This window comes from Pseudonocardia terrae (genome assembly GCF_021343995.1).
GTDB lineage: Bacteria > Actinomycetota > Actinomycetes > Mycobacteriales > Pseudonocardiaceae > Pseudonocardia > Pseudonocardia terrae.
This window is the reverse complement of sequence record NZ_JAJTTE010000012.1, coordinates 1-57,377: the sequence shown is the minus strand read 5'-3', so window position 1 is coordinate 57,377 and position 57,377 is coordinate 1. Positions and strand designations below refer to the sequence as shown.

Sequence of the window (57,377 nt, the reverse complement as noted above, 5' to 3'; positions counted from 1 at the left end):
ATCGAGGTGCTCGCGAGGGCGCGCAGCAGCTGGCCGCGCTCCTTCTCCGACGGCGGCGGGACCTCGTGCTCGCCGAACGGCTTCTCGTCGGTGCGATCGGCCGCCGCGGCGGACACCACCTCCCACGCGTAGGGCAGGGAGTCGCGGACGACGGCGAGGAACTGCGCGTCGTCCATCTCCCGGCGCTCGGCGGCCTCGAGGACGGCGGTGGGGACGTCGAGGGACATGGGCTTCCTTTCTGCAGGTGAACAGGAGGTCGGGTGGATCAGGCGCGCTGGGGCGCCACGGGCAGGAAGTCCGGGACCACCTGGTCGGAGAGGTCGACGCCGGTGGCGCCGTTGCCCCAGGACCGGGCGTTGCGCAGGTGGAACTCCACGGTGGCGCGGTGGTAGCCCGCCCAGTCGCGGGTGCGGCCGTCGAGGTCGGCGAGGATCCGGGCCAGCACGGTGAGGTTCGCGGGCTCCAGCTCGTCGACCGGCCGGATCCGGCCGCGCTCCGCGGCGCGCACCCACGCGGACTGGGAGAAGCAGCCGAGCAACGCGTCGCCGACCTCCTCGCGCAGGTAGGCGACGTCGTCGGCGTCGGCGACCTTGTTGCCCACCACCCGCAGCGCCACGCCGTGGTCGGCCGCGTGCGCCGCGTACTGCGTGTAGACGCCCACCCCGCGGCGGGTCGGCTCGCAGACGAGCACGGTGAGGTCGAAGCGGGTGAAGAGGCCGGAGGCGAAGGCGTCCGCGCCGGCGGTCATGTCGACGGCGACGTACTCCCCCGGCCCGTCGACCATGTGGTTGAGGTAGAGCTCCACCGCGCCGGTCTTCGAGTGGTAGCAGGACACGCCGATGTCGGACTCGTCGAACTCGCCCGTCACCAGGTACCGCACGCCGCCGACCTCGGCGGAGTAGCGGCACAGCAGCTCACCGGCGGGGTCGAGGTCGAGCAGCCGCGATCCGGGCCCGGGCGGCGTCGTCTTGATCATGACGTCGGCCGAGGGCAGCAGCGGGTTGTCACCCCGCAGGTGGTCCTTCAGCCAGGTCAGGTCGCTGCCGAGTGCGCGCGGCGGGGCTGCCTCCGGGTCCGCCCCCAGCGCGACGCCGAGGTGCTGGTTGATGTCGGCGTCGATCGCCAGGACCGGCAGGCCCCGGTTCGCGACGTAGCGCGCGAAGAGCGCCGCCGTCGTCGTCTTGCCGCTCCCGCCCTTGCCGACGAACGCGATCCGCATCGTCCCGCTCCCCTCCGTGATGAGGATGGTAACGGTAACGATGTTCACCAACGGGTGATCGACTCGGGGGGTCCCTACGCGCGGGTGCGCCGGTCCCGGACGAACTCGCGCAGGGTGGGGACGGCCGTGCCGGCCTCACGGAGGTTCCGGCGGGCCCGCGCCCGCATCACGACGATCCCCGTCAGGGCGATCGCCCAGAGGGCGTACTGCACCGTCCAGGCCGCACGGAAGGCGGCGGGCGTGTAGCCGCCGAGCACGCTCAGCACCAGCCCGACCACCAGCGCCAGCACCAGCGACGCCGAGAAGCCGCCGACGTTGACGATCCCGACCGCCGTGCCCTGCCGCCGGCTCGGGTTGAAGGTGCGGGCGTAGTCGAACCCGACCATCGAGCCGGGCGGCCCCAGCGCCAGCACGACGACGAGCACGACCAGCAGCCAGCGCGGCGCCGGCGGCGGGACCAGCAGCACGACGGTCCAGACCGTCGCGGTCAGTGCGATGACCCCGATGACCAGGTACGAGCGGCGGAACGGGTGCCGGGCGGTGAACGTGCCGAACAGCGGCCCCGCCACGATGCCGACCGCGACGAGCAGGGTCAGCAGCGCGCTCGCCGTCCCCTGCCCCACGCCCTGCCCGGCGACCAGGTACGGCACGCCCCAGAGCAGGCCGAACACCGTCCCGGAGAACTGCGTGCCCATGTGCGTGAAGAACCCGAGCCGGGTGCCGGGCTCGCGCCAGGAGGACCGCAGCCCGTCGAGCACCTCGCGCGGGGTCGGCGCGTCGGGACGAACGGGGCCGCCGGGCGGGCTCTCCCGGAACACCGCGAGCACGGCCAGCGCGGACAGCACGCCGAGGCCCGCGGCCGCGAGGAACGCGGGGGTCCAGCCCGGGCCGTGCAGGATCGCGGCCAGCGGGATCGCGGAGAGCACCTGGCCGATCTGCCCGAGCAGGCCGGTGAGCTGGGTGAGCACCGGGACCCGGCGGGCGGGGAACCAGGAGCCCAGGACGGACAGCACGCTGATGAAGGTGAAGGCGTCGCCGGCACCGACGAGCACACGCGCGGCGATGGCGAGCGGCAACGAGGTCGCGAGCGCCAGCGCGGCCTGGCCCGCCGCCATCAGGAGGGCACCGGCCACCACCAGCGCCTTCGCGCCGAAGCGGTCCAGCAGGACACCGGTGGGGACCTGCAGCGACGCGTAGACGAGCAGCTGCAGCACCACGAAGCCGGACAGCACCGCCGGCGTCGCGCCGAAGCGCTCGGCCGCGTCGAGCCCGGCGACGCCGAACGACGTCCGCTGCATGACCCCCACGAGATAGGCCAGAAGCCCCGCCGACCAGACCAGATACGCGCGCTCACTCCCCATGACGCCACCGATCCTCCGTCATCGGACGACGACACGCCCGTGTCCGCCGACGACGTCACGCCTCGTCCGGGCGGGATCACACCAGACGATCCGCGGGCGGGGGCGAGGCCGGGGTCGGAGCCCGGGCGGGGCGGAATCGGCACGCGAGTCGAGGGCGCGGATCCGGGCGCCGCCCGCACATCCGCGGCGAATAGGGGGATGCTGTGCGGGCGGCCGGGCGTTGCACGCGAGGATGGAGCCCGCAAGGGCCGCCGACGAGGAGGTACGACAGGTGCTGGATCCCGCGGAGCTGTACCGGGTCGAGGAGGGCGTCGACGTCGACCCCGACGCCAACCCCGACGGGTCGGTGCTGCTGGTGGTGCTCGACGGGTTCGTCGACGCCGGCGGCGCGGGGCGGCTCGCCGTCGAGGCGCTGCGCGAGGGCAAGGAGCCGCGCACGCTCGCCTCGTTCGACGTCGACCAGCTCGTCGACTACCGCTCGCGCCGGCCGCCGCTGACCTTCGACACCGACCGGTGGGTCGCCTACGAGCCCCCGGTGCTCGACGTCGTCTCCCTCACCGACGCCGCCGAGGCCGAGTTCCTGCTGCTCGCCGGCCCGGAGCCGGACACCCAGTGGGAGCGGTTCGTCGCCGCGCTCGAGCAGCTCGTGCGGCGGCTCGACATCCGGCTGGTGGTGACCCTGCAGGGCATCCCGATGGCGGTGCCGCACACCCGGCCGATCGGGGTGACCGCGCACGCCTCGCGCAAGGAGCTCGTCGAGGGGCACGAGCCGTGGTTCGCCGAGGCGCAGGTACCCGGCAGTGCGGCCGCGCTGCTCGAGTACCGGCTCGGCGAGGCGGGGATCGACGCGATGGGCTTCGCGGTGCACGTGCCGCACTACCTGGCCCGCGCCGAGTACCCGCAGGCCGCGCGCACGCTGCTCGACCACACCGCCGTCGCCACCGGGCTGTACCTGTCCACCGAGGAGCTGTCGAAGGCGGCGGAGCGCACCGACGCCGAGATCGCCGAGCAGGTGGCGGGGTCGGCCGAGGTCGCCGAGGTCGTCGAGGCGCTGGAGAAGCAGTACGACGCCGTCGCGGCCGGCCGGCAGCGCGGGTCCGGCGGGCTGGGCGGGGACCTGCCCAGCGCCGACGAGCTGGCCGCCGAGGTCGAGCGCTTCCTCGCCGACCAGGGCGACGACAAGGACGGCGGGTTCGGCGAGGGCGGAGAGCCCGGCCGCTGACGGGCGGCCGAACGCCCCGACCGCCGGCGATCACCTCGGGGGACGCGGCACAGGAAGGCGGGGCGCGGGTCACGCCGTCACCTCAGGCCACGCACAGGCGGCCCACAGGATCGGCGGGGAGTCTCGGTGGTGCGGCGCGGTGGCGTCGGCCGGAATCCCCCCTCACGGCCCGCCCCGCGCCCCCTATCTCGGGAGGTGCCCGCATGACCCCGGCGACAGTCCCCGCGCGACCGACCTACCGCCTGCCGCGCTCCACGCCCGCCGCGGTCCCGGAGCCCCGCACCCCGCCCGACCTCACGCACGACAGCCCGTCGCACACGCTGCCCCTGCGGCCGGTCCCGGCCCGGCGCGGGCGCGGGCCCGCCGGCTCCGCCTCGGTGCGCGGCCTGCGCCGCGTCGCCGCGGACGCCGTCGCCGCCCAGGGCACCGGCCGTGACCTCGCGGTCGCGGTCGCCGACGGCATCGGCGACTCCGCCGCCGCCGCGCTGGCCGCCCGCGTCTCCGCCGACGTGGCCGCCGCGATCGCGTCGCGGGCCGGCTCGCTGGAGGCGCTGCTCGCCGCCCGCGACGCCGTGCGGCTCGAACCGGGCGCGGACGACGCGGTCATGGTCGTCGCCGCCGGGCTCCCCGGCGGCGGCTGGTCGGTGTCCTGGGTCGGCGACTGCCGTGCCCTGCTCGTCACCGACCGCGGCGTCGAGCTGCTCACCCACGACCACACCGTCGCGCAGTACCTCCGCGACCGCGGCAAGGACGTGGTCCCGGCGTGGGAGCACGTCGTCATGACGACGGTCGGCAGCGTCGACCACGGCACCGCCGGCCACGCCGGGGGACCCGCCGGGCCGGGCACGTTGGTGCTGGTCAGCGACGGGGTGCACCGCGTGCTCGACCCCGAGACGATCGCGTTCCTGGTCCGCCGGGCCGACGCGCCCGCCCGCGCCGCGCACGACCTGGTCGACGCCGCGCTCACCGCGGGCAGCCGGGACAACGCGTCGGCGACCGTGGTCCCCCTGCCGGAGGAGTGGACCGCGCCCTGACCCGCGCCCCGGGGCGCACACGCCTCAGGAGCTCACCCGCCCGCCGCCTCCCGCCCCCCAGGCGCTGTCAGAGCAGGTCGAGGGCGGCGCCGACCACGCTGTCCGCGTCGATTCCGTGGTAGCGGTAGACGCTGTCGAGGTCGCCGGACTGCCCGAACCGAGTCACGCCGAGGTGGGTGGCGCGGACCTGGTTGATCCCGGCGAGGAAGGCCAGCGTGTGCGGGTGCCCGTCGAGCAGGGTCACCAGCGGCGTGGCCTTACGGGCCGGGAAGGCGGCGTCGAGGATCCACGTGTCCGCGCTGCCGTGCCCGGCCCGGGCCCGGACCGCGTCGAACAGCAGCCCCGGGCTGGTGACCACGACGACGTCGACGGCCGTGCCCAGCGACTCTAGCCGCTCGGCCGCGGCCAGCGCCTCGGGCACCATCGCGCCCATCGCGGCGATCGTCACCGCCGGGTTCTCGCCGGTCCGCAGGGGGTAGGCGCCCGCCACGACCTGCCGGCGACGCCGCTCGCGGGCCGCCGGGTCGGCCGGCACCGCGGCGAGCGACTGGTCGACGGGCCGGGTGGACAGCCGCAGGTAGGCACTGGTCCCGTCCGGCCGGCCGAGCCGGGCCAGCGAGGCCAGCAGGGTCCACTCGACGTCGATCGCGAAGGCCGGCTCGTAGGTGACGCAGCCGGGCTGCTCCAGCCCCACCGAGGGCGTGGTGATCGACTGGTGCGCCCCGCCCTCGGGGGCGAGCGACACCCCGGACGGCGTGCCGACCAGGATCGACTGCCCGCCCGCGTAGATCCCGAACGACCACGGCTCCAGCGCCCGCTCGACGAACGGGTCGTAGAGCACCCCGATCGGCAGCAGCGGCTGGCCCCACCGGCTCCACGTCGCGCCCAGCTCGCCGAGCGCGCCGACCAGGTTGCCCTCCGCGATGCCCAGCTCGATGTGCTGTCCCGTGGGCCGCTCCCGCCAGTGCAGGATCGTCTCGGGGTCGTCGTCGAACCAGTCGCGGCGCTCGGCCGGCGACCACACGCCGACCTTGTTCACCCAGCCACCGAGGTTGGTCGACGAGGACACGTCCGGGCACAGCGTGACCACCCGCCGCGCCGCCTCGGGCGCCTCCCGGGTCAGGTCCAGCAGCGCGCGGCCCAGCGCGGCCTGCGTGGTCGCCCGGCCCGACGGCGTCCGGCCGATGTCGGTGGGCAGGGCCGGGGCGGCCACGCCCTCGACCGGGCCCCGGCGCAGCCGCTCGGCGGTCTCGGCGCACAACCGGCCCGCCGGCGTGTCCGGTCCGAAGCGCTGCCACGGGGCGTCGAGCGACATCCCCGAGCGCTCCGCCAGCTCGGCGATCTGGCCGGCCGTCAGCAGCGACGAGTGGTTCTGCGGGTGCCCCTCGCTGGCCAGCCCGAACCCCTTGACCGTGTAGGCGAACACGACGGTCGGGCGGGTGTCGTCGATCTGCGCGAAGGCGTCGCCGACGGCCTGCAGGTCGTGCCCGCCCAGGTTGCGGATCGCGGCGTGCAGGGTCGCGTCGTCGAGCGTGCCGACGAGCTGCGCCAGCTCCGGCGAGTCCGGCAGCCGCTCCCGCAGCTGGGCCGGGGTGCAGCGCAGCAGGCGCTGGTACTCCGGATTGGTCATCTCGTCGATCCGGTGCTGCAGCGCCGCACCCCCCGGGCGCTCGAACAGCTCGTGCAGCAGCCGCCCGTACTTGACGGTGAGGACCTGCCAGCCGGCCGCGGCGAACATGCCCTGCAGCCGCGGCGCACCGATGTTCGGCACCACCCGGTCCAGGCTCTGCCGGTTCAGGTCGACGAGCCACACGACCTCGCCCAGGTCGGCGACCATCGGGTCCAGGATCGCCTCCCAGACCGCGCCCTCGTCGAGCTCCGCGTCGCCGACCAGCGAGTACTGCCGCCCGGCGCCGGCCTGCTCCCCCAGCGTCGTGATGTACCGACGGGCCAGCGCACCCCAGATGGGAGCGGTGGCGCCGATGCCGACCGAGCCCGTCGAGTAGTCGACCGGGTCGGGGTCCTTCGACCGCGACGGGTAGCTCTGCAGCCCCCCGAACGCCCGCAGCGTGGTCAGGTACGACTCGTCGAGCTCGCCGAGGAGGTAGTTGATTGCGTGCAGCACCGGCGAGGCGTGCGGCTTGACCGAGACGCGGTCGCCGGAGCGCAGGTGCTCGAACCACAGCGCGGTCATCAGCGTGGTCATCGACGCCGACGACGCCTGGTGCCCGCCGACCTTCAGCCCGGTCGGGTTGGGCCGGACGCGGTTGGCGTGGTCGATGATCGCGGTGGAGAGCCAGCGCACCCGCTGCTCGATCTCCCCCAGTACCGCGAGCCGGTCGGTGCCGGCGGGTCGGGAGTCGGAGACGGCGGTCATCGGTGGGCTCCTCTCGTGCACGGTGCCCGACGAGCGCACCACCGATACGCTCCCTGCACAAGTCGAGGCCGCCATCACGTGCATCCTGCACACCGCGGCGGCCCGGCACCGCGAGGAGGCGAGCAGGATGCACAGTGCCGACCGCACCGACCGGCCGGCCCCGATCGACACGATCGACGCGCGCCTGCTGCTCGCCCTGGCCGAGAACCCGCGCGGCACGGCGCTCGCGCTCGCCGAGCGCGCGGGGCTGTCCCGCAACACCGTGCAGGCCCGGCTCACCCGGCTCGAGGAGAGCGGGGTGCTGGGCAGCGTGGAGCGGCGGATCGACCCGGCGGCACTCGGCTACCCGCTCACCGCGTACGTGACGGTCACGGTGGTGCAGCGCAAGCTCGACCCCGTGGCCGACGCGCTCGCGGCCGTGCCGGAGGTGATCGAGGTCCTCGGCATGACCGGCGAGGGCGACCTGCTGGTGCAGGCCGTCGCACGCGACGCCGACGACCTCTACCGCATCGCCGGCCTGCTGCTCGCCATCGACGGCGTCGAGCGGACCACCACCGCGCTCGTCATGCGGCGGCTGGTGGACCACCGGGTCACGGCGCTGGTGGAGCGCCTCGCTAGCGTCCGATCATGAGCTCGCTGCTGCCGTCGACCGAACGCACCCTGCTCGCCCGCGTCGCCCGGGCGCAGCGCGACGGGCGCTGTCCCTCCCTCGTCGCCGGCGTGGTCCGCGACCGGACGCTGGCGTGGTCCGCGGGGCGGGGCGCGGTCGACGAGCCGCACGCCGACGTCCAGTACCGGCTCGGCTCGATCTCCAAGACCGTCTGCGCGATCACGGTGCTGCGGCTGCGCGACGAGGGCCTGCTCGACCTCGACGACCCGCTCGAGAAGCACGTGCCCGGCACCCCGCTCGGCGACCGCACGCTCACCCAGCTGCTCTCGCACACCGCCGGCGCGACGTCGGAGAGCCCCGGGCAGTGGTGGGAGCGCACCCCGGGCGGCACGCTCGAGGACCTCGGGCTGGCCGAGGAGCACCGCGTCCTGCCCGGCGGGCGCCGGTTCCACTACTCCAACCTCGGCTTCGGCCTGCTCGGCGAGCTGGTCGCGCGGGCGCGCGGGCGCGCCTGGGAGGAGGTGGCCCGGGACGAGGTGCTGCTCCCGCTCGGGATGCGCCGCACCACCCCGCGTCCCGAGGGCCGCGCCGCGCGGGGCTACGCCGTGCACCCGTGGTCGGACGAGCTGCTCGCCGAGCCCGAGCACCACGCGGGGGTGATGGCCGCGGCCGGCCAGCTGTGGGCGACCGCGACCGACCTCGGCCGGCTCGGCGCCTTCCTGCTCGGCGACACCGGCGACGTCCTGTCCCCCGCCACCGGCGAGGAGATGACGATCCCGGCGGGCGTCGACTTCTCGGGCCCGACCTGGTCGTCGTACGGGCTGGGGGTGCAGGTGCAGCGGCACGAGGACCGCACGCTGGTCGGGCACGGCGGCTCGATGCCGGGCTTCCTCGCCGGACTGTGGGCCGACCGCGAGGAGGGCACCGCGGCGCTCGCGCTGGCCAACGTCACCTCCGGGCTCGACGGCGCCCTCCCCTCCCGGCTGCTCGCCGACCTCCGCGCGGCCGAGCCGACCGTCGTCGCGGCGTGGTCGCCCGCCGCGTCGCCGGTGCCCGCCGAGCTGCTCGGCCCCTGGTACTGGGGCCCCTCGCCGTACGTGCTGCGCGCGGTCCCCGGTGGGCTGCTGCACCTGGGCGGGCTCGGCAGGGCCGGCCGCTCCTCCCGGTTCCGGCCGCGCCCGGACGGCACGTGGGTCGGGCTCGACGGCTACTTCGCCGGTGAGACGCTCCGGCTCGACCCCGTCGCACTGAACCTCGCCACCTTCGTCTTCACCCGCACGCCCTACGACCCGGCCGCTCCCGTGCCGGGCGGGGTGTCCGACGAGGGGTGGTCGTCCACGCCGTGACGTTCGGGTAACGATCCCGAACGCCCGTTCGCCCGTTCTGCCGCAGGTCGATCGGCCGGTTCGTCCTGGTCCCCCCTCTGCGCAACCGAATGCGACACACGAAACGGGAAGGACGGCGAGGTTGACTCCGCCCGTCCTGGGACCGATGGTGACGAACGCACACGGACCGGACGACGAGACGTGAGGGGGACCCCGCCTCCGGCGGGAAGCCAGGCATGACAGTGAAGGAACCCACCACCGGCGGCCCCCCACCCACCCCGGACCCCGACGACGCCACGGCGGTCGACCCCGTCGTCGAGGGCGGCGGCGCGGCGGACCGGCGGAAGCCGACCGACAAGGTCGTCTTCGGCGTCTCGGCGGCGCTGGTCGTCGCGTTCATCATCTGGGGCACCGTCGCCACGGGCACCTTGTCGTCGGTCGCGAGCGCCGTGCTCGGCGGGATCATGAGCGGCGGCGGCTGGTTCTTCATCCTCGCCGCCAGCGGGTTCGTGGTGTTCGCGATCTGGCTGGCCGCGAGCCGCTACGGCAAGATCCCGCTCGGCCGCGACGACGAGCGACCGGAGTTCCGGACGTCCTCGTGGGTCGCGATGATGTTCTCCGCCGGCATGGGCATCGGCCTGATGTTCTTCGGCGTGGCCGAGCCGCTGTCCTTCTTCACCACGCCGCCGCCGGGCACCGGCGCCGCGCCGGGCAGCCCGCAGGCGCTCGACGCCGCGATGGCGACCACCCTGTTCCACTGGACGCTGCACCCGTGGGCGATCTACGCCGTCGTCGGGCTCGCGATCGCCTACGGCACCTTCCGCAAGGGCCGCAGCCAGCTGATCTCGGCCGCGTTCGCGCCGCTGCTGGGCACCCGGCGCACGCAGGGCGGCCTCGGCAAGGCGATCGACATCTTCGCGATCTTCGCGACGCTCTTCGGCTCGGCGGCGTCGCTCGGGCTCGGCGCGCTGCAGATCGGCGGCGGCCTGCAGGCCGGCGGCTGGATGCACAACCCCGGCACCCCGCTGCTCGTCGTGATCATCGTGGTGCTGACCATCGCGTTCATCGCCTCGGCGGTCAGCGGCGTGGCCAAGGGCATCCAGTGGCTGTCGAACATCAACATGGTGCTCGCCGCGGTACTCGCGTTCTTCGTGTTCGTCGTCGGCCCGACCGTGCTGATCCTCAACCTGCTGCCCGGCACCGTCGGCCACTACCTCGCCGACCTGGCGTCGATGGCCGCCCGCACCGGCGCCGACGGCCCGGAGACGGCCGAGTGGCTGCAGAGCTGGACGGTCTTCTACTGGGCCTGGTGGATCTCCTGGACGCCGTTCGTGGGCATGTTCATCGCCCGCATCTCGCGCGGCCGGACCGTCCGGCAGTTCATCGCCGGCGTGATCCTCATCCCCAGCCTCGTGTCGCTGATCTGGTTCGCGATCTTCGGCGGAGCCGCGATCTCGCGGCAGTCCGGGGGCCTGAACCTCGCGTCCGGCGGGCAGGAGGAGCAGCTGTTCGGGCTGCTGCAGTCCTACCCGGGCGGCGTGGTGCTCTCCGTGGTCGCGATGCTGCTCGTGGCGATCTTCTTCGTCTCCGGCGCCGACGCCGCGTCCGTGGTGATGGGCACGATCTCGCAGCGGGGCTCCCTCGAGCCCGGCCGCGGCATCGTCATCTTCTGGGGCGCCGTGATGGGCGCGATCGCCGCAGTGATGCTGCTCGTCGGCGGGGACGACGCCCTGACCGGCATCCAGAACATCACGATCATCATGGCGCTGCCGTTCGTGATCGTGATGGTGCTGCTGTGCGTGTCGCTCTACAAGGACCTGCGCGCCGACCCGCTGATCCGCAGGGAGGACCGGGCGGCCGAGGCCGTGGAGCAGGCCGTCGACTACGGCCTCAAGGCCCACGACGGCGACTTCATCCTCAACGTCAAGCCGCTGAGCACGGCCGACGGCGCGGACGAGGCGCAGGAGCACGGCGGGGGCACCCTCCTACCGGGCGAGCCGCAGCCGCCGCACCGGGCCTGACCGCCACGCTCCGACGGGCCCCGGCCGTGTGCCGGGGCGCCGTCGCGTGTGCGGCGCCCCTACCGCACCGGCCGGTCGCGGATCCGCGGACCCCCTGTCCCGCACGGCCCGCCGGGCTGAGAAGGTGGATGGCGATGCGTCTCGTCTTCGCCCCCGGTGACGACCAGGGATACGCCGGAGCTCGGGACCGGTTGCTGGAGGCCTTCCTGACGTGGGCCCGCCGGCGGCGGGTCTCGGCGGACGTCTTCCTGGTCGCCGCCGCGCTCGACTACAAGTACGCGCTGGACCGCAGGCTCGGCCGGTGGACCCGGGCGCACGTCGCCGACGCGCTCGGCATGTGGTTCCCGCGGCACGTCACCGTGCTCGACGCCGAGGAGGTCCCCGAGGCCTTCCACGCGCTGATCGACTTCCTGGCCGACGCCGACGGGCTCGACCACCGCTCCGCCTCGCGTGCGGAGCTGCACGCACAGGTCCGGGACTCCACCCCCGCGCTGCTCGACGGGATCGCCGACGAGCGCAACTACGACCTCGGCAAGTTCTGGGGCGTCCAACTGCGCCGGCACGGCGTCGACCCCGCCGATCCGCGTGCGGTGCAGCGCTTCCTCGACCGCGCCCGCTCCGGCGAGGTCCACATCGACCGGGCCGCGCTCGCCGAGATCACCCGGCGCGAGCAGGAGGCGTCGCGCGACCCCGCCCCGGCGCCCGAGCTGCCGCCGGTGCTGCTGCCCAGCGCGGCCGAGATGGTCGTCGCCGCGCAGGACAGCACCGCGCTCGACCTGTTGCGCAAGCTGACCGTGTGGGTGCGGGCGGGGCGCCGACTCACCCGGGACGGCAAGCTCGGCCTCGCCGACGCGCTCTCCCTCGCCGACCTGCTCGGCCTCGACCAGCTCTACCGGGACAGCGCACGCAGCAGCACGGACCTGCCCGAGACCTCGATGCTGCTGCACTGGGCCAAGGCCGCCCGGCTGGTCCGCTCGCTGCACGGCCGGCTGGTCCCGGTGAAGAGCGCCGCGAAGGACCTGCACCGGCCGATCGAGCTGTGGCGGCGGGTGTTCGGGGCCGTCGGGCGGATCGGCGACCACCTCGGCGGCACGGACGTGTTCGGGGCGCCGTCGCTGTTCGGCATGTCGCTCGCCGACGCGTTCCCGATCCTGTGGCTCGAGCTCTACGCCGCGGGCGGCGGGCCCGTCCCGGTCGAGCTGTTCCACCGGCTGGTCCGCGAGGCCGTCAACGAGGAGTGCGGCTGCGTGGTCGACGACCTCGCCGGCGACGCGGAGCAGCGGCTCTGGCGACGCGACGTCACTGCCCTGCTCGACGCGCTGGAGCTGCTCGGCGCGGTCGAGCTCGGCGAGCTGCTCGACGCCGAGGACCTCGACGGGCTGGTGGAGCTGGCGGGCCGGGACGACCCGGACCCCACGATCGTCTCGCTCACCCCGATGGGGCTGTGGGCGGTGCACGAGACCCTGATCGACCAGGGCCTGCACGCGCCGCTGCCGGGCGAGCTGGCCGACGAGGACCTCGAGTACGTGTGCGTGCGGATGTCCGAGGTGCGCAGCGCGGTCGCCGAGGCCGAGCTCGACGCCTGGGTCGCCGCCCGCACCCCGGCCGAGGCCGCGCGGGAGATCGGCCGCTTCCTCGCCCGCACCGACGACCCGGTGCACCGCGACCTGGCCCTGCACGCCCTGGCGCGCACCGGTCCGGCCGGCCTCGCCGAGGCGAAGCGGCTGCGGGGCGGGTCCGGGGACCGCTACGACGGCCACCCGGACGACCGCCCCGACGACCGGGCCGACGAGCTCCAGCCCTCCTGACCCGCGAGTCGCGCCCTGAGCTCCCGCGAGTCGAGGAGCTACGCGGGGACCGGGAGGTGACGCCGGGAGTGCCGCACGATCACCGCGGTCCCGCCCAGCGCGACGAGCACCAGGCAGCCGAGCAGCACCGGGTAGCTCGCGACCCCGCTGAGCACGGCGAGGATCGACGGCAGCAGGAACCCGACGTAGGCCAGCGCGTAGTAGACCCCGGTGAGGGCGGCCAGCTCGTCGGGCCTGGCCAGGCGCTGCAGCTCCAGCAGCCCGGAGACCACGGCGATCCCGTACGCGGCGCCGAGCACCACGGCCGCGACCAGCGCGACGACCGGCGACCGGACCACGGCCGCGACCGCGCTCACCGCCAGTCCGGCCGACATCACGATCATCGAGACGACGACGCCGCGCGCGCTCGTCGTCCGGTCCAGGCGCTTGGCCAGCGGCTGCACCAGCGCACCGGCGCCGAGCGTGCACACGGTGAGCAACGTCGAGTAGGCCAGCCCCCACGTCCCCAGCCGGTCCCCCACCAGCTGCGGCATGATCGCGTAGGCCACGCCAGCCGAGCCGAAGATCCACGGCGCCATCGGCGTGATCACCCGCCGGAACCGCGGGTGCCGGGTCCCCGCGAAGCGGCCGGTGGGCCGGGCGGCGACCGGGGCCGGGCGGGTCTCCGGCAACCGGGCGATCGCGAGCAGCGCGACCGCGGCCAGCACCGCGTGCACGGCGTAGGGCAGCTCCATCGGGAACGGCGCCCCCAAGGAAATCAAGGTCTGCGCGAGCACGCCCGCGATCCCGGCGCCGAGCCCGAAGCCGAGGGTCAGCCAGAGCGCGCCCCGCCGGGTGCCGGTGGCCCGCTCCGCCCCGCCGCGCACAGACAGCTCGGTGACCCACGTCGACCCGACGGCCATCGCCACGGCCACGCCGAGGCCCGTCACGAACCGGCCCGCCGCGATCCAGCCGACGCCACCGATCGCCAGGAACACGCTCGCGACCAGCGATGCGGCCGTGCCGGCCAGCATCACCGGCTTGCGGCCGTACCGCTCCGACAGCGCCCCGACGGTCAGCAGGCCGGGCACGAGCCCGACGACGTACGCGCCCAGCAGCGCGTCGACGGTGAGGACCGACAGCCCGGACTCGCGGTACATGACCAGCAGCGGGGTGAACTGGTTGCCGCCCCAGCCGCAGGCGAAGACGGCGGCCGCGGCGGCCCGCCAGAGGTTCCGCCCGTTCTCCGTCGTGGTCATCGCCGGTGCGTCCCGTCCAGGTGGGCCCGCAGTGCGACGGCGAACGCCGCCTCGTCGCGGGCCTCGACGATCCCGATCAGCTCCTCGTGCTGGCGCAGCACCACCGGGAGCTGGTCGGGCACAGGACCGAGTGCGTGCACGCTCATCCGCCGCTGGCGGTCGGCGAGCGTGGCGTAGAACCGCATGGTCAGCGCATTGCGGCCGGCCGCGACGAGGGTCCGGTGGAAGGCCTCGTCGGCCTCGGCGAAGGCGTGCAGGTCGCCGCGATCGGCGTGCCCGCGCTGCACCTCCAGCGCCGCCCGCAGCGCGGCGACGGCCTCCGGCACCTGCTCGGGCCGCCGCAGCAGCCGGCGAACGGCCGCGGTCTCGACGGCCTCGCGGGCGTCGAGCACGTCCTCGGCCTCGCCCGGCGGCACGGGCACGACGACCGCGCCGCGCTTCGGGATCAACGTGAGCAGGTCCTCGGCCTGCAGCCGCAGGAAGGCCTCCCGCACCGGGGTGCGGCTCACGCCCAGCCGCGCCGCGATGTCGCCCTCGCTGAACAGGTGCCCGCCGGGCAGCTCGCCGGTGAGCACCAGCTCCTTGGTCAGCGCGTAGGCCCGGTCGGCGGCCGGCGCCTGCCCGTCGGTGCCGGACTGCGCCGTCTCGGCCTGCACCGTCTCAGCCTGCGCGGTGCCGGACGGCACGGCGTCCGCCTGCACGGTGGTGGACAGGCTGTCGGGGTTCGGGGGCACCCCCGGACCCTAGCAAGTCAGATGCAAGCTTGTATCTATGCCTGCATCCCAGCGCCATCAGCCCAACGGCGCGTCGTCGCCGTAGCGCACGGCCGGCGCGGTGTCGGTCAGCTCGTCACAGAGATCGGACAGGCGCGAGTCCAGGCGCTGCTGCACGCGCTCGAGCGAGTCGAGCTCCGTCATGACCTCCAGGGTCGAGCGCGGTCCGTCGATGCCGGACAGCGCGCGACGCAGCTCCCCGCGGAGCTCGGCGATCCGCTCGCGGCACTCCTCGACGGCACGGCGGTGTGCGCCGAGGCGGGCCCGCTGGCCGGCGTCGAGCGAGTCGGGCACGGAGTCGATGCGCTCCTGCAGGCGGTACGGGTTCACGGACGTTCCTCCCCGGTGGTGGACGGGTGTCGACGATCACCGTGTGATCGTCGACACACGCGACGGTAGCCGAGGTCGGGGTCGCCGGAAAGACGGAACTCAAACCCGTCCCGGGTCGCGGGACGACGCAGAAGGATCAGCGGGAACGGGCGCAATCAGGCGGAGCGGCGGTCCCGCTGGTGCGGGATCGCGGCGAGCGCCGCCGCAGCCCGCGGGTCGAGCGGGCTCCCCGTGGCCTGCTCCGGGACCTCGGCGGCGCGCCGCCGTTCGCGGACCAGGTCGGTGGTCAGGTGGTAGTGACCGTGACGGGAGCGCTTGCAGACATAGGCCCGCTGCGCCCGGGCGCCGAGCTCCTCCAGCTCGCGGGCAGCCGCTTCCGCGGACTCGCGATCCGGGTAGATCACCTTGCCGTCCGCCCCGACGCCCTGCCGCCGCGGCGCGGTGCCGGCGAGCTCGGCACGGCTCGGCTTGCAGAAGATCGGGCGGCCCGTGCTCATCAGCCGCGCATAGCGCAGCAGGATCCGTGCGCGGTCCGGGTCGCGGACCGGGCCCCGCGGCTCCATCGGCTCGCGCTCGGCGGCCTCCGGCGACACCCGCGGGCGCGGGGTGAGGCGGCGGACCTTCGCGAGGTCGCAGGGCGACGGAGCCTGGCGCGGGACGAACGGCCGCACGCCCTCGGCCTCCCCGGTGCCGCCGGGGGTGCCGTGCTCCTGCTCGCCACTCATCTCGTCCTCCAACTGTCCGTCGCCAGTGGAACGCTCGTCGTTTCCTGGATCGTGGGAGCCATCCTGCCCCGTTACCGGCCGGCCGCGGTGTCGCACGATCGTGTCGTTTCCGCATTTCGCTCACCGTGAGTAGCAGTTCGCTCGCCGGCATGACGACTCTGTGTGCCCGGATCGGTGCACAGCGCTGCCGGGAGAGCACCGCCGCCCCTATGCTCCTGCCACTCGGGGGAGGTGCCATGTCGACGGGAACGGGCGAGTGGACCGGGATGTTCGGCCGTTCTTCGCTTGCGCCGACCGTCTTCGACGTCGCTCCGGACACGCGTTCCCGGGTCCGCGAGTGGCTCGCCGCGCAGAGCCTCCCGACGGCGTGGACGCGGCACCCGCACGCGCCCGCGGTCGACGCCTGGGCGGTGGCCGACGGCGGCGTCGTAGCCGTCTCACGGTGGTCGCCGGCCGGGGCACCCGACGCCGACGGGGCCCTGCCCAGCGGGCTGTACGTCGTCGGGTTCGGGGCGTTCCGGCTGCTCACCGCGGCGCTCGGGGTGCCCCGCCCCGTCCGCCCGCTCCCCGGCGAGCCGCTGTTCGACCTCGACGCACTCTGCCGGGCGCACCGGGCTGCGTCCGCCTCCTGTCCCGACGCCGTCGAGCAGGCCGAGCTGCTCGCGACGTGCGTCGACCGGCGGACCCTGCGGCTGGTCGCGGGTGCCCTCGATGCCGCCGCGACGCCCGCCCGGTCCGGGATCGTCGCGCCCGACGGGTGCCGCCCGTCGCCGTTCCCGCGCGACCGGCCACCCGCGGCGGGCACACTCACGGGGTGACCCGCTGGGTGCTGCACGTCGACCTGGACCAGTTCCTGGCCGCCGTCGAGCAGCGGCGGCACCCCGAGCTGGCCGGCCGCCCGGTGGTCGTCGGCGGCAACGGCGACCCCGCCGCGCGGACCGTCGTGGCGACCGCCTCGTACGAGGCGCGGGAGTTCGGCGTGCACTCCGGGATGCCGATGCGGCTGGCCGCGCGGAAGTGCCCCGACGCCGTCTTCCTCCCCGCCGACAACCCGGCCTACGAGGCGGCGTCGGAGGAGGTGATGGCGGTGCTGAGGGAGTTCCCGGTGGTCGTCGAGGTGATCGGCTGGGACGAGGCCTTCCTGCAGTGGGACGGCGAGGACCCGGAGGCCCTCGCCCGCCGGATCCAGGCCGAGGTGCGCGCCCGCACCCGCCTGTCGTGCGCGGTCGGGATCGGCGACAACACGCTGCGCGCCAAGACGGCGACCGGTTTCGCCAAGCCCGGCGGCGTCCACCGGATCACGGCGCACAACTGGTTCGCGACGCTCGGCGACCGGCCCACCGAGGCCCTGCACGGGATCGGCACGAAGACCGCCCGCAAGCTCGCCGAGCTCGGCATTCACACCGTCGCCCAGCTCGCCGAGGCCTCCCCCACGGCCGTCGGCGAGCGGCTCGGTCCGCGGATGGGGCCGTACTACGTCTCGCTCGGCCGTGGCATGGGACGCGCCGAGATGGAGGCCTCGCCGTACGTCCCGCGCTCGCGCAGCCGCGAGACGACGTTCCCGGCGAACCTCGAGGACTGGACGGCGGTACTCGCCGAGGTGTCCGCGTTGACGGCGCGGGTGGCCGAGGACGTCACCGTCGAGGGCCGCGACGTCGCCCGGGTCGGCGTCAAGGTCCGCTACGCGCCGTTCCTGACCCGGACCCGCAGCACCACCCTCCCCGCCCCGACCCGCGACCCCGCGGTCCTCGAGGCCGCCGCACTGGAGGTCGCCGGCTGGTTCCGGCAGGACCGCGCGGTGCGACTGCTCGGAGTGCGGGCGGAGTTCGTGGACGGCGCGTAACGGACCGGGCCGCGCGTGACCGGGCTTCCGCACCCTCGACGGGCTCCTCCGGCAGTTCCTCCGGGTCACGAGCCGGCTCGTCGAGCTCGTCCGGATCAGCGGTGCAGAACCCGTACCCGGGCTACACCGGCCCGCGGTGCTATGCGCCCGGGGGAAGACCTCGAAGCCGTGCTGAGGCCGTGACGACCGGCCGCCGGGAGCGGAACCGACTGCGGGCGGACGACCGCTCGGCGCACCGTTCTCCGGAATCGTCGGTGCCCGGTGGGACGCTCCGCTGCGCACCGGCATCCGCTGCTCCGGAGGAGATCGCCATGCCCTTCACCGACACCCCGTGGCCCAACGGCTCGCCCTGCTGGGCCGACATCGCGGTACCCGATCTCCCGGCGGCGCTCGCCTTCTACGGCGCCGTGATCGGGTGGTCGTTCGTCGACACGGGCGAGGAGTACGGCCACTTCAACCTCTGCCAGACCGAGGGCCGTGCGGCCGCCGGCATCGGGCCCGTCATGCAGGAGGGCCAGCCCAGCTTCTGGACCCTCTACCTCGCGACGGACGACGTCGAGGCCACCACCAAGCTCGTCACGGACGGCGGCGGGTCGGTGCTCGCCGGCCCGATGGACATCCCGGAGACCGGCCGGATGGCCGTGTGCGCGGACTCGACCGGCGGCGTGTTCGGGCTCTGGCAGGCGGCCGGGCAGGTCGGGATCGAGGTGTTCAACCAGCCCGGCTCGCTGGTGTGGGAGGACGCGCGGCTCACGGATGTCGAGCGCGGACGTGAGTTCTACGGCGGGCTCTTCCCGTACCGGTTCGCGGAGGTCCCGGGCCTCCCGCTCACGGAGTACGGCACCTTCGGGCTCGGCGACGAGCCGCTCGGCGGGATGGGCGGCACGATGGGCGCTCCCGAGGGCACCCCGAGCCACTGGCTCGTCTACTTCGGCGTCGAGTCGGTCGACGCGTCCGTCGCCGCCGCCGCCGAGCGCGGCGGGGGCGTGATGATGGCCGCGCAGGACACGCCGTTCGGGCGCATGGCGGTGCTCACCGATCCCTTCGGCGCCCCCTTCGCCCTGCACCAGGAGATCCTGGAGGGCGGCGAGGGCTGAGCCGGGCCGCGCCACTTGCTTTGCTTGCGTCAAGCAAACTACTGTGCCCGATAACTCCCGGGAAGGCAGGTGGCGCCCTCGTGTCCGAAACCGTCCGCGCCACGGCACCCGGGGAACTGCCGGCCGCGGACGGCGCCGAGCTCGCCCCGCTCCCTCGCCGGCGTGCCGTGTTCGCGGTCGTCGGGGTCGCCCTGCTGATGTTCTCGCTGGACCAGACCTCGGTGGCGACCGCGCTGACGACGCTGGAGCGGGACCTGGGCGCCAGCCTGGCGTGGGCGAGCTGGACGGTCACGATCTACGCGGTCGGCCAGATCCTCGCCCTGCCGCTCGGCGGCCGGCTCGCTGAGCAGTTCGGCCGGCGGCGGGTGTTCCTGTGGGCCGTCGCCACGTTCACGGCCCTGTCCTGCGCGTGCGCCGCGACCACGGACATCGGCCAGCTGATCGCCTGCCGGTTCGTGCAGGGCCTGGCCGGCGGGCTCATGCTGCCGGCGGCCAACGGCATCGTCGCCCACGCGTTCGGCCGGGACCGCGACCGGGCGCTGGCCCTGTTCACCAGCGTCTTCCCGATCGGCGCCATCCTCGGCCCGCTGGTCGGCGGCCTGATCCTCACCGTGTGGTCGTGGCGCGGGATCTTCCTGGTCAACCTGCCGATCGGCGCGGTGCTCGTGGTGGCCGGGGCGCTCCTGATCCAGGACCCGCCGCGGAGCCGCGCGGAGCGCGTCGACGTCGCCGGCATCGGGCTGCTGACCGTGGCGCTGCTCGCGATGATGGTCGCGATCACCCGGGTCGGCGCGATCGCCGACGGGGTCGCGGGGCCCGTCGGGGTGGCCCTGGCCGGCGCGGTGGCCCTCGTCGCGGGCGCATTCTTCCTGCGGCACGCTCGCCGGCACGCCGACGCCGTCGTGCCGGCGCGGCTGCTCAGCGGCGGCGGACTCGGGATCATGAACATCACGAACGTGCTGTTCGGGGCGGCGATCATCGGTTTCTCCGCGCTCCTGCCGCTCTACGCCCAGGTCCGCTACGCCGTGCTCCCGCTGGCCGCCGGCGTCCTGCTGACCGCCCGGGCGATCGGCACGATCGCCTCGTCCGGGGTGTCGGTCGCGCTGCTGCGCCGCGTGGGGCACCGGCCGCTGCTGCTGGTCGGGCTGGGCGGGATCGTCGCCGGCCTGGTCCTCGGCGCCCTGCCGCCCGCGGGGGTCTCCCCCGCGGCGTGGCTGACCCTCGCCGCGGCCGTGACCGGGCTCGGGATGGGTCTCGCGGGCCCGGCGGCGAACAACGCCGGGATGCACCTGGTGCGCGACGACGTCACCGCCGTCTCGGGGCTGCGGATCATGTTCCGGCAGATCGGCGGCATCGCGGCGGTCTCGGCGACGACCGCGGCCGTCACCGCCTCCGACGATCCCGGCCTCGCGGCGGCGATCTGCTTCGTCGTGCTGGCCGGCCTGCTGACCGCGGCGGCGGTCGCGGCCGCGCGCCTGCCGAACCACCGCGGGCGGTGGTGACCTCTCCGGGCGAGCCCGCGGCCCCGCGAAGCACGACCCCGGACACCGCCGCGGCCACGACCACCGGCATGCCGGAACCTAGGATCGCGGGCGTGGAGACCTGGACGGCCGCGCAGTGCGCGGAGGCGTGGGGCGTGCGGCCCGGGACCTGGGCGAGCTACGTCTCCCGCGGCCAGGCACCGGCCGCGCTCCCCGGCGACGGGCCCCGCCGCTGGTCCGCCGACGAGGTCCGTGCCTTCCCCCGCCCCGGAGCCGGCCGCTCGCGCGCGGGCGCCGGCGACGAGGCACAGGCGCTGCTGGCCGAGATGACGGACGTGGCCGTGCGGATGGAGGAGCTGCGCGCCGAGCAACGCCGCCTCCTGCTCGAGGGCCGCGAACGCGGGCTCGAGATCAGCCCCATGGCGAAGGCCCTCGGGATCTCCCGCCAGACCGCGTACGCCTGGCTGGGATGAGCTCCACGACGGAACCACCCGGCGGCCGCGGCGCCCTGCGGCTGCTGCAGGCCGCGGTGGCGACCAGCAGCCTCGACCGGTTCGCCATCTCGCCGCTGCTGCTCGCGATCGGGGCGGAGCTGGGCGCGTCGCTGGCCCAGTCTGCCGCGGTCGCCTCGGCGTACTTCCTGGCCTACGGCCTCCTGCAGCCCGTGTGGGGCATGCTCGGCGACCGGATCGGGCTGGTCCGGGTCATGCGGATCGCGCTCGTGATCGCCGGGATCGCCGGGGTCGCGTCGGCGTTCGCACCGTCCGTGCTGGTCCTGGCCCTGCTGCGGACGATCACGGGTGGCTGCTTCGGCGCGGTCAACCCGGCGGGTCTGGTCTACGTCGGCGACACCTGGCCGCAGTCCATCCGGCAGCGGGCCCTGGTGGACCTGGCCGCGGCGACGTCGTTCGGCGTCGCCGTCGCCACCGCCGGGGCCGGCGCCCTCGGGGACTGGGCCGGCTGGCGCGTGGTGCTGGCCGTGACCGCGCTCCTCGCGCTCATGCTCGGCGTCGTCCTGCGCCGGCTGCCCGAACCGCCGCGCAAGACGCCGTCCGCCCCGCTGCAGGCGCTGGCGACGGTCCTGCGCGAGCGGTGGGCCCTCGTCGTGCTGGTCCTGGTCTTCGCCGAGGGTGCGGTGGTGATCGGCGTGCTCACCTATGTCGCGCCCGCCGTCGAGTCCCTCGGTTTCTCCCCGACGGTCTCCGGGCTCGCGGCGGCCGGCTACGGCGTGGGCGTGGTGCTGTTCTCCCGCTCGGTCCGCCCGCTCGTCGGCCGCTTGTCGACGACCGCGCTCGCCGCCGTCGGCGGGGTCCTGCTGGTCGCGGGGTGGGGCGTCCCCGCAGCCGCGGTGACCCTGCCGACGGCGGTGGTGGGCGGTCTGCTGCTGGGCGGCGCCTGGGCCTTCCTGCACTCCACCCTGCAGAACTGGGCGACCTCGGTGGTTCCGCAGGAGCGGGCGACCACGATCGCGCTCTTCGCCGCGACCCTGTTCCTCGGCAGCGCCGCCGGCACCGCCGTGGCCGGCCCGGCGGCCGACGCGGGCGACTTCCCCGCCATCCTCCGGGTCACGCTGGTGGCCTCGGCGGCGCTGGCCGTGGCCGCCCCGCTGCTCCTCGCCCGCTACGCCCGCCGCTCCCGCGCGGGGTGAGGGATCGCCGCGCTCCTCGGCGACGGCCGCTGAGGAACCGCCTGGGCGGTGGGGACGGCGGCGCTGCGGAACCGCCTCAGCCCACCGGCTCGGGCGCCGGCCGCACGCTGAGGTCGAGCGCGTCGTCCTTCACGCCCACGTGCACCCGCGCGCCCTCGTCGATCTGCTCGGCCAGCAGCAGCCCGGCGAGCCGGTTCTCCAGCTCGCGGCGGATGGTGCGGCGCAGCGGCCGGGCGCCGAACTCGGGCTGGTAGCCGTGCTCGGAGAGCCAGTGGACGGCCTCGGGATCGACGTCGAGCGCGATGTGCCGCTCGGACAACCGCTCCTCCACCTCGTGCAGCAGGTGGCCGGTGATCTCCTCGAGCTGCTCGGGCTCGAGCCGGCGGAAGACGATGGTCTCGTCGATCCGGTTGAGGAACTCCGGCCGGAAGACCTCGCGCAGCCGCGGCATCAGCCGTTCCCGCAGCACCGCGTCCTCCGGCGCCTCGGACGTGCGCTCGGCGGTGGAGCCGAAGCCCAGGGTCGCGCCGCGGCTGGTGATCAGCTCCGACCCCACGTTCGAGGTCATGATGATCACCGTGTTGCGGAAGTCGACCGTGCGGCCCTGCCCGTCGGTGAGCCGGCCGTCGTCGAGGACCTGCAGCAGCGTGTTGAAGACGTCCGGGTGCGCCTTCTCGATCTCGTCGAGCAGCAGCACCGAGTACGGGCGGCGCCGGACGGCCTCGGTGAGCTCGCCGGACTCGCCGTAGCCGACGTAGCCGGGGGGCGCCCCGACCATCCGGGCGACCGTGTGCCGTTCGCCGTACTCGCTCATGTCGAGGCGGACCATCCGGTCCTCCTCGCCGAACAGCGCCACGGCGAGCGCCTTGGCCAGCTCGGTCTTGCCGACGCCGGTCGGACCGAGGAACAGGAAGCTGCCCACGGGCCGGTCGGGATCGCCGAGCCCGGTGCGCGAGCGGCGGATGGCCTCGGCGACCGCCTGCACCGCCTCGTCCTGCCCGACGACGCGCCGGTGCAGCTCGTCCTCCAGGCGCAGCAGCCGCTCCCGCTCGGTCTCGGTGAGCTGCGCGACGGGGATCCCGGTGGAGCGGGAGATGACCTCGGCGATGTCCTCGATGCCGACCTCGGGCACCCCGCCCGGACCCGCGCCCCGGCCGGCCGCGAGCTGCGTGCGGACCTCCGCGATCTCGTCCCGGAGCTCGCCGGCGCGCTCGAACTGCTCGTCGGCCACGCACTGGTCCTTGTCCCGGGTCAGCTGCTCGAGGCGCTGCTCCAGGTCACGACGGTCGACGCTCGGCGTTCGGGTGCGCAGCCGCACCCGGGCGCCCGCCTGGTCCACCAGGTCGATCGCCTTGTCCGGCAGGAAGCGGTCGGTGATGTAGCGGTCCGAGAGCTCCGCGGCGCCCTCGAGCGCCTCCTCCGTGTAGCGGACCTGGTGGTGCGCCTCGTACCGGTCCCGTAGCCCGCACAGGATGGCGTAGGTGTCCTCGACCGACGGCTCCGGCACGTAGACGGCCTGGAACCGGCGGGCCAGCGCGGCGTCGGACTCGATGTGGCGGCGGTACTCGTCGAGCGTCGTGGCGCCGATGACGTGCAGCTCACCGCGGGCGAGCGCGGGCTTGAGCAGGTTGCCGGCGTCCATCGACCCGCCGCCGCCGTCGCCGCCTCCGCCGGACCCGGCGCCGACCATGGTGTGGAGCTCGTCGATGAAGACGATCAGCTCCTTGGTGTGGGCCCGGATCTCCTCGATCACCGAGCGCATCCGCTCCTCGAAGTCGCCGCGGTAGCGGGTGCCGGCGACGACCCCGGACAGGTCCAGCTGCACGACGCGCCGGCCCTTCAGCGTGTCGGGGACCTCGCCGTCGGCGATGCGCTGGGCGATGCCCTCGACCACGGCCGTCTTGCCGACGCCGGCCTCGCCGATCAGCACCGGGTTGTTCTTGGTCCGCCGCGAGAGGACCTCGATCGTCTGCTCGATCTCGTCCGCGCGGCCGATGACCGGGTCGAGCCGGCCGTCGCGGGCGGCCTGCGTGAGGTCCTGGCCGTACTGGTCCAGCGTGGGGGTCGACGAGTTCGCGGGCGCCTCGGGGGCCGGGCCGCCGGTGCGGGTCTGCCCCGCGCTCGGCGCGAACCGGGCCTCCGCGAGCAACCGGCCGGCCGCGGACTCCTCGTTGGCGGCCAGCGCGAGCAGCAGGTGCTCCGGGCCGATGTAGGTGGAGCCGAACGAGCGGGAGATCTGGTGCCCGTCGAGCAGCGCGCGCTTCGCGGCCGGGGTGAGCGCCGGGGCGCGGCCGGTCTGCTCGCCGCGCGGCAGCCCCTTCTCCAGCGCGTCGGCGACGGTGTCGGGGTCCGCCCCGGCCCGGGCGAGCCACTTGCGGGTCGGCTCGAAGCGGGTCGCGGCGAGCAGCATGTGCGTCGCGTCGAGATCGGCGTCGCCGCGGTCGACCGCCTCCTGGGCCGCGGCGGCCATGATCTCCTTCGCGCCCTGGCTCATGAGTCGCGTCAGGTCGATCCGGTGCACGGGGCCGCGCGGATCGCCGGGACCCGTGTGCGGGAAGCCTGATCCGGGCCCGAAGAAGCCGGTCACGGGGAGTCTCCTCTCGACGGGTGTCCGACGGGAGGGTGTTCCCGTCGGCCACCCGGCGAAACCGTTCCCGTGGCCCGCGCCACCTCCTGCGCGGGCCGGGGCCAGCGGCCGATCAGCGGCCGACGGGGCTGGTCAGGGCCGGGTCAGGTCCGGGTCAGGTCCGGGTCAGCGGCCCTTCCACACCGGCGCACGCTTCTCCGCGAACGCCGTGGCGCCCTCCTTGGCATCCTCCGAGGAGAACACCGGGCGGATGATCGGCTCCTGCTTCGCCCACATGTCGGCGAGCGTCCAGTCCACGGTCTGCCGCGCGACCTCCTTGGTCGCGGCCACGGCCAGCGGCCCGTTCGCGGCGATCGTCTCGCCCAGCGCGACCGCGCCCTCGAGGGCGCCGCCCTCCTCCGTCACCCGGTTGACCAGGCCCACCTCCGCGGCGCGCTCGGCGGAGATCGGGTCGCCGGTGAGCAGCAGCTCCAGGGCGATCGCCGGCGGCAGCCGCCGCGGCAGGTGCAGCGCGGCCCCGCCCGCGGCGACCAGCGAGCGCTTGACCTCGGGCACCCCGAACCGCGCGGTCCGCGCGGCGACGACGAGGTCGCACGCCAGCAGCAGCTCGAACCCGCCCGCCAGCGCCCAGCCCTCGACAGCGCCGATCAGCGGCTTGCGCGGCGGGGCCTGGGTGATCCCGCACAACCCGCGGCCCTCGATGGAGGGGCTCTCCCCACGCAGGAACGCCTTCAGGTCCATGCCGGCGGAGAAGGCACCGCCGGCCCCGGTGAGCACGCCGACCCGCAGCTCGTCCGACGCGTCGAGCTCGTCGACGGCCGCCGCGATCCCCTGCGCCACGCCGAGGTTCAGGGCGTTCTTCTGCTGCGGCCGGTTGATCGTGATGACCTGCACCGCACCGCGGCGCTCGACGAGGACCTCGTCCGACACGTTTCCTCCCACTGCCTTCTCGCCACTGCTCGCGGCTGACTGCTCGTCCGCGTCGCCCGAACTGAACGAACGCTCTACAAGAACACCCTAGAGCGCGGCCGGGCCCGCGGACACCCCCGCGGGTGCGCCCGTCGACCCGCGCACCTCCAGGGTCGGCGCGACCAGCTCCACCTCGCGGGCCCGCGCCGGTTCGGCCATCCGCCCCAGCAGCATCCGCGCGGCCCGCGCGCCGATGTGCTCGCCGGCTCCGTCGACGCTGGTCAGCCACACCGCGGGGAGGCGCGCCAGGCCGGAGTTGTCGAACCCGACGAGGGAGAGGTCCTCGGGGACGCGCAGCCCCAGCCGGACGGCGGCCGAGGACACGCCCATCGCGACCATGTCGTTGTAGGCGAAGACCGCGGTGGGTCGGTCCGGGCCCTGCAGCAGCGCGGACGCGGCGTGGCGGGCGCTCTCCTCGCTCACGTCGCTCGCCGCGACCCGGATCTCGGCGCCCAGCCCCGACGCCCGCATCGCCTCCTCGTACCCCTGCGCCCGGTCGCGGCCCGCGCTGCCGGGCGGGCCGGCGAGGTGCGCGATCCGGCGGTGCCCCAGCTCGACGAGGTGCCCGACGGCGAGGGCGGCGCCCGCGCGGTCGTCGTACGCCACGACGTCGACGGTCGGCAGGTCGCCGTCGTCGTCCAGGTCCCGCCCGCCGACGGCGACGGTCGGGATCCGGCGGGCCACATCGACCAGCGCGGCCGACGGCGGCCCGGAGCCGGCGACGATCAGGCCGTCGACGCCGAGCTCCAGGAACGACCAGGTCAGCGTGTCGTCCATCATCCGGTCGAGCCGGCCGTCGCCGAGCAGCATGTGCTTGCCCTCGGCGTGCAGCACGGGCCCGACCCCGTCGAGCACGTCGGCGAACCACGGCTGGTGCAGGTCGTTGAGCAGCACGCCGACGCTGTGCGAGCGACGCTCGGCCAGGCGGCGCGCGGCCGCGTTGGGCCGGTACCCCAGCTCCGCGATCGCGGCCAGCACCGCCTCCCGGCGGGCCGGGCTGACCTTCGGCGAGTCCCGCAGCACGAGCGAGACCAGCGACTTCGACACCCCGGCCCGGGCGGCGACCGTCTCCAGGGTCGGCCGGCCGGTCTCGCGGATCCCCACACGTGCCTCCCGGGACGGCAGCGGCGTCACGCTACCGCGTCGGATCCCATGCCGGACCCCACGCCGAGTCTCCCGCCGGCGTGCCTCACCCGACGGGCGACGGCGCCCGCAGCAGCGGCTTGAGCGCGACCCCGGGATCCGCCAGGGCCGCGGGGTCGGGTGCGGCCCGCTGCGCGATCAGCAGCTCGCCGATCCGGACGTCCTTGGCGACGGCGGTGCCCGTCCCGATCCCGGCGACGGCCACCAGGCGTCCGGCGTCGAGCCCGAACCACAGCTCGGCGCCGTCCGGCCGGACGCGGACCACCTCCTCGGTCGCTGCCCCGGGCAGGCCCGCGACCTGCAACGACAGCTCGTACTGGTCGCTCCAGAACCACGGCACCGCGGCGTAGGGCTCGGGGTCCCCGAGCAGCGCCCGGGCGGCGTGCACGCCCTGCTCCTGGGCGGCCCGCCACGACTCGAGCCGCACGCGGCGGTCGTCGTAGAGCGGATGCGGGAAGGAACAGCAGTCCCCCGCCGCGAACACGTCCGGCGCCGAGGTGGCCAGCGACCCGTCGACCACGATCCCGTCGGCCACCGCGAGGCCCGCGGCCGCGGCCAGGGCGGTCTCCGGGGCCGAGCCGATCCCGGCCACGACGACGTCGGTCTCGACGACCTGCCCGTCGGCGAGCACGATCCGGCCCGGCTCGAGCCGCGCGACCGGGCTGGCGCACCGGACGGCGACCCCGGCCTCCGCGTGCCGGGCGGCGACGCGGGCCGCGAGTCGTTCCGGCACCGCGCGGCCCATCAGCCGGGGCGCGGCCTCGACGACGGTCACGGCGCAGCCGAGCCCGGCGGCCGTGGCCGCCACCTCCAGGCCGATGAACCCGCCGCCGACGACCCCGACCCGGGTCCCCGGCCGCAGCCGCGCCTGCAGCGCGACGGCGTCGGCGTGGCTGCGCAGCACGAGCGCACCGGGCAGCGGGCGGGCCCGGGCGCCGGTCGCGAGGAGCAGCCGCTCGTAGCCGAGCACCCGGCCGTCGGCGAGCGCGACCTCGTGCGCCCGCACGTCGAGCGCGGTCGCCGCGACCCCGGCGAGGTGGGTCACCCCCGCGTCGACCAGCCGCTCCGGGGTGCAGAGCGGGGTGAGGTCGGCGGCCCCGGACAGCACCGCCTTCGACAGCGGCGGGCGCTCGTACGGGTGCCCGGGCTCGCCGCCGACGAGCGTGACCGGCCCTGCGTACCCCTCCTCACGCAGGGCCAGCGCCGCCCGGGTGCCGCACTCGCCGGCCCCGACGACCACGACGCCGCCGGGCACGACGCCGCCGGGCCCGGTCACGGGACCTCGATGTAGACGGTGCCGTCCTCGACCTTCGTCGGGTAGGTGCGCACGTCGACCAGCACCGGGGCGCCGAGCGCCTTGCCGCTGGTGTAGTCGAAGCGGCCGTTGTGCTTCGGGCACTCGATCACCCCGCCCATGACGAGGCCGTCGCAGAGCAGCTCGCGCTCGTGGGTGCAGTGGCCGTCGGTGGCGAAGAAGGCGTCGTCGGGCGAGCGGTACACGGCGTAGGCGTTGCCGGCGTGCTCGAACGAGATGACGTCCTCGGGGTCGACGTCGTCGGTCGCGCAGGCGGCGATCCACTGGGGCATGACGGGTCTCCTGTGGTGGGTCAGGCGGCGGTCGGGTCGGAGGCGGGGGCCGGGCTCGATGCGGCGCTCGATCCGGCGCTCGATCCGGCGGCGGCGAGCGGACGGGCCCGGCCGTCGGTCAGCTCGTTCGGGATGTGGAAGGGCGCGGCGCCGGGCAGGAGCTCGCGCTTGACGTAGTGGTCCTGGTCCTTCATCTGCCGCAGGACCGCGGGCACGATCTCCTTGTAGGCGGCCCACAGCGACGGGTAGACGGGCGCGCAGTCGTGCTTGACCTCCTCGTGCAGCTCCGGCAGCCGGTGGTACGGGACCATCGGGAACATGTGGTGCTCCACGTGGAAGTTCATGTTCCAGTAGAGGAAGCGGTTGACCCGGCACATCCGCACGGTGCGGGTGTTGAGCCGGTGGTCGAGCACGTTCTCACCCATGCCCGCGTGCTGGGTCAGCCCGTAGACGATGTGCATGAAGGTGCCGTAGATCCGCGGGCCGCCGATCAGCACCAGGGGCAGCCAGGTGCCGAACACGATCGCCGCGGCGACGGCCACCGCGTAGATCGCGAGCCAGATCCGGGCGGTGCGGTACACCGTGGGCCGCTCGGACTCGGGGACGTAGTCCGCCTCCTCGGCCGTGAGCCGCCCCGCGGCGTGGATCGCCATGGCCCGGAAGGCCAGCGGGACGTCGACGAGCCCGAAGAAGTTGGCCAGCAGCTTCGCGAGCCGCGCCGGGCGCATCACGTTGATCTCCGGGTCGCGGCCGACGACCAGGGTGTCGGTGTGGTGGCGGGTGTGGCTCCACCGGGACGCCGTCGGGTCGCGCATGATCATGAAGCAGGCGATCTGGTAGACCGCCTCGTCGAGCCAGCGGGTCGTGAACGCCGTCCCGTGCCCGGCCTCGTGCCAGCGGGAGTCCGAGGCCGAGCCGTAGAGCACGCCGTAGACCAGGAAGAACGGCACGGCCCACCAGCTGCCCCAGAGCGCGATCCCGGCGCCGGCGCACACGGCCATCAGCCCGATCCAGAGCGCGGTGTCCCGGATGGCCGGCGCGTCGGACCGGCGCATGAGTTCCTTCATCCGCTTGCGCGGGACGGCGCTGCGGAACCACGTCGCGCCGGCCAGCCCGGCCTCCACCGCGGCGCGGTTCTCGGGTCCGGTCAGGTCGTAGCGCTCGAGCCGTTCCCTACCCATGTCGTCGACCACCTCGTCGTCAGCCGGCGGAGCGCAGCATTGGAGCGCTCCAACGAGGACCAATGGTCGGGACCGTGCGGCGAACTGTCAAGACTTTGTCCTCACAAAACAGCAGATCCGGGACACGCCACCGCCCGTCCCCCGACCGTGGAGAGTCGACTCCGGTCGGTGGACTTTCCTTGCCGCACGGTGACCGACCGGGCGATGATTCTCGTGCACCCAACGGGCACGTCCCGTGACGGAGCGTAGGCAAGATCCCGGCGGCAGCAAGGAGACGACGATGTCGGGCGATCAGGATCCGCACAGCGACTACGGCTACGACCTCGCACACGAGCTCACGATCGCCCTGCGAACGCCGATGCGGCGCCCGCGCACCAGCGTCTCCGTCCCCGCCCAGATCCTGCGGCGAGAGATGGACCTGGACGCCGACCCCGCCCTCGACGCCGCTCCGGAGGTCTGACCCGGCGGGGTGAACGGAGACCGCGCGGGGGCCCGCGCGGTCACCCCTCCCCCGTGCGGCCCGCGTCGGTCGCCCGGGAGGGGCCGCCCCGTTCTCGACGGCGGGGCGACGCATTCCTCGAGGCGACCGGACCGGTGAGGACGGTCGGCGTCCGATTCCACCTCCTGAACCCGCACACCGGCCGACGCCCTTCAGTGCGGCGACCAATGTCCGGACTGTCGAACAGGCCGTCCCAGCAGGCAGAACGTCCCCTGTGACCGGCTTCGCAATCCCAACGTCCGGAGTTGGGAATCGCGCTCGATCGGGTTACCGTCGGTGTCATGACCGGCTCGACGCTCCTCACCACGCGGGGTCACATCGACCTCCAGCGTGTGGCGTCGGCCCTCTGTCCGCGCTGACGCCCTCGTCGGACCGCGCCGCCCCACCCACCGGCGGCGATCCATCCAGGGCGCCCGGCGTGTTCTGGCTCCCGGGTGCCCGTTCGCCCCCAAGGGACATCCATGACCACGACGCCCGAGCGGGCACGTGTGCAACCGCCCCCGTCCGCAGTGGACACCGTCACGCTGACGTCGGAGACCGCGCGCAAGGGCGACCGCCTGCCGCGCTGGGTCCTCAAGACGATCTCGCCGATCGTCCTGATCGCCCTGTGGCAGCTGCTGTCGAGCGTCGGTGTGCTCGAGGACGACACGCTCGCCTCGCCGTGGACCGTGGTGCAGACGGCCGCGGGCATGTGGGCGGACGGCTCGCTGCAGAGCGCTGTGATCACCTCGGTGATCCGGGTGCTCGCCGGCCTGGGGGTCGGCCTGGTCGCGGCGGTCGTGCTCGCCACGCTCGCGGGGCTCTTCCGCCGCGGTGAGGACATCATCGACGCGCCGATGCAGATGCTGCGGACCGTGCCGGTCATCGGCCTCATCCCACTGCTGATCATCTGGTTCGGGATCAACGAGGAGCCCAAGATCATCCTGGTCGGGCTCGCGGTGACCTTCCCGCTCTACATGAACCTCTACGGCGGCATCCGCAACGTCGACGCCTCGCTCATCGAGGCCGCGCGGACGCTCGGGCTGGGCTGGTTCGGCCAGGTCCGGCACGTGATCCTGCCGTCGGCGATGCCGCAGTTCCTGATCGGCCTGCGCTACGCGCTGGGCACCGCCTGGCTGGCCCTGGTCTTCGGCGAGACGATCAACGCGACCTCCGGCATCGGCTACGAGATGAACAAGGCCCGCGAGTTCTTCGCGACGGACATCATCGTCGTCTGCCTGGCGCTCTACGCGATCCTCGGCCTGGTCGCGGACATGATCGTGCGTGGTCTCGAGAGGGGGCTGCTGTCGTGGCGACCGGCGTTCAGCGGGAAGTGACCCCGAAGGCGGTCTCCGTCCGCGGCCTCACCCGCAGGTTCGACGACCGGGCCGTGATCGAGGACCTGGACCTCGACATCGAGCCCGGCCAGTTCGTCGCCCTGCTCGGCGCGTCCGGCTGCGGCAAGTCCACCCTGCTGCGGATCCTCGCGGACCTGGACCGGGACGTCTCCGGCGAGGTCACCGTGCCCCGCAAGCGGGCCGTCGGCTTCCAGGCCCCGCGGCTGATGCCGTGGAAGAAGGTGTGGCGCAACGTCGTCCTGGGCCTGCCCGGCAAGCCGAACCGCGAGCGCGCCGTCGCCGCGCTCACCGAGGTGGGCCTCGTCCACCGCGTCGACGTGTGGCCGAAGGTGCTCTCCGGCGGCGAGGCGCAGCGCGCCGCCCTGGCCCGCGCCCTGGTCCGCGAGCCGGACCTGCTGCTGCTCGACGAGCCGTTCTCCGCGCTCGACGCGCTCACCCGGATCACCGCCCGCGGGCTGGTCGACGAGGTGTGGCAGCGGCACGGCTGCGCGGTCCTGCTCGTCACCCACGACGTCGAGGAGGCCCTCGCGCTCGCCGACCGCGTGCTGGTCATGCAGGACGGGAAGATCGGCTACGACGCCCCCGTCGACCTCGACCGGCCCCGCGACGTCACCGACCCCGAGTTCCAGCGCCTGCGCGCCGAGCTGCTCGCACGCCTCGGCGTGCACTGAAGGAGGCCACGATGACCAGTGTCGAGTTCATCGGCATGATCGGGACCCAGGAGGTCTCCGAGATCCACCCCGCCGCCGGTCCGGTCGTGGACCGGGACACGGTGCGCCGCTTCGTGTCCGCGCACGAGGAGGGCGGCTTCGACAAGGTGCTGGTCGGCCACTCGTCGTCCACCCCGGACGGCCTGCAGGTCGCCGCGTACGGCGCCGCGCACTCCGAGCGGCTCGGCTTCCTGGTCGCGCACCGCCCGGGCTTCACCGCCCCCACGCTGGCCGCGCGGCAGTACGCCACGCTGGACCACTTCTCCGGCGGCGGCCGGGTCGCGATGCACGTCATCTCCGGCGGCAGCGACGTCGACCAGCGCCGGGACGGGGACTGGCTCGACAAGGAGCAGCGCTACGCCCGGACCGACGAGTACCTCGACGTGGTCCGTCGCTCCTGGTACGAGCCGGAAGCCTTCGACCACGAGGGCGAGCAGTACCACGTGGCCGGTGTGCAGCAGGAGATCCGCCCGCTGAGCAGCCGGATCCCGATCTACTTCGGCGGCTCCTCCGAGGCCGCGTTCCGGGTCGGCGGCAAGCACGCGGACGTGTTCGCCCTCTGGGGCGAGCCGCTCGCCGAGACCGCCGAGCAGATCGGACGAGTCCACGCCGCCGCGAAGAACGCCGGTCGCACGGAGCTCCCGCGGATCAGCGTGTCCTTCCGCCCCGTCCTCGGTGCCACCGAGGAGCAGGCCTGGGAGCGTGCCCACGCGATCCGGGACGCGATCGTGGCCGCCAAGGGCGGGCACGGCTCGTTCACCGGCACCCGGATGCGGGAGAGCTGGGGGACGGCAGCCGGCGGAGCCGGCGGGGTGGGTGAGCGCAGCGGGCCCACGAACGTCGGCTCGCAACGGCTGCTCGCCGCGGCCGAGAAGGGCGAGGTCCACGACCGCTGCCTGTGGACCGCCACCGCGGCCGCGTCCGGCGCGGCGGGCAACTCGACCGCGCTCGTCGGCACCCCGGAGACCGTGGCCCAGGCGATGCTGGACTACGTCGACATCGGCGTGTCCACGCTGCTGATCCGCGGCTACGACCCGATCTCCGACGCGACCGCCTACGGCCGCGACCTGCTCCCCCTCGTCCGGGCCGAGGTGGCCCGGCGTTCTCGGCACAGCTCGCAGAAGGTGTCCGCGTGACCACAGCAGCTCCCGCCCCCACCGTCTTCACCCCCGCCGCCGCGGTCCGCGGGACCGTCGTGGTCCTCGTCGGCCGCGGCGAGAACCCGGGCGTCTACGCGCGCTTCGGGAAGCGCCTGGCCTTCGACGGGTACACCGTCGTCGTCCCGCACGCGGACGCCACGGACGCCGAGGTCACCGCCGCCCTGGCCGAGGGCGAGGGGGCCCGCGTCCTGCTCGGCTCCGACGCCGGCGCCCTGCGCGCCTGGACGATCGCCGCCGCCACCCCGCCGGACGCCCTCGTGCTCGCGGCCCTCCCGCTCGGCGACGGTTCCGCCGTTCCCGGCCCCGGCGACCACGAGGCCGAGATCGCCGCCCGCACCGCCTGCCCGATCCACCGGCAGGTCCTCGACGCCGACCCGGACTTCCAGTGGGGCGAGCTCACCGGCGACCTCCCGGAGCACCCGGAGGCGCTGCCGGACGTCCCGACCCTGGTCCTGCACGGCGAGATCGACCCCATCGCCCCGGTCGAGGCCGTGCGCGCGCTGACACCGGACGTCGCGGTGGTCCGCGACGGTGTGCACGACGTCCTCAACGACCAGTTCCACCGCATCGTCGCCGCCCGCGTGATCACCTTCCTCGAGGGCGTCGCGAAGGGCGCCGGGTTCGTCGACACCGCCGTCCGGGAGACGACGAAGTCCCGCAAGGCCGCGCCGCTGCACGTCTCGGCCCGCCTGGACTACGCGCTGCGCGCGATCGCCGAGCTCGTCGGGGCGGACTCCCCGGTGCGCTGCGAGAACGTGGCCCGCACCCGGCAGATCCCGCTGAACTCGCTGGTCAACATCATGATCCAGCTCCGGAAGGCGGGCCTGGTGAGCAGCCGCCGCGGCTGCGAGGGCGGCTACACGCTCGCCCGGGACGCCGCGGAGATCACCCTCGCGGACGTCGTCCGGGCCACCGAGGGCGCCATCGCGACCGTTCCGGGCGGCGCCCCGTGGGGGGACCTGGAGCGCACCGTGCGCGAGTATCTCGAGGAGCGTTCCGTCCTCGAACTGACCACCGGGAGCAACCATGGCTGACGTCGACAACACCGCCTTCCACCCCGACTTCACCGCCGCGCAGGCACAGCTGCCGGACCGGGCCCGGGTGCACCTGATCAAGAACGCCGACCTGACCGGCGACACCATGCAGACCACGGGTATGACGCGCCGCGAGGCCGTCAGCGGTAAGACCGTGGGCTCGGAGAAGCTCTGGACCGGCGAGACGCGCGTCGCGCCCGCCACCAACTCCGGCGACCACCACCACGGCGAGGCCGAGACCTCGATCTACATCGTCAGCGGGCACCCGCGGTTCGTCTACCACGACGGCACCGGCGAGGTCGCGCTGCAGACCGAGCCCGGCGACTACATCTTCGTGCCGCCGTTCGTCCCCCACCGCGAGGAGAACCCGGACCCGGAGAACCCGGCCGTGGTCGTCATCTCCCGCAGCACCCAGGAGGGGATCGTCGTGAACCTCCCCGCCCTCTACCCACTGGAAGAGAACCCTTCGTGAAGCGTCTGCTCACCGCTGTACTGGCCACCGCCACCCTGGCGCTGGCGGCCTGTGGCTCCGGCGCTTCCGCCGGCGACGGCCCGGTCGACCTGTCCACCGTCACGATCAAGGTCGGTGACCAGGCCGGCATCCAGCAGGCGCTGCTCGAGGCCTCCGGCGCCCTGCAGGGCGCGCCCTACAAGGTCGAGTGGGCGCAGTTCCCCGCGGCCGCGCCGGTGCTGGAGGCCCTGCGCGGCAAGGCCGTCGACATCGGCGTGGCCGGCGACGCGCCGACCCTGACCGCCCTGTCGTCCACGAACGACATCAAGATCGTGGCGGCGACGAAGGTCCCGCAGCAGTACGGGCTCTCGCTGATCGTGCCGAAGGACTCGCCGATCCACTCGGTGGCGGACCTCAAGGGCAAGACCGTCTCCCCGACGACCCAGGGCTCGGTCGGCCACTACCTGCTGCTGCAGGCGCTCAAGGAGGCCGGCCTCACCGACGAGGACGTCACGGTGTCCTTCCTGCAGCCGGTCGACGCGGCCGCCGCGATGTCGTCGGGCGCCATCGAAGCCTGGGCCACCTGGGACCCGTACACCGCGGTCGCCCAGCAGGAGCAGGGCGCGCGCGTGCTGCGCGGCCCGGACGGTCTCGCCCCCGGCCTGACCTTCCTCGACGCCAACACCGACGCGCTCGGCGACGCCGGCAAGAAGCAGGCCCTGCAGGACTTCGTCGCCCGCTACGGCAAGGCCGTGCAGTGGGCGCAGGACCACCCGTCCGAGAACGCCGCGATCTACACGAAGCTGACCCAGCGGCCCGCCGCCGTCGCCGACCTGATGTCCCGGCGCGCCAACCGCTCCCTGGTCCCGCTGGACCAGCCGCTGGTCGGCGAGATCCAGCAGGTCGCGGACAACTACCAGGCCTACGGCGTGCTGCGCAAGAAGGTCGAGGTCTCCGAGGCCGTCCAGGACCTGGCGCCCGCGAACGCGCAGTGATCGCACAGTGATGCACCTGGCCCTCTACCTCACCGAGTCGGGGGTGCACGCCGGCGGCTGGCGGCACCCCCGCTCGGGGATGGACACGGGCGCGAACGTCGACCTGTTCCGCCACCTCGCCCGGGTCGCCGAGGACGCCCGCTTCGACCTGGCGTTCCTCGCGGACAAGCTCGCGGTGGACGACGTCTACGGCGGCACCCCGGACGAGGTCCTGCGCACCCGCGTGAACGTGCACCGGGACCCGGTCGTGCTGCTCACCGCCCTGGCGGGCGCCACGAGCAGGATCGGGCTCGCGGCGACGGCGTCGACCACCTACTCCGAGCCCTTCCACGTGGCCCGGATGTTCTCCACGGTCGACCACGTCAGCGGCGGGCGCGCGGCCTGGAACGCGGTCACCTCGGTGTCCGACGGCGAGGCCCGCAACTTCAGCCGGGACGCCCACCTCGACCACGAGACCCGCTACGACCGCGCCGCGGAGTTCCTCGACGCCGTGCTGGCCCTGTGGGACACGTGGGAGGACGACGCGGTGGTCCTGGACCGGGAGGGGTCGGTGTACGTCGACCCCGCCCGGGTTCCGCCCAGCGGCCCACGCCGGGGACTGGTTCCGGATCGCCGGGCCGCTCACCCTGCCCCGCTCGCCGCAGGGCCGGCCGGTGATCGTGCAGGCCGGGGCGTCGGGCACGTTCCAGGCCGTCGCCGCACGCACCGCCGAGGTGGTGTTCGCGGTGGCGCCAACCCTCGAGCGGGCGCAGGACTTCCGCGCCGGGTTCCGCGCCGCCGTCTCCGCCGCAGGCCGGGACCCCGACTCGGCCAAGGTGCTGCCGGGGATCATGCCGATCGTCGCGGACACCGACGCCGAGGCGCAGGCGATCGAGCGGGAGCTGCGGTCGCTGGTGCACCCGGTCGCGGGGCTGACCTTCATGTCGGCGTCGATGAACTACGACCTGGCGAAGCACCCCGTCGACGGCCCGGTCCCGGACGTCCGCTCCGAGCTGCGCGGGTCCAAGGGCCGCTTCGAGTACGTGATCGGGCACGCGATCGACCGGGGGATCACCCTGGGCGAGCTGGCCGTGGAGTACGCGGCGAGCCTGTCCTTCCCGATGCTCGTCGGCTCCCCGGCGACCGTCGCGGACGAGATGGAGCGCTGGTACGCCGCGGGCGGCGCCGACGGGTTCGTGATCATGCCCGCCTTCGCCCCCGGTCCGGTGGAGGACTTCACCCGGCTCGTGGTCCCGGAGCTGCAGGCCCGCGGCCTGTTCCGCCGCGAGTACACGGGGGCCACGCTGCGGGACCATCTCGGACTCGGACGGCCCGCACTCGTCAGCTGACGGTGCCCCCGCACTCCCGGACGAGGTCGGCCATGATCGCCCGGTCGGCCTCGTCCACGTGGTCCGCGTAGTAGGCGTAGAGCGTCTCGCGGGCCAGCCGGGAGGCCAGGGGGCCGTCCCGGTCCGCGATCGCCTGGTACACCGCTGCGTGGTGCCGGACAGAGCGGCGCATCAGGGCCTCGCGGTCCCCGGCGTCGAGGATCGTCCGCTGGATCAGCGTGAGCACCGACTCCCGCGTGACGTTCCCGTACAGCCGCACCAGGGTGTTCCCGCCCGCCTCGGCGATGAGCTCGTGGAACTCCAGGTCGAGACGGCTGAATGCGCCGTAGCCCAGCGGGATCGACTCCCGCATCCGGGCCATGTTGCGCTCCAGGCCGAGCAGCTGCGCGTCCGTGCGGCGGGTGGCGGCCATCAGGTTCGCCGCCGCGTCGGCCACCATCCGGAACTGGACGAGCTCGGGCAGGCTCACCGCCTGCGTCGCGGTGAGCATCTGCAGGGACCGCCGGATCGGGCCGGTCGACGCGGGCAGCACCAGCGGCCCCCGCGGGTCCCGGGGCTGCGAGCGCACCAGCTCCATGCTCTCCAGCACGCGCAGGGCCTCGCGCACCGAGGACCGCGCGATCCCGAAGCGCTCCACCAGCTCCCGCTCGCTGGGCAGCCGGTCGCCGGGCGCGAGCTCGCCGGTGGCGATCGCCTGTTCGACGTGGTCCACGACCTTCTGGAAGGCGCGGGTCTGCGGGAGCGTCACGGCGGAGAGTCTCTCAGGCCGGATCAGGTGGGCGGCGTGAACCGGCCGTCCACCGCGGTCCAGCCGCCGTCGACGGCCAGCGTGGAGCCGGTGACGAAGCTCGACGCGTCCGACGCCAGGTAGACCACGGCCCCCGCCAGCTCCGAGGGCCGCGACCAGCGGCCGAGCGCTCCCTTCGTGGCGTACGCCTGGTACCAGCCCGGATCGTTCTTGATCTGCTGTGTCAGCGGGGTCTCGACGACGCCGGGCGCGATCGCGTTGACCCGCACCCCCGCCTCCCCGAACTCGACGGCCGCGGTGCGCACCAGCATCTCCAGCCCCGCCTTGGTCGCGGCGTAGACCGACTGCCCCGGCTCCACGGTCCGCCCGCGGATCGAGGAGAAGCCGATGATGCTGCCGCTCCCCCGCGCCACCATCCGGGCGCCGAAGGCCCGGAACACCGAGAAGGTGCCGCGCAGGTTCAGGTTCACGACCCGGTCGAACTCCTCCGGGCTGTAGTCCAGGATCCGCTTGCGCACGTTCATCGCCGCGGTGAGCACGACGACGTCGAGGTCGCCGAGCTGCTCCGCGGCGCGCTCCACCGCCTCGGGGTCGGTGATGTCCAGTTCGAGCGACTCACCGGACACGGCCTCGGCGGTGGCCTTCGCCACGGCGGGATCGCGGTCCGCGGCGACGACCTGCGCGCCGTGCGCGGCGAGCGCGAGCGCCGCCTCGCCGCCGATGCCGCCGGCGCCGATCAGCAGCGCGCGCCTGCCGTCGAGCCGGAACAGGTTCTGGTAGTCCACTGCGTTGTCCATGGGTGTCCTCTCAGGACGGGCGGATGATCGCCATCCGGGTCACGGTCAGCTCCTCGATCGCGAACCGCGGGCCCTCGCGGCCGATCCCGGAGTCCTTCACCCCGCCGTAGGGCATGATGTCCGACCGGAAGCCGGGCACCTCGTTGATCACGACGCCGCCCACCTCGAGCTCCTCGATCGCGGCGAACGCGGTGGCCAGCGAGCGGGTGAACACGCTGGCGTGCAGGCCGTACCGCGAGTCGTTCACCGCCTCGAGGGCGCTCTGCAGGTCCGGCACGGAGCGGATGGCCACGACCGGCGCGAAGATCTCCTCGCACCAGGCGTTGGCGGTCTCCGGGACGTCGAGCAGGATCGTCGGCTCGATCGTGCGGTCGACGACCCGGCCGCCGTGCAGCACCTTCGCCCCGGCCTGCTCGGCCTCGGCCAGCCACTCCAGCACGCGGTCGGTCGCGGCCTGGTTGATCAGCGGCGCGACGCGGGTGGCGGGGTCCCGCGGGTCGCCGACGGTCAGCTCGCCGATCCGGGCGGTCAGCTTCCCGACGAACGCGTCGAGCACCGGCTCGCACACGAGGACCCGCTGCACGGCGATGCAGGCCTGGCCGTTGAAGTAGAAGCCGCCGCGCAGCACGGCGTCGACGGCGGCGTCGAGGTCGGCGTCGACGTCCACGACCAGCGCGGCGTTGGACCCAAGCTCCAGCAACGTCTTCCGCGGCGCCGCGTCCCGCGCGATCTGGTGCCCGACGGCGGCGGAGCCGGTGAACGACACCGCCCCGACCCGCGGGTCGGTCACCAGCGTGCGGCCGACCTCGGCGTCGCCGGTCACGACCTGGCAGATCTCCGCGGGCGCCCCGTTCGCCACGGCGGCGCGACGCACCACGTCCGCGAGCCAGAGGGTGGCCAGCGGAGTGGCGGGCGCGGGCTTGCAGATCACCGGGCAGCCGGCCGCGACCGACGGCGCGATCTTGTGGCTGGCCAGCAGGAACGGCCCGTTGAACCCGGCGACCCCGATGACCAGCCCGATCGGCTTGCGCTGCCAGAACCCGACCATCCCGGCCCCGGACGCCTGCATGTCCAGCGGCACGGTCTCGCCGTGCAGGTGCGAGACCTCCTCGGCGGCCGCGGACCAGGTGAACAGCGTCCGCGTGACCTCGACGACGCAGTCGGCACGGGTCTTGCCGGTCTCCAGGATCAGCAGGTCCACCAGCTCGTCCTGGTGCGCGGCGATCTCCCGCTCGACGTCCAGCAGGATCTGCCGGCGCACCGCCGAGCTCAGCTTCCCGACGGGCCGCACCGCGGCGACGCCGGCGTCCAGGGCCGCCCGGGCGTGCTCGACGGTCCCGACCGGGGCCTGCGCGACCACCGAGCCGTCGTACGGGAACACGACCGGCGCCGTGTCGAGGTCGGTGCGCCACTCCTGCCCGATCGGCAGTCCGGCTGGGGTCTCGAGCATGGGGCGGCTCCCTCGCGACGACGTTGGCGACGCAGACGACTCTGACGTCTCTGACCTGACGACCCTGGCGGCGCTGACGACACCACCGGCAAGGGCGGTGGTGCGCCGAGCTGGTCCGACCAGCTACCAGGCCGGAGCATGCCTCGGACCCGTGGTCAGGGTCAAGCGGTCCAGCAGTTTTCTCGCCACGGGTTGACGTGAGCCGCCGGGATCGGCCAGGCTCCGGTCGCTGTATCCAACGACTGTGTCAGCGATCGGGGGAGTCACCGGTGAGCATCGCGGTCCCCCTCGTCGACGAGCTCGCGTCCCTGCTGCGCGAGCGCATCTACGCCCGCCGCTACCCGCCCGGCACCTGGCTGCGCCAGGAACAGCTGGCCGCGGAGCTGGGCGTCAGCCGCACCCCGCTGCGCGAGGCCCTGCGCAGCCTCGAGCAGGACGGGCTGGTCCGGCTCACACCCGGACAGGGCGCCCGGGTCGTCACCGGCGACCTGCCCACCCTGCTCGCCGCGTACGAGCTGCGCGCGGTGGTCGACGGGCTGGCCGCGCGGCTCGCCGCCGAACGCCCGGCGCCGCCGAGCCGGGTGCGGGAGCTGCGCGGCGTCGTCGCGCGGCAGCGCGCGGCGCTGGACCCGTGGGAGCCGCAGGCCTACACCGCGCTCAACGTCGCGTTCCACGAGGACGTGGTCCACCTGTCCGGCAACGACTTCGTGATCGCCCAGACCCCGATCCTGAAGATGACCGCCCAGGTCTTCGCGCCCGTCGCGCTCATCGAGCGGGAGCGGGCCGTGCAGGCGGTCGCCGAGCACACCGCCATCGTCGACGCGATCGAGGCCGGCGACGGCCCCGGCGCCGAGCGCCTGGCCCGCGCGCACGTCGAGGCCACCATCAGCGAGCTCCGTGCCCGACGGGACCGGGCTCGACCGAAGAGGGAGTGACATGCCCACCTACTACGTCGCCTCCGACATCGGCGGCACCTTCACCGACACGGTGGTGATCGATGCCGCCGGCAGCGTCGGCCGCTACAAGTCGTCCACCGTGCCGGACAACCCCGCCCAGGGCGTCCTCGACACCCTGGAGCTGGCGGCCGCCGAGCGCGGCGTCCCGCTGGCGGAGCTGCTCGGCGACGTGGAGGTGTTCGCGCACGGCACCACGATCGCCACGAACGCCATGCTGGAGGGCCGCACGAAGAAGGTCGGGCTGATCCAGACCCGCGGCTTCGGCGACACCCTCACGATCATGCGCGGGTTCAAGGGGATCGGCCTCGACGAGGAGGAGGTCAAGCGCTTCCGGACGCTCGTCAAGCAGCCCGCCGCCGTCCCCCGCCGGCTGACCGCGGAGGTCACCGAGCGGATCGACTACGCGGGACGCGTGGTCTCGCCCCTCGACGAGGCCGACGTCCGGCGCGCGGTCGCCGAGCTGCGCGCGGCGGGCGCCGAGGTCTTCGCGGTCTCGCTGCTCTGGTCCTTCGCGAACGACGTCCACGAGCGCCGCGTCGCGGAGATCGTCGCCGAGGAGGTGCCGGGCGCGTCGGTCACGCTCTCGTCGGAGTTCCTGCCCCGCATCGGCGAGTACGAACGCACGCTGACGACGGCGGTGAACGCCAGCCTGCGCCCCGTCCTCAAGACCTCCCTCGACTCCTTCGAGTCGACGCTCACGAAGGCCGGTCTCCGCGCGGACCCGCTGCTCATGCAGTCCAACGGCGGCCTGGCGACCTTCGCGGAGGTCGAGAAGCGCGCCGCGGCGACGGTGATGTCCGGGCCGGTCGGCGGCGTCGTCGCCTCGCAGTTCCTCGGCGCGCGGTCCGGCCACCGCAACGTGGTGACCACGGACATGGGCGGCACCAGCTTCGACGTCGGGCTGGTGCTCGACGGCCGCCCGGTCATGTCCAACACGACCCTGATCGGCCGGGACCAGCTCGCCCTGCCCTCGGTGGCGGTGCGGGCCATCGGGGCCGGCGCGGGCTCGATCGCCTCGGTCCGCAACGGCGTGCTGCAGGTCGGCCCCGAGTCGGCGGGCGCGCGCCCCGGCCCCGCCTGCTACGGCCGCGGCGGCACCCTGCCCACGGTCGCCGACGCCGACCTCGTGCTCGGCTACCTCAACCCGGACAACTTCCTGGGCGGCAGGCTGACCCTCGACGTCGACAAGGCGCGCGCGGCGATCGACGAGCACGTCGCGAAGCCCACCGGCCTCACGGTCGAACAGGCCGCCGAGGGCATCAAGACGATCGTGGACGCCCGCATGGCGGACCTGGTGCGGCAGGTGACCGTCGAGCAGGGCTACGACCCCACGGACTTCGCCGTGTTCGCCTACGGCGGCGCGGGCCCGCTGCACGCCTTCTCCTACGGCGCCGAGCTGGGCTGCCCGCAGATCGTCGTGCCGATCACCGCGTCGGTGCACTCGGCGTTCGGCATCGGCTGCTCCGACCTGACCATGGTCGAGGAGCTGTCCAAGCCGATGCAGACCCCGCCCGGCACCACGGACCACGCGTCCGCGCTGCCGCCGGCCGAGCTCAACGCGACGTTCGACGAGCTCGCCGCCCGGGCCCGGCGGGACCTGGTGGCCGCGGGGGCCGCCGAGGACTCCATCGCCTACACGCGCTCGGTCGAGATCCGCTTCCGCGCGCAGATCCACGTGCTCGCGGTGCCGTTCGAGGCGGACGTGCTCACGGATGCGGACGTCAACGGCATGGTCGAGCGGTTCGTCGAGATCTACGAGGGCCGCTTCGGCAAGGGCGCCGCGTTCCTCGAGGGCGGCGTGGAGATCACCACCTTCCGCGTGGTCGCGACGAGCCCGGTGCCCAAGGCGGACTTCGACACCGGCGCTCTGGGCGCGGCCGCCGGGGAGCCGGGGCGCCGGAAGGTCTTCTCGGGCGGGGAGTGGCGCGACGCCACGGTCTACCGCGCCGAGCACCTCCACGACGGGCTGCACATCGAGGGCCTGGCGATCGTGGAGCTGCGGGACACCACGGTCGTGATCGGCCCGGGCCAGGACGCCGAGGTGGACGGCTCCGGCGACATCGTCATCCGGAACCGCTGAGTCATCCGGAACCGCTGAGGGAGAACAAGAATGACTACTGCGGTCGACCCGGTCACCTACGAGGTCATCCGGCACAAGCTCTGGTCCATCAACTCCGAGGGCGCCACGACGGTCGAGCACGTCTCCGGCTCGCCGGTCGTGCACGCCACGGACTACAACTTCGGCATCTACACCGCCGCCGGCGAGATGGCAATCATCGGGACGTACCTGCTCACGCCCATCTACACGGGCGCCATGGCGATCGAGGTGTTCCTCGACCGCTACGACGACATCGAGCCGGGCGACGTCTTCATCATCAACGACCCGTACCTCGCGGCGATGCACCAGAACGACGTCCAGTTCTGCAAGCCGGTCTTCCGCGACGGGGAGATCGTGGCCTGGCTGGGCTGCATGGCACACCAGGTCGACCTGGGCGGCATGGACCCGGGCAGCTGGTGCACCACGGCCACGGACGTGTTCCAGGAGGGCATCCGGATCCCGCCGGGCCGGATCGTGCGCCGCGACGTGCTCAACCAGGAGCTGTGGGACACGATCGTCCTCAACTCCCGCATGCACGACACGGTGGCCAACGACTTCCGCGCCTTCCTCGCCGGGCTGCGGGTCGCCGAGCAGCGCTTCCACGAGCTGTGCGACCGCTACGGCGCCGCGCAGGTCAGGGCCAGCATGGAGCGCACGCTGGACAACTCCGAGGCCGAGCTGCGGGCGATGCTGCGCGAGCTGCCGGACGGGGTCTACGAGCACACGTCCTACCTGGACCGTCCGGCCGGCGCCTCCGACGAGATCGAGCTGCTGCAGGTCCCCTGCCGGATGACGAAGACGGCGGACCGGATCGTCTTCGACTTCTCGGGGTCCAGCCCGCAGTCCCCCGCCTACGGCATGACCACCCGCGGCGGCCTGCTCGGCGCCGTCGCCACGCTCATGCTGTGCACCTTCGGGTCCGACATCCCGTGGAACCACGGGCTGATGCGGCCGGTCGAGGTCGTGGCTCCCGACGGACTGTGCGTCACCGCCGTCGAGCCGATGCCGGTGTCCGGCGGCGCGGCCGGCGCGAACTGGACCGCCACCTGCTCGGCGGGCGGCGCGATCGCGAAGATGCTCTCGTTCAGCGAGAAGTACGAGGACCACGCCTTCGGCCCGTCCGACGGGTCGTGGCAGCTCAACCAGTTCGGCGGGATCGACCAGCACGGCGAGCCGTTCGCGTCGATGTACATGGACTCGCTGCTCTGGGGCGGGCCCGCGTTCTCGTTCCGGGACGGGGTCGACGCCGGCGGCGCGATGGTCATCCTCGCCGGCGGGGCCACGGACGTCGAGCAGCAGGAGATGCGGCACCCGCTGCTCTACCTGTGGCGACGCCAGGTCGCCGACTCCGGGGGCGCCGGCACCTTCCGCGGCGGCAACGGCATCCAGTTCGCGCTCACCCCGATCGACACGACCGAGGTCACGGGCGTGCTGGGCACGCACGGCGTGGCCGTGCCGAACCGGACCGGGCTGTTCGGCGGGCTGCCGGGCTCCTGCGCCCGGTTCGAGCGGGTCACCGGCTCCGGGGTGCTGGACCACCTCGGCGAGGGCCGCCCGGTCGGGGCGCTGACCGAGCTGGCGGGCGACCACCAGGTCCTGCCGGGGGTCTCCCCCGCGGCGCGGATCGCACACGGGGACGTCTTCGAGTGCACGGTGCAGAACGGCGGCGGCTACGGCGACCCGCTGCTCCGCGACCCCGCCCGGGTGGCGGCGGACGTCGAGGCGGGGGCGGTGTCGCTCGACGCGGCGGCGCGGCTCTACGGCGTCGCGCTCTCCGCCACGGGTGGGGTGGACTCCGCCGGCACCGAGGCGCTGCGGGCGCAGATCCGGGAGGCGCGACGGGCGCGGATGACCGCCTCGTCGCGCGACGCCGTGACGGTGGGCGAGCCGACGGGCATCTGGGGTGCCTCCCTGCTCACCCACGACGGCCCGGACGGTCCGGTGGCCTCCTGCCGGCACTGCGCGGCGGTGCTCGGCCCGATCGGCGACGGCTGGGAGGCGATCGCCGGCCGCGTCGTCCTCGGGCCGGACGACCTGGGCTCGCGGGTGGACGTGCACGCCGACCTGGCGACCGTCGCCTACGTCTGCCCCGAGTGCGTCACGGCGCTGTGGGTGGACACGGAGCCGGTGGGCGGCAAGGACTGGCGCGACTTCGCGCTGGCCGGGGGCCGCGCGTGAGCGAGCCGTCGGCAGAGCGTGAGTACGACCTGGCCGTCATCGGCGGGGACGGGATCGGGCCGGACGTCACGGCCGTCGCCGTGGACTGTGTCCGCGCGGCGGCCGCCCGGTACGGCTTCACCGCCTCCACCACCGACTACGACCTCGGCGCCGAGCCGTATCTCCGCACCGGGATCGTGCTGCCCGGGGAGACCCGCGAGGCGCTGCGCCGGCACGACGCGATCCTGCTCGGCGCCGTCGGCGATCCCCGGGTGCCGCCGGGCGTACTGGAGCGCGGGCTGATCGTGGCGCTGCGGATCGCGTTGCGGCAGAGCGTGAACGTGCGGCCGGTGCGGCTCTACCCCGGTGTGGGGTCCCCGGTCCGCGGCGTGACGCCGGAGAACTGCGACCTGGTCATCCTGCGGGAGAACACCGAGGGGCTCTACACCGGCGGCGGCGAGACCGTGCACGCCGGCACCGAGCACGCGGTGGCGCTCCAGCACTCGGTGTCCACGGTGCCCGCGACCCGGGAGATCGTGGAGTTCGGGTTCCGGCTGGCCCGCGCCCGTCGGAAGCGGTTCACGTTGTGCCACAAGACGAACATCCTCACCCACGCCGGTCGGCTGTGGGAGGAGGTCGTGGCCGAGGTGGGCGAGGACTTCCCGGACGTCGAGCGGGACTACGTGCACGTCGACGCGATGTGCCAGCACCTCCCGCTGGACCCCGGCCGGTTCGACGTGGTGGTCACCGACAACCTGTTCGGCGACATCATCAGCGACCTCGGCGCCACGGTGCAGGGCGGACTGGGCCTCGCGGCCAGCGCGAACCACAACCCGCTCGGCACCGCGCCCAGCATGTTCGAGCCGGTCCACGGGTCGGCCCCGGACATCGCGGGCAAGGGTCTCGCCAACCCCGCCGCGGCCGCGCTGTCCGCCGCCCTGTGCCTCGCGGCGCTGGGCGAGCGGGAGGCGGCCCTGGCGGTGGAGGGTGCGACGGCGTCGGTGCTGGCCGAGCTGCCCGCCCTCGCCGGTCCGGGGATGGGCGCGAGCACGGCGGAGGTCGGGGCCCGGATCGTCGAGCGGGTGGGGTCGGCCGACCCGGTCGGCGCCCCGGCGACCTCGTTGATGAGTGCCCTCGCGGCACTCACCCCGTCCCGGTCGGCCGGAGACGTGCACAGCGCCTGACCGGGATGAGCACCAGTGCCGTCCGGAGCCGCCGGAACAGCACTGGCGCTCATTCCGGGGACGGCTCGCGCCGCGGCCCGGTCAGTCCTCGAGCGAGTCCACCGCCCACTGCCGCAGCAGCGCGCGCAGCGCGGTGACCAGTACCAGCGGCTGGTCGAGCATCGGGTGGTGGCCGGTCGCAGGAAGGTCGACGATCGGGACGCGGTGGCCGAGCAGGGCGTCGATCTGGGCGGCCATGGTGTCCGGGACCAGGCCGAACTCCGAGCGCAGGAAACCGGCGCGGCACTTCAGCTCGGGCAGCAGGTCCCGCAGCAGCACGCGTTCGGCGAACAGGCCCGGGTCGAACTTCCAGCTCCACCCGCCGTCGACGGCCTGGACCGACTCCTCGGCGATGTGCCGGCGCACGTACGGCAGGAGCACCTCCTGCGCCGGCATCGTGGTGAAGCGGCCGAGGATCGTCTCGCGGTCCGGGTAGACCTTCGCCGTCCGCGTCTTGCGCCGCAGCCGCTCCTCCTCGGGGGGCTGCTCGTTGAGCGGCGAGTCGATGATCACGATGCCGTCGACGTCGGTGCCGAACCGTGCGCCGACGGTCGCGGTCACCCAGCCGCCCATGCTGTGCCCGATCACCGTCGGCGGTCCGGCGACGCCACCGGCCGAGGCCACCGTCATCACCTCGCGCCCCCACAGGTCGAGGTCGTACCCCTCGCGGCGGTCGCTGTCGCCGTGCCCGGTCAGGTCGAGCGCGACGACCCGGGCGTGGGCCGAGAAGAACGGCGCGACGTGGTCCCACCAGCCGGAGTGCGCCGCGCCGCCGTGCACGAGGACCAGCCCGGGCCGGCCCTCCTCGCCCCACGCGCGGTAGTGCACGCGCGCGCCCTCCACCTCGGTGTCGCGGTGCACCGGCGGCTCGGCCAGCGCGGTCCGGAACCAGCGGGGGGCGTCCTCGGTCGCGGTCGGGTCCACGGGCCGGATCGTCGCACGCGACGCCGCCCCGGGCCGGTCCTGAGGGGCGTGACGATCGTCGTCACTCCCCCACGTCGCTCCCGGGCGGCCGCTACGGGGCGTCGTGGAAGATGATCCCCAGCACGAACCGCTCCCCCGTGTGCACCGCGCTCACCCCGTGCCGGAGCTGCCGGCGGTGGTCCCCGCGCGCCCCGCGGGCCGGCCGGTGGTGCACCGGGAACACCACGGCGTCGCCCTGGCCCGGCCGCACGACGACCGGCCGCGACTGCTGCCGCGGCACCTGCTCCACGAACACGCTCTCGCCGCCGGTGAAGTCCACGTCGGGCCGGCTGAGCATCACCAGCAGCTGCAGGGGAAAGGTGAGGTCGCCGTAGACGTCCTGGTGCAGCCGGTTGTGCCCACCCGGCCCGTAGCGCAGCAGCAGCGGGGTCGGCCGGCGCTGGCCGCGCTCCGCGCACTCCGCCCGCAGTTCGCCGAGCGTCGGCGGGTACGTCCGCTCGCCGAGCCGTTCCGCCCAGCCGTTCGCGACCTCCGCCAGGGGCGGGTACCACTCCTCGCGCAGCCGCTGCACGGTCTTCGGCAGCGGGTCGGCGAAGTAGCGGTAGGTCCCCTCGCCGAACGCGTGCCGGGCCATGACGACGGTGCTGCGGAAGCGCGCGTCGTCGTCGAACAGGGCCGCGACCTCGGCGCACTCCTCCGGGGACAGCACGCCGGGGACGTGCGCGACACCGGTGCCGTCGAGCTCCTCCGCGAGATCCATGCCCCCACCCCACCAGCGCCGGCCGTCCGCGTCCGGCGGGAATCGGACGTCGAGCCGGTAGCCCATCCCCGCCTCGGTGATCAGGTACCGCGGGTGCGCGGGGTCCGGTTCGAGCTGCCCCTTGCACTCACAGCCGGGTTCAGGCGCGCACGCGCTCCCGGGCGAGCCGCCGGCGGCGGTGCGCGGCCATCCGGACCGGGGCGTCGGTCCAGCCGTAGCCGTCGTGGTCACCGACGCGCTGGACCAGCGTGAGGAACACGCGTCCGCCCAGCACCTCGGTGCAGACCTGCAGGTACGCGCCCTCGGCGGTCTCCTCGTGCAGCACGCCGAGATCGCGGTAGGCGGCCAGCCGCTCCCTCGACAGGGCCAGCCGCGCGTCGAGGTCGGCGTAGTAGTTGTCCGGGATCGCCAGGAGCGGCGCGCCGGCCGCGCGGGCGGCCCGGGCGGCGGCGAGGACGTCGTCGACGGCCAGGGCGACGTACTGCGGCTCGGACACCCCCGGCGCCCACTCGCCCCGTCGGAGCAGCGACACGGTGAGCGCGAGCCGCACCCGGCGCCGCGCATCGGCGACGGCGCGGCTTCGGACCAGGCCGAACGGCGCGGCGAACTCCCCGGTCGCGGCCGGCTCGAGGCCCAGCACCGTGCGGTAGAACAGCGCGGCCTCGTCGAAGTGGTCGAACGGCTGGGCCAGGCCGACGTGGTCGATACCGGTGACCCCGATGCCGGTCCCGTCCTTCTCCGCCGTCTCCTCGGTGGGCACGAAGTCCCCGGTCCAGTCCGTTTCCGCTCCGGTGCGGCAGAAGAACACCGCGGTCCCGTCGGGCGCGGTCACCGCGGCGAGATCGGCCTCGGCCGGCCCGCGCTCCCGCGGGAGCCGCGGCGCGCTCAGCCGGGCGGCCCGGCGGGCCGCGGCGAGCGGGTCCGCCGACTCGACGGCCAGGGCCGCGACCGCGGCCGGGCCGCCGGAGCGGTTGACCAGGATCCGGGCCCCGCCCTGCTCCCAGCGCTCCACGGGCTTGGTGCGGTGCAGACCGGTGCGGGCGAAGCCGAGCGCAGCCAGCACCGGGGCCAGGGACTCGTCGGCCGAGAGCTCGACGAAGGCGTGTCCGCGCAGCTCGGGTGCCGGTTCCGCCACGGGATCGGTGATCAGGTCGCTGCCCTCGCCCCGCGCCGCGGTGGCCTCGGCGAGCGCCAGCAGGGACCGGTGGGCGTCGACGGCCGCGCGGGCCGGGTCGGCCTGCCGGAAGACGTCGTTGAACACCTCGAGCGACAGTGGTCCGGCGTACCCCGCGCGCAGCACGGGCTCCAGGAAGGCGGGCAGGTCGAACGCGCCCTGGCCGGGGAAGAGCCGGTGGTGGCGGCTCCACTGCAGCACGTCCATCGACAGGTGCGGGGCGTCGGCGAGCTGCAGGAAGAACAGCTTCTCGCCGGGGATGTCGGCGATCGCGGCCGGATCGGACCCGCGGGACAGGATGTGGAAGCTGTCGAGGCACAGGCCGAGCGCGGGGTGGTCCGCCCGGCACACGGCCGCCCACGAGCGGTCGTAGGTGTTCACGTGCCGGCCCCAGGCCAACGCCTCGTAGGCGATCCGCAGCCCGCGGGCGGCGGCGCGCTCGGCCAGCGCGTGCAGCTGTTCGGCGAGCAGGTCGACGTCGGCCACGGCATCGGGCGCGACCGAGGAGCAGACCAGCACGGTGTCGGTGCCCAGCGCCTCCATCACGCCGAACTTGTGCTCGGCGCGCCGCAGGGTGGCGGCGAACCGCTCGGGGTCGACGGAGTCCAGGTCGCGGAAGGGCTGGTAGAGGTCGATCGACAGGCCGAGGTCGGCGCAGCGCAGCCGCACCTCGCCGGGTGGCATCGGCGAGGCGACGAGATCGGGCTCGAAGATCTCGACGCCGTCGAACCCGGCGGCCGCCGCGGCCGGGAGCTTGTCCTCCAGCGCGCCGGACAGGCACACCGTGGCGATGGCGGTCCGGGGCGCGGTGCGGGGTTCACGCGACACGGCCGGTACCTCCCTCGGCCACCGCGGACTCGGCGCCGACGAGCTCGGCGAGATGGCGCAGCATCCGCACCGGGTCCGGCGTGCGGCCGCTGAACAGCCGTAACGCCTCGGCAGCCTGGTGCACGGCCATCCGCCCGCCGTCGAGGGTGCGGCACCCCCGCGCCCGCGCGGCACGCAGCAGCGGGGTCTCCAACGGCCGGTAGACGATCTCGGCGACCCACAGCTCCGGGCGCAGCATCGCCGCCGGCAGCGGGAGGCCGGGGTGCTCGGCCATCCCGACGGGGGTGGCGTGCACCAGACCGTCGGCCGCGGCCAGCCGGTGCCCGAGCTCGGCGACGGCACCGCCGCGGGCCCGTCCGGCGCCGAACCGCGCGGCGAGGGCGTCGGCGAGGCGGGTGGCGCGGGCGGGGTCGACGTCGAGCACGGCGAGCGACCCGACGCCGAGGCTCAGCAGCGCGTGCGCCGCGGCCGCGCCGGCCCCACCGGCGCCGAGCAGCACGACGTCGTCGAGCGGCACGCCCGGCAGGCCCGCGAGGACGCCGTCGCGGAACCCGGACCAGTCGGTGTTGTGCCCGACGGCGCGGTCCCCGGTGAACACCACGGTGTTGACCGCCCCGATCGCCGCCGCGTCGGGCGACAGCGCATCGAGGTGCGGGATCACGAGCTGCTTGCAGGGGTGGGTGACGTTCACCCCGGCCCGGCCCTCGGCGCGGGCCCGGGCCAGCAGGTCGCCGACGGCCTCGGCCGGCAGGTCCAGCTCGTCGAGGTCGAAGCGGGCGTAGGTGCAGTCCAGACCCAGCTCTCGGGCCTCGCGCTCGTGCAGCGCCGGCGACAGGGACGGGCCGATCCCGGCCCCGATCAGGCCGGTCAGGAGGCGGTCCTCGGACATGCGCACGGGCTCCCTCGGCGTCGATGAATGTACCGGTTAGTTACTTGTACCCGCTCGGAGGACGGAAGGGAAGCGTGAGCCGGATATCGTCGCCCGTGTGAGCCGACCCGTGAACCGCCCCGCGTGCCGGGCCGCGCGCCGTGTCGTGTGTCGTCCCGTGCGGCGTGCAGCCGGGACGACCCCGTGAGCGCCCAGCCGACCGGCCCGGTCGGTGCGCCGGAGCGCCAGCGCGACGCCGAACGCACCCGCGCCGAGATCCTCGACATCGCCACGGCGGAGTTCGCCGACCGCGGCTACGCGGGGGCCCGGGTGGACGAGATCGCGGCCCGCACCCGCACGACCAAGCGGATGATCTACTACTACTTCGGCAGCAAGGAAGGCCTCTACGTGGCCGTCCTGGAGCGCGCCTACCAGGGCATCCGAGGCCTGGAGCAGCAGCTCGACGTCGACCACCTCGACCCCGCGCGGGCCATGCGCGCGCTGGCGGAGCTGACCTTCGACCACCACGAGTCGCACCCCGCCTTCATCCGGCTGGTCAGCATCGAGAACATCCACCACGCCCAGCACCTGCGGACCTCGCCGATCCTGCCGGGTCTCGCCGCGCCCGCCGTCGACGTGCTCGGCGGCATCCTGGAGCGCGGCCGCCGGGCCGGGCTGTTCCGCGACGACGTCGACGCGCTCGACGTGCACATGGTGATCAGCGCGTTCTGCATCTTCCGCACCGCGAACCGGCACACCTTCCAGGCCATCTTCGACCGCGACCTGCTGGATCCCGGACGTCGCGACCACTACCGGCGCATGCTCGGCGACCTGGTCCTGGAGTACCTCACGGCGCACGTCGGCAGAGCCTGACGGGGAACGGATCGGCCGGCAGGGGTTGACAGCTCCGGCGAGCTAACTCACTATCCGGTACGTAACCAGGCGGTACATAAGCCGTTCCGACCCGGTCCCGCTGTGTCGTGCATCGGAGCAACACTCCAGGGAGCCCCACGTGTCCTCACCGACCCCCGCCGCCCCGGCGGCCCAGCCGCGCAAGGCGGCGCTCGCCGCCTGGATCGGCAGCGCGCTCGAGTACTACGACTTCTTCATCTACGGCACCGCCGCGGCGCTGGTGTTCAACAAGGTGTTCTTCCCGGCCGAGAACGCGGCGGCCGGCACCCTGCTGGCGCTGGCGACCTTCGGCGTCGGGTACGTCGCCCGGCCCGTCGGCGCGGTGATCATCGGCCACATCGGGGACCGCTTCGGCCGCAAGCGGGTCCTGATCTGGACGTTGCTCCTCATGGGCCTGTCGACGATGGCGATCGGGTGCCTCCCGTCCTACGCCCAGGCCGGCACGGTGGCCCCGGTCCTGCTCGTGGCCTGCCGGCTGCTGCAGGGCCTGTCGGCCGCGGGCGAGCAGGCCGGCGCCAACTCGATGAGCCTCGAGCACGCCCCCGAGGGTCGGCGGGCCTTTTTCACCAGCTTCACGCTCGGCGGCACGCAGGCAGGCTTCATCATCGCCACGGCCGTGTTCCTGCCGGTCGCGGCGCTGCCCGAGGCCGCCCTGCTGAGCTGGGGCTGGCGGGTGCCGTTCCTGGCGAGCGCGGTGGTCGTGGCGTTCGGGCTGGTCATCCGGCGGTCGCTGCACGAGACCCCGGTCTTCGAGTCCGAGGCCGCGGACGGCGCCGCCAAGCGCGACGTGCCGCTCGTCGTCCTCTTCCGCGACCACTGGCGCGACGTCGTCCGCGTCGTCTTCGCCTCCATGGTCGCCTCGGTGAGCACGCTGTTCAGCGTGTGGGCGCTGTCCTTCGCGGTGAACACAGTGCACCTGCCGCGCACGGCGATGCTGTGGGTCGGCGTGCTGGCCAACGTCGTCGCGCTCGCGGCCATCCCGCTGCTGGCCGCCGTCGCCGACCGGATCGGGCGCAAGCCGGTGTTCGTCGCCGGCGCGCTGGGCAGCGGCCTCCTGCTCGCCGGCTACCTGTGGGCGATCTCGACCGGCTCGCTCGTCGCCGTCTTCGTCATGGGCATCGCGCTGTCCGGCATCGTCTACAGCGCCGCCAACGGCGTGTGGCCCGCCTTCTACGCGGAGATGTTCCCGACCCGGGTCCGGCTGTCCGGCATGGCGATCGGCACCCAGATCGGTTTCGCGATCGGCGGCTTCTCCCCCACCATCGCCGCCGCGGTCGCGGGCCCGGGCGCGTCCGGGTGGGTCCCGGTCGCCGTCCTCGGCGGGGCGCTGTGCGTCGTCGCGGCGCTCGCCGCCCTGACCGCCCGCGAGACGTTCCGGGTCCCGACCCGCGAGCTCGGGCAGACGTCGCACAGCGCCGGCGCCCGGACGGCGCGGACCGCGACGGTCTGAGCCGGCACCGGTCCTGTGGTGCCTCTCGCACCCGGGATCACGGGACCGCCCTCCGGGGTTGTGCGCCAGTGGCGGCCGTACCGGCCGTCCCCGCCGTGCTCCCCCGGAGGTTCTCGTGCCGTCCCTGTTCGACCCGATCACGCTGCGCGGGGTCACCGCCCGCAACCGCATCTGGCTCGCGCCGATGTGCCAGTACTCGGTCGAGGCGGGCGACGGCGTCCCCACCGACTGGCACCTCGTCCACCTGGGCGCCCGTGCGACGGGCGGGTTCGGGCTGGTCATGACCGAGGCCGCGGCCGTCACGCCGGAGGGCCGGATCTCCCCGCAGGACGCCGGGATGTGGTCGGACGAGCAGGCCGAGGCCTGGTCCCGGATCACCGCCTTCGTCCGGGCGCAGGGCGCCGTCCCGGCCACGCAGCTCGCGCACGCCGGCCGCAAGGGCTCCACGTCGGCGCCGTGGCGCGGCGAGGGGCCGGTCACCGCCGAGGACGGCGGCTGGCAGGCGGTCGCGCCCACGGACGTCCCGTTCCGCGGCTACGCCACCCCGCGCGAGCTGACGCGGGAGGAGATCACGGAGATCGTCACGGCCTTCGCCGACGCCGCCCGCCGGGCGGTCGCGGCCGGGTTCGACGTCGTGGAGCTGCACGCCGCGCACGGCTACCTCCTGCACGAGTTCCTCTCCCCGCTCGCCAACCTGCGGACCGACGAGTACGGCGGCTCCTTCGACAACCGGACCCGGATCGTGCGGGAGACCGTCGACGCCGTGCGGGCGGCAGTGCCGGAGCGCACGGCGCTGCTCGTGCGGCTGTCCGCCACCGACTGGGTCGCGGGCGGCTGGACCGCCGAGGAGACGGTGGAGCTGTCCGCGCAGCTCGCGGGCCGTGGCGTGGACCTCGTCGACGTCAGCTCCGGCGGCCTCGACGCCCGCCAGGAGATCCCGGTCGGTCCCGGCTACCAGGTGCCGTTCGCCCGGGACGTCCGCGCGAAGGCCGGGATCGCCACCGGCGCCGTCGGGCTGATCAGCGACCCGGCGCAGGCACAGGCCGTCCTCGACGAGGAGGCCGCCGACGTCGTCCTCCTGGCCCGCGCCGCCCTCCGCGAGCCCGCCTGGCCGCTGCGCGCCGCCCACGAGCTCGGCATCGAGGCCCCCTACCCTCCCCAGTACGCGCGCGGCGCCTGGCGCTGACTCTGACTCACCCCACGTGCACCGCGGGCCGCCGGCGCAGGTCGGGTTCGGCCTCGCGGAGGATCTCGCGGGTCACGGGGGCCACCTCGCCCTGGCCGGTGAACAGGTAGCGGACCAGGTGCAGGACGGGGTTGCCTTCCGTCCAGTCGAAGTAGACGTGCGGGGGGCGGCCCGTGACGTCGCGGATGTGCAGCAGGAGGGCCGCGATCGCGTTCGGCGCGGACGGGGCCTCGGTGCAGAGGACGCGGTAGGGGCCTCGCTGCTCGCCGATGATGGTGAGCGAGGTCTCGAACTCCGACGGATCGGTGATCCGGACCTCGACCAGCACCACCTTGTCCGGGTCCGGGATGTTGTGGTCCTCGCGCTCCTCCGCCAGCTTCGCCCGGTACTCCTCGTCGCGGGCCGGGCTGGAGGTCTCCCCCGGCCGAGGTTCGTGGGCGACGAGCCGGACCGGGCCGGGCGCGCAGGAGTCCAGGAAGCCGCGGGCGACGTCGTCGAGCCGGACGCCGGTGACCCGCAACTCGAAGGCGCGGACCACCCGGGACGCGAACGACACCACGAGGATCCCCGCGATGAAGCAGGCCGCGATCTTCACGCCCTCCGGCCGCTCCGCGATGTTGAGCGCCGTCGTGTAGACGAAGACGAGGGACACCACCGCGAAACCGGCGAAGATCCTCCGGCGGCTCTTCCGGCGGGCCGAGATCGTGACCGCGATCGCCGCAGAGGTCATGAGGACGAGGACGCCGGTGGCATAGGCGCCGCCCTGGGCGTCGACGTCGGCATCGAAGATCACGGTGACCAGGAACGCGATCGCGGTGACCACGAGGACCAGCGGCCGCACCGCCCGCGCCCAGTGCGGGGCCATGCCGTAGCGGGGCAGGTAACGCGGCACGAGGTTCAGCAGTCCGGCCATCGCCGAGGCGCCGGCGAACCAGAGGATCACGATCGTCGAAGGTCGTAGACCGTGCCGAACGCGGGGCCGAGGTCCGCGTGCGCGAGGTAGGCTAGCGCGCGGCCGTTCGCGGATCCGCCGGGCGCGAGCGCGGGCGCGGGGACGAGGAGCGTCACCACCATGCTCGACGTCACCAGGAACGCGCTCATGATCAGCGCCGCCGTGGTGAGCAGCTTCCGCGCTCCGGCGATCCGGCCGGAAGGACGGTGCTCCGTGTCGTCCGGCCGGCCCTTGATCAACGGCATCACCGACACGCCGGTCTCGAAGCCGGACAGGCCCAGCGCGAGCTTGGGGAACACGACCAGCGCTACGCCGGCGGCCAGGAGCGGGTTCGGGTACTGCATCGCCAGCAGCCGGGTCCAGTCGGCGACGACCTGCGGCTCGGTCGCGACGCGCCGCAGCCCGTCGACGATCACCACGGCGTTGAGCCCCAGGTAGACCGCCACCAGCACGACGGCGATCCGGATGGCCTCGCCGAACCCGGCCAGGAAGACCGCGCCCAGCAGGGCGAGCAGGAACAGCGTGATGCCGAGGTTGTGCCCGTCGAGGACGGACGGGACCAGCGGGTTCTCGACGACGTGCGCGGTCGCGTCGGCGGCCGAGAGCGTCATGGTGATGAGGAAGTCCGTGGCGGCGAAGCCGAGCAGGACCAGCACGAACACCTTGCCGCGCCAGAACGGCAGCAACCGCTCGAGCATCGCGATCGAACCCTCGCCGTGCGGGCTCTCCCGCGCCACGCGGCGGTAGACGGGCAGCGCGCCGAGCAACGTGACCAGCACCAGGACGACGGTCGCCAGCGGGCTCAGCACGCCGGCCGCCAGCGCGGCGATGCCGGGCTGATAGCCGAGGGTGCTGAAGTAGTCGACGCCGGTGAGGCACATGACCTTCCACCACCGGTGCCGCTTCTCCGGCTCGGGCGGGTGGGTGTGCGGGCCCTGCCGCGCGCGCCCGCTCTCGCCCTGCAGCAGCCAGCCCCCGACCCGGTGTCGGCCGCTCTCGATCACGCGCACCGCGGCAGGATCCCGCCGATCGGGGCGCCGGGCCAGACGGGCTGTGGTTCGTCCCGTTCGCGAGGGCGGTGGGTGACGTGGGGGGTGGGAGGTGAGCGCGGGGCGACCGGGCGAGGCGAGGGTGTTGCTCGATGCTCCGACTCCTGGGTCGACACGGCTCGCAGGCGCTGGGCCGGACAGGGCGTCGCCACTGGACAGGGAGCCGCCGCGGGTCAGGGAGTCGCCGCCGCGCGGAGCAGTCGCGCGGCACGGCGATGTGGGGACCTGCGCGGTGGGGAAGGCGCAACTCGGCGGGGCTCTGCGGGTCGGACAGGCAGGCCCGGCAACCGATTCGGCCCGGACCTGGCAGGTCAGCGCCGGGTGGATCCGGCCGTACCGGCGGGGACGTGGACGGCCGGCGGTACAGACGCGGACAGTGCGGACGCGAGAATTGCCGGCGCGTGCAGTGCGAACGCCGGCAGTGCGAACGCCGGCAGCGCGAACGCGAAGAGTGCGGGCGCGGGCGGTGCGGACTGCGCGGGCGGTGCGGACTGTGCTGGCAGTGCAGACCGTGCTGGCAGTGCAGACCGTGCTGGCAGTGCAGACCGTGCTGGCTGTGCGGAGCGCGCGGTCACGGCCGGTACAGGGCGCGGGCAGTGCTGATACGGGCAGTGCCCAGGCTTCCAGGACTGAGGGTGCATCTCGAATGCTCGACCTCATGAGCCGATCACGACCCGAGTCGTCCACAGACCTTCTCAGCTGCAGACTTTACCTTGTGTTCGAAGAGATGTTCGAGTAAGGTCGGGGCATGC

51 protein-coding genes and 1 pseudogene (1 of these 52 running past the window's edge) are annotated in these 57,377 nt (G+C 74.2%); 29 read left to right on the top strand and 23 right to left on the bottom strand.

Annotation, left to right across the window (positions count from 1 at the left end):
• The 3 genes from LWC33_RS10405 to LWC33_RS10395 form a co-directional block, all read right to left on the bottom strand.
• Positions 1–227: the 5' portion of an SCO5389 family protein gene (locus tag LWC33_RS10405; RefSeq protein ID WP_233304074.1), read on the bottom strand. The gene continues 163 nt to the left of window position 1, outside the view; the window shows 227 of its 390 coding nt (coding positions 1–227); the start codon lies at positions 225–227; its stop codon lies off the left edge, out of view.
• Positions 228–265: 38 nt separating this feature from the next.
• Positions 266–1,219 carry an ATP-binding protein gene (locus LWC33_RS10400; RefSeq protein WP_233304073.1) on the bottom strand — a complete coding sequence of 318 codons (954 nt, stop codon included), beginning with the start codon at positions 1,217–1,219 and terminating at the stop codon, positions 266–268.
• Between the two features lie 74 nt (positions 1,220–1,293).
• On the bottom strand, positions 1,294–2,580 hold the full coding sequence (locus LWC33_RS10395) for an MFS transporter (protein WP_233304072.1): 1,287 nt from the start codon (positions 2,578–2,580) through the stop codon (positions 1,294–1,296).
• A 271-nt stretch (positions 2,581–2,851) separates the two neighbouring features.
• On the opposite strand from LWC33_RS10395, the gene LWC33_RS10390 reads away from it, so the two are divergent.
• Both LWC33_RS10390 and LWC33_RS10385 read left to right on the top strand, forming a co-directional pair.
• Positions 2,852–3,802, top strand: a complete 951-nt coding sequence (locus LWC33_RS10390) for a proteasome assembly chaperone family protein (protein ID WP_233304071.1) — start codon at positions 2,852–2,854, stop codon at positions 3,800–3,802.
• A gap of 203 nt (positions 3,803–4,005) precedes the next feature.
• Entirely contained in the window at positions 4,006–4,836 is an 831-nt protein-coding gene (locus LWC33_RS10385; RefSeq protein ID WP_233304070.1) for a PP2C family protein-serine/threonine phosphatase, read from the top strand.
• Positions 4,837–4,903: 67 nt separating this feature from the next.
• On the opposite strand, the gene LWC33_RS10380 is transcribed toward LWC33_RS10385, so the two are convergent.
• Positions 4,904–7,213, bottom strand: coding sequence for a thiamine pyrophosphate-binding protein (locus LWC33_RS10380; protein ID WP_233304069.1), 2,310 nt, complete (start codon positions 7,211–7,213; stop codon positions 4,904–4,906).
• A gap of 127 nt (positions 7,214–7,340) precedes the next feature.
• Here LWC33_RS10380 and LWC33_RS10375 point away from each other — a divergent pair, with 127 nt between their 5' ends.
• The 4 genes from LWC33_RS10375 to LWC33_RS10360 all read left to right on the top strand — a co-directional run bounded on the left by LWC33_RS10375 (position 7,341) and on the right by LWC33_RS10360 (position 12,977).
• On the top strand, positions 7,341–7,844 hold the full coding sequence (locus tag LWC33_RS10375) for an Lrp/AsnC family transcriptional regulator (protein ID WP_233304068.1): 504 nt from the start codon (positions 7,341–7,343) through the stop codon (positions 7,842–7,844).
• Complete coding sequence (locus LWC33_RS10370) at positions 7,841–9,169, top strand: serine hydrolase domain-containing protein (RefSeq protein ID WP_233304067.1); 1,329 nt, start codon at positions 7,841–7,843, stop codon at positions 9,167–9,169. The genes LWC33_RS10375 and LWC33_RS10370 overlap by 4 nt, the downstream gene beginning before the upstream one ends.
• A 215-nt stretch (positions 9,170–9,384) precedes the next feature.
• Positions 9,385–11,169: a BCCT family transporter gene (locus LWC33_RS10365; protein WP_233304066.1), complete on the top strand. Its 1,785-nt coding sequence runs from the start codon at positions 9,385–9,387 to the stop codon at positions 11,167–11,169.
• Between the two features lie 134 nt (positions 11,170–11,303).
• Positions 11,304–12,977, top strand: coding sequence for a hypothetical protein (locus LWC33_RS10360; RefSeq protein WP_233304065.1), 1,674 nt, complete (start codon positions 11,304–11,306; stop codon positions 12,975–12,977).
• Positions 12,978–13,015: 38 nt separating this feature from the next.
• Here LWC33_RS10360 and LWC33_RS10355 read toward each other — a convergent pair whose 3' ends face one another.
• The 4 genes from LWC33_RS10355 to LWC33_RS10340 all read right to left on the bottom strand — a co-directional run bounded on the left by LWC33_RS10355 (position 13,016) and on the right by LWC33_RS10340 (position 16,043).
• On the bottom strand, positions 13,016–14,215 hold the full coding sequence (locus LWC33_RS10355; protein ID WP_233304064.1) for an MFS transporter: 1,200 nt from the start codon (positions 14,213–14,215) through the stop codon (positions 13,016–13,018).
• Positions 14,212–14,949, bottom strand: coding sequence for a GntR family transcriptional regulator (locus LWC33_RS10350; protein ID WP_308190924.1), 738 nt, complete (start codon positions 14,947–14,949; stop codon positions 14,212–14,214). Before LWC33_RS10350 ends, LWC33_RS10355 begins: the two co-directional genes overlap by 4 nt.
• A gap of 57 nt (positions 14,950–15,006) precedes the next feature.
• On the bottom strand, positions 15,007–15,318 hold the full coding sequence (locus tag LWC33_RS10345) for a magnesium transporter CorA family protein (RefSeq protein ID WP_233304063.1): 312 nt from the start codon (positions 15,316–15,318) through the stop codon (positions 15,007–15,009).
• A gap of 155 nt (positions 15,319–15,473) precedes the next feature.
• Positions 15,474–16,043 carry a hypothetical protein gene (locus LWC33_RS10340; RefSeq protein WP_233304062.1) on the bottom strand — a complete coding sequence of 190 codons (570 nt, stop codon included), beginning with the start codon at positions 16,041–16,043 and terminating at the stop codon, positions 15,474–15,476.
• Between the two features lie 236 nt (positions 16,044–16,279).
• Here LWC33_RS10340 and LWC33_RS10335 point away from each other — a divergent pair, with 236 nt between their 5' ends.
• The 6 genes from LWC33_RS10335 (at position 16,280) to LWC33_RS10310 (ending at position 22,112) form a co-directional block, all read left to right on the top strand.
• A complete protein-coding gene (locus tag LWC33_RS10335) occupies positions 16,280–16,861 on the top strand; it encodes a hypothetical protein (RefSeq protein WP_233304061.1) in 582 nt (193 codons plus the stop codon).
• Positions 16,858–17,886: a DNA polymerase IV gene (locus LWC33_RS10330; RefSeq protein ID WP_233304060.1), complete on the top strand. Its 1,029-nt coding sequence runs from the start codon at positions 16,858–16,860 to the stop codon at positions 17,884–17,886. Before LWC33_RS10335 ends, LWC33_RS10330 begins: the two co-directional genes overlap by 4 nt.
• A gap of 311 nt (positions 17,887–18,197) precedes the next feature.
• Positions 18,198–18,983 (top strand): VOC family protein, encoded by a 786-nt coding sequence (locus tag LWC33_RS10325; RefSeq protein ID WP_233304059.1) that lies wholly within the window; start codon positions 18,198–18,200, stop codon positions 18,981–18,983.
• 80 nt (positions 18,984–19,063) lie between these two features.
• Entirely contained in the window at positions 19,064–20,485 is a 1,422-nt protein-coding gene (locus tag LWC33_RS10320) for an MFS transporter (RefSeq protein ID WP_233304058.1), read from the top strand.
• A 92-nt stretch (positions 20,486–20,577) separates the two neighbouring features.
• On the top strand, positions 20,578–20,937 hold the full coding sequence (locus LWC33_RS10315) for a hypothetical protein (protein WP_233304057.1): 360 nt from the start codon (positions 20,578–20,580) through the stop codon (positions 20,935–20,937).
• On the top strand, positions 20,934–22,112 hold the full coding sequence (locus LWC33_RS10310) for an MFS transporter (protein ID WP_233304056.1): 1,179 nt from the start codon (positions 20,934–20,936) through the stop codon (positions 22,110–22,112). Before LWC33_RS10315 ends, LWC33_RS10310 begins: the two co-directional genes overlap by 4 nt.
• Positions 22,113–22,188: 76 nt before the next feature.
• On the opposite strand, the gene LWC33_RS10305 is transcribed toward LWC33_RS10310, so the two are convergent.
• The 6 genes from LWC33_RS10305 to LWC33_RS10280 all read right to left on the bottom strand — a co-directional run bounded on the left by LWC33_RS10305 (position 22,189) and on the right by LWC33_RS10280 (position 29,579).
• Positions 22,189–24,699 carry an ATP-dependent Clp protease ATP-binding subunit gene (locus LWC33_RS10305; RefSeq protein WP_372476587.1) on the bottom strand — a complete coding sequence of 837 codons (2,511 nt, stop codon included), beginning with the start codon at positions 24,697–24,699 and terminating at the stop codon, positions 22,189–22,191.
• Between the two features lie 165 nt (positions 24,700–24,864).
• Positions 24,865–25,629, bottom strand: a complete 765-nt coding sequence (locus tag LWC33_RS10300; protein WP_233304055.1) for a crotonase/enoyl-CoA hydratase family protein — start codon at positions 25,627–25,629, stop codon at positions 24,865–24,867.
• An 87-nt stretch (positions 25,630–25,716) separates the two neighbouring features.
• Positions 25,717–26,772 carry a LacI family DNA-binding transcriptional regulator gene (locus LWC33_RS10295; RefSeq protein WP_233304054.1) on the bottom strand — a complete coding sequence of 352 codons (1,056 nt, stop codon included), beginning with the start codon at positions 26,770–26,772 and terminating at the stop codon, positions 25,717–25,719.
• 85 nt (positions 26,773–26,857) lie between these two features.
• Positions 26,858–28,087, bottom strand: coding sequence for an NAD(P)/FAD-dependent oxidoreductase (locus LWC33_RS35905; RefSeq protein WP_233304053.1), 1,230 nt, complete (start codon positions 28,085–28,087; stop codon positions 26,858–26,860).
• Positions 28,084–28,398, bottom strand: coding sequence for a MocE family 2Fe-2S type ferredoxin (locus tag LWC33_RS10285; RefSeq protein WP_233304052.1), 315 nt, complete (start codon positions 28,396–28,398; stop codon positions 28,084–28,086). The genes LWC33_RS35905 and LWC33_RS10285 overlap by 4 nt, the downstream gene beginning before the upstream one ends.
• 20 nt (positions 28,399–28,418) lie before the next feature.
• Positions 28,419–29,579 carry a fatty acid desaturase family protein gene (locus LWC33_RS10280; RefSeq protein ID WP_233304051.1) on the bottom strand — a complete coding sequence of 387 codons (1,161 nt, stop codon included), beginning with the start codon at positions 29,577–29,579 and terminating at the stop codon, positions 28,419–28,421.
• Positions 29,580–29,859: 280 nt separating this feature from the next.
• Here LWC33_RS10280 and LWC33_RS10275 point away from each other — a divergent pair, with 280 nt between their 5' ends.
• The 10 genes and pseudogenes from LWC33_RS10275 (at position 29,860) to LWC33_RS10240 (ending at position 37,093) form a co-directional block, all read left to right on the top strand.
• Positions 29,860–30,039, top strand: a complete 180-nt coding sequence (locus LWC33_RS10275) for a hypothetical protein (protein WP_233304050.1) — start codon at positions 29,860–29,862, stop codon at positions 30,037–30,039.
• A gap of 320 nt (positions 30,040–30,359) precedes the next feature.
• Complete coding sequence (locus tag LWC33_RS36495) at positions 30,360–30,437, top strand: putative leader peptide (protein WP_372476589.1); 78 nt, start codon at positions 30,360–30,362, stop codon at positions 30,435–30,437.
• A 102-nt stretch (positions 30,438–30,539) separates the two neighbouring features.
• The gene (locus tag LWC33_RS10270) at positions 30,540–31,394 is read left to right on the top strand and encodes an ABC transporter permease (protein WP_233304049.1); all 855 of its coding nucleotides are present in this window, start codon (positions 30,540–30,542) and stop codon (positions 31,392–31,394) included.
• The gene (locus LWC33_RS10265; RefSeq protein WP_233304048.1) at positions 31,391–32,086 is read left to right on the top strand and encodes an ABC transporter ATP-binding protein; all 696 of its coding nucleotides are present in this window, start codon (positions 31,391–31,393) and stop codon (positions 32,084–32,086) included. The genes LWC33_RS10270 and LWC33_RS10265 overlap by 4 nt, the downstream gene beginning before the upstream one ends.
• Positions 32,087–32,097: 11 nt before the next feature.
• Positions 32,098–33,261 carry an LLM class flavin-dependent oxidoreductase gene (locus LWC33_RS10260; RefSeq protein ID WP_233304047.1) on the top strand — a complete coding sequence of 388 codons (1,164 nt, stop codon included), beginning with the start codon at positions 32,098–32,100 and terminating at the stop codon, positions 33,259–33,261.
• Positions 33,258–34,319 carry an Rrf2 family transcriptional regulator gene (locus LWC33_RS35900; protein WP_233304046.1) on the top strand — a complete coding sequence of 354 codons (1,062 nt, stop codon included), beginning with the start codon at positions 33,258–33,260 and terminating at the stop codon, positions 34,317–34,319. The genes LWC33_RS10260 and LWC33_RS35900 overlap by 4 nt, the downstream gene beginning before the upstream one ends.
• The gene (locus tag LWC33_RS10250; protein ID WP_233304045.1) at positions 34,312–34,791 is read left to right on the top strand and encodes a cupin domain-containing protein; all 480 of its coding nucleotides are present in this window, start codon (positions 34,312–34,314) and stop codon (positions 34,789–34,791) included. Before LWC33_RS35900 ends, LWC33_RS10250 begins: the two co-directional genes overlap by 8 nt.
• Positions 34,788–35,765 carry an ABC transporter substrate-binding protein gene (locus LWC33_RS10245; protein ID WP_233304044.1) on the top strand — a complete coding sequence of 326 codons (978 nt, stop codon included), beginning with the start codon at positions 34,788–34,790 and terminating at the stop codon, positions 35,763–35,765. The genes LWC33_RS10250 and LWC33_RS10245 overlap by 4 nt, the downstream gene beginning before the upstream one ends.
• 10 nt (positions 35,766–35,775) lie before the next feature.
• A pseudogene (locus LWC33_RS36490) lies at positions 35,776–36,345 on the top strand (LLM class flavin-dependent oxidoreductase); the annotation flags it as partial.
• Between the two features lie 73 nt (positions 36,346–36,418).
• Positions 36,419–37,093: an LLM class flavin-dependent oxidoreductase gene (locus LWC33_RS10240; RefSeq protein ID WP_372476586.1), complete on the top strand. Its 675-nt coding sequence runs from the start codon at positions 36,419–36,421 to the stop codon at positions 37,091–37,093.
• On the opposite strand, the gene LWC33_RS10235 is transcribed toward LWC33_RS10240, so the two are convergent.
• The 3 genes from LWC33_RS10235 to LWC33_RS10225 are packed head-to-tail and all read right to left on the bottom strand — an operon-like array spanning position 37,086 to position 40,088.
• Positions 37,086–37,841 (bottom strand): FadR/GntR family transcriptional regulator, encoded by a 756-nt coding sequence (locus tag LWC33_RS10235; RefSeq protein WP_233304043.1) that lies wholly within the window; start codon positions 37,839–37,841, stop codon positions 37,086–37,088. The genes LWC33_RS10240 and LWC33_RS10235 overlap by 8 nt on opposite strands.
• Positions 37,842–37,864: 23 nt before the next feature.
• On the bottom strand, positions 37,865–38,626 hold the full coding sequence (locus LWC33_RS10230; protein ID WP_233304146.1) for an SDR family NAD(P)-dependent oxidoreductase: 762 nt from the start codon (positions 38,624–38,626) through the stop codon (positions 37,865–37,867).
• A 22-nt stretch (positions 38,627–38,648) separates the two neighbouring features.
• Positions 38,649–40,088 carry an aldehyde dehydrogenase family protein gene (locus tag LWC33_RS10225; RefSeq protein WP_233304042.1) on the bottom strand — a complete coding sequence of 480 codons (1,440 nt, stop codon included), beginning with the start codon at positions 40,086–40,088 and terminating at the stop codon, positions 38,649–38,651.
• A gap of 269 nt (positions 40,089–40,357) precedes the next feature.
• On the opposite strand from LWC33_RS10225, the gene LWC33_RS10220 reads away from it, so the two are divergent.
• The 4 genes from LWC33_RS10220 to LWC33_RS10205 are packed head-to-tail and all read left to right on the top strand — an operon-like array spanning position 40,358 to position 46,483.
• On the top strand, positions 40,358–41,023 hold the full coding sequence (locus LWC33_RS10220) for a GntR family transcriptional regulator (RefSeq protein WP_233304041.1): 666 nt from the start codon (positions 40,358–40,360) through the stop codon (positions 41,021–41,023).
• 1 nt (position 41,024) lies between these two features.
• A complete protein-coding gene (locus LWC33_RS10215) occupies positions 41,025–43,124 on the top strand; it encodes a hydantoinase/oxoprolinase family protein (RefSeq protein ID WP_233304040.1) in 2,100 nt (699 codons plus the stop codon).
• Positions 43,125–43,154: 30 nt separating this feature from the next.
• Positions 43,155–45,320, top strand: a complete 2,166-nt coding sequence (locus tag LWC33_RS10210) for a hydantoinase B/oxoprolinase family protein (protein WP_233304039.1) — start codon at positions 43,155–43,157, stop codon at positions 45,318–45,320.
• Positions 45,317–46,483, top strand: a complete 1,167-nt coding sequence (locus LWC33_RS10205) for a 3-isopropylmalate dehydrogenase (RefSeq protein WP_233304038.1) — start codon at positions 45,317–45,319, stop codon at positions 46,481–46,483. The genes LWC33_RS10210 and LWC33_RS10205 overlap by 4 nt, the downstream gene beginning before the upstream one ends.
• A gap of 81 nt (positions 46,484–46,564) precedes the next feature.
• Here LWC33_RS10205 and LWC33_RS10200 read toward each other — a convergent pair whose 3' ends face one another.
• From LWC33_RS10200 to LWC33_RS10185, 4 genes are all read right to left on the bottom strand, one after another.
• Positions 46,565–47,446, bottom strand: a complete 882-nt coding sequence (locus tag LWC33_RS10200; protein ID WP_233304037.1) for an alpha/beta fold hydrolase — start codon at positions 47,444–47,446, stop codon at positions 46,565–46,567.
• Positions 47,447–47,537: 91 nt separating this feature from the next.
• Entirely contained in the window at positions 47,538–48,206 is a 669-nt protein-coding gene (locus LWC33_RS10195; RefSeq protein ID WP_233304036.1) for a 2OG-Fe(II) oxygenase, read from the bottom strand.
• Between the two features lie 139 nt (positions 48,207–48,345).
• Complete coding sequence (locus LWC33_RS10190; RefSeq protein ID WP_233304035.1) at positions 48,346–50,208, bottom strand: sugar phosphate isomerase/epimerase and 4-hydroxyphenylpyruvate domain-containing protein; 1,863 nt, start codon at positions 50,206–50,208, stop codon at positions 48,346–48,348.
• Positions 50,198–51,097 carry a shikimate dehydrogenase gene (locus LWC33_RS10185; RefSeq protein WP_233304034.1) on the bottom strand — a complete coding sequence of 300 codons (900 nt, stop codon included), beginning with the start codon at positions 51,095–51,097 and terminating at the stop codon, positions 50,198–50,200. The genes LWC33_RS10190 and LWC33_RS10185 overlap by 11 nt, the downstream gene beginning before the upstream one ends.
• A 183-nt stretch (positions 51,098–51,280) precedes the next feature.
• Between LWC33_RS10185 and LWC33_RS10180 the strand changes: the two genes are divergently transcribed.
• The 3 genes from LWC33_RS10180 to LWC33_RS10170 all read left to right on the top strand — a co-directional run bounded on the left by LWC33_RS10180 (position 51,281) and on the right by LWC33_RS10170 (position 54,624).
• Complete coding sequence (locus LWC33_RS10180; protein ID WP_233304033.1) at positions 51,281–51,949, top strand: TetR/AcrR family transcriptional regulator; 669 nt, start codon at positions 51,281–51,283, stop codon at positions 51,947–51,949.
• Between the two features lie 139 nt (positions 51,950–52,088).
• Positions 52,089–53,438 carry an MFS transporter gene (locus LWC33_RS10175; protein WP_233304032.1) on the top strand — a complete coding sequence of 450 codons (1,350 nt, stop codon included), beginning with the start codon at positions 52,089–52,091 and terminating at the stop codon, positions 53,436–53,438.
• A 115-nt stretch (positions 53,439–53,553) separates the two neighbouring features.
• On the top strand, positions 53,554–54,624 hold the full coding sequence (locus LWC33_RS10170) for an NADH:flavin oxidoreductase/NADH oxidase (RefSeq protein ID WP_233304031.1): 1,071 nt from the start codon (positions 53,554–53,556) through the stop codon (positions 54,622–54,624).
• A gap of 7 nt (positions 54,625–54,631) precedes the next feature.
• Here the strand turns inward: LWC33_RS10170 and LWC33_RS10165 are convergent, their stop codons facing one another.
• Both LWC33_RS10165 and LWC33_RS10160 read right to left on the bottom strand, forming a co-directional pair.
• On the bottom strand, positions 54,632–55,567 hold the full coding sequence (locus LWC33_RS10165) for an APC family permease (RefSeq protein ID WP_233304030.1): 936 nt from the start codon (positions 55,565–55,567) through the stop codon (positions 54,632–54,634).
• Positions 55,564–56,586, bottom strand: coding sequence for a hypothetical protein (locus tag LWC33_RS10160; RefSeq protein ID WP_233304029.1), 1,023 nt, complete (start codon positions 56,584–56,586; stop codon positions 55,564–55,566). Before LWC33_RS10160 ends, LWC33_RS10165 begins: the two co-directional genes overlap by 4 nt.
• Positions 56,587–57,377 lie beyond the last annotated feature (791 nt).

Bases quoted from the DNA above. Each gene is read 5' to 3' on its own strand.
- LWC33_RS10260 (WP_233304047.1), top strand. From the start codon at position 32,098: ATGACCAGTGTCGAGTTCATCGGCATGATCGGGACCCAGGAGGTCTCC.
- LWC33_RS10400 (WP_233304073.1), bottom strand. From the start codon at position 1,219: ATGCGGATCGCGTTCGTCGGCAAGGGCGGGAGCGGCAAGACGACGACG.
- LWC33_RS10360 (WP_233304065.1), top strand. From the start codon at position 11,304: ATGCGTCTCGTCTTCGCCCCCGGTGACGACCAGGGATACGCCGGAGCT.
- LWC33_RS10185 (WP_233304034.1), bottom strand. From the start codon at position 51,097: ATGTCCGAGGACCGCCTCCTGACCGGCCTGATCGGGGCCGGGATCGGC.
- LWC33_RS10325 (WP_233304059.1), top strand. From the start codon at position 18,198: ATGCCCTTCACCGACACCCCGTGGCCCAACGGCTCGCCCTGCTGGGCC.
- LWC33_RS10250 (WP_233304045.1), top strand. From the start codon at position 34,312: ATGGCTGACGTCGACAACACCGCCTTCCACCCCGACTTCACCGCCGCG.
- LWC33_RS10395 (WP_233304072.1), bottom strand. From the start codon at position 2,580: ATGGGGAGTGAGCGCGCGTATCTGGTCTGGTCGGCGGGGCTTCTGGCC.
- LWC33_RS10355 (WP_233304064.1), bottom strand. From the start codon at position 14,215: ATGACCACGACGGAGAACGGGCGGAACCTCTGGCGGGCCGCCGCGGCC.
- LWC33_RS10275 (WP_233304050.1), top strand. From the start codon at position 29,860: ATGTCGGGCGATCAGGATCCGCACAGCGACTACGGCTACGACCTCGCA.
- LWC33_RS10210 (WP_233304039.1), top strand. From the start codon at position 43,155: ATGACTACTGCGGTCGACCCGGTCACCTACGAGGTCATCCGGCACAAG.
- LWC33_RS10340 (WP_233304062.1), bottom strand. From the start codon at position 16,043: ATGAGTGGCGAGCAGGAGCACGGCACCCCCGGCGGCACCGGGGAGGCC.
- LWC33_RS10365 (WP_233304066.1), top strand. From the start codon at position 9,385: ATGACAGTGAAGGAACCCACCACCGGCGGCCCCCCACCCACCCCGGAC.
- LWC33_RS10310 (WP_233304056.1), top strand. From the start codon at position 20,934: ATGAGCTCCACGACGGAACCACCCGGCGGCCGCGGCGCCCTGCGGCTG.
- LWC33_RS10280 (WP_233304051.1), bottom strand. From the start codon at position 29,579: ATGGGTAGGGAACGGCTCGAGCGCTACGACCTGACCGGACCCGAGAAC.
- LWC33_RS10375 (WP_233304068.1), top strand. From the start codon at position 7,341: ATGCACAGTGCCGACCGCACCGACCGGCCGGCCCCGATCGACACGATC.
- LWC33_RS10335 (WP_233304061.1), top strand. From the start codon at position 16,280: ATGTCGACGGGAACGGGCGAGTGGACCGGGATGTTCGGCCGTTCTTCG.
- LWC33_RS10285 (WP_233304052.1), bottom strand. From the start codon at position 28,398: ATGCCCCAGTGGATCGCCGCCTGCGCGACCGACGACGTCGACCCCGAG.
- LWC33_RS10215 (WP_233304040.1), top strand. From the start codon at position 41,025: ATGCCCACCTACTACGTCGCCTCCGACATCGGCGGCACCTTCACCGAC.
- LWC33_RS10225 (WP_233304042.1), bottom strand. From the start codon at position 40,088: ATGCTCGAGACCCCAGCCGGACTGCCGATCGGGCAGGAGTGGCGCACC.
- LWC33_RS10195 (WP_233304036.1), bottom strand. From the start codon at position 48,206: ATGGATCTCGCGGAGGAGCTCGACGGCACCGGTGTCGCGCACGTCCCC.
- LWC33_RS10370 (WP_233304067.1), top strand. From the start codon at position 7,841: ATGAGCTCGCTGCTGCCGTCGACCGAACGCACCCTGCTCGCCCGCGTC.
- LWC33_RS36495 (WP_372476589.1), top strand. From the start codon at position 30,360: ATGACCGGCTCGACGCTCCTCACCACGCGGGGTCACATCGACCTCCAG.
- LWC33_RS10385 (WP_233304070.1), top strand. From the start codon at position 4,006: ATGACCCCGGCGACAGTCCCCGCGCGACCGACCTACCGCCTGCCGCGC.
- LWC33_RS10380 (WP_233304069.1), bottom strand. From the start codon at position 7,213: ATGACCGCCGTCTCCGACTCCCGACCCGCCGGCACCGACCGGCTCGCG.
- LWC33_RS10270 (WP_233304049.1), top strand. From the start codon at position 30,540: ATGACCACGACGCCCGAGCGGGCACGTGTGCAACCGCCCCCGTCCGCA.